Origin of the sequence: Pseudomonas sp. TWP3-1 (assembly GCF_049896625.1) — a bacterium.
Classification (GTDB): Bacteria; Pseudomonadota; Gammaproteobacteria; order Pseudomonadales; family Pseudomonadaceae; genus Aquipseudomonas.
In genome coordinates this window covers 70,394-128,064 of the sequence record NZ_JAFCUQ010000004.1, presented here as the reverse complement: position 1 = coordinate 128,064, position 57,671 = coordinate 70,394, and the positions used below count along the sequence as shown (strand labels likewise).

49 protein-coding genes and 1 pseudogene (1 of these 50 cut by a window edge) are annotated in these 57,671 nt (G+C 60.5%); 22 read left to right on the top strand and 28 right to left on the bottom strand.

Annotated elements, in window-relative coordinates; all coding sequences use genetic code 11:
- Window positions 1-472: the 5' portion of an orotidine-5'-phosphate decarboxylase gene (gene pyrF, locus ACP7BN_RS07645; RefSeq protein WP_426202923.1), read on the bottom strand. Its footprint begins 227 nt before the window's first position; 472 of the gene's 699 nt are visible here — the first part of the coding sequence; the start codon lies at window positions 470-472; the stop codon falls past the left edge of the window.
- Between the two features lie 295 nt (window positions 473-767).
- Between pyrF and ACP7BN_RS07640 the strand changes: the two genes are divergently transcribed.
- The 3 genes from ACP7BN_RS07640 (at window position 768) to xopAW (ending at window position 3,327) form a co-directional block, all read left to right on the top strand.
- On the top strand, window positions 768-1,517 hold the full coding sequence (locus ACP7BN_RS07640) for a response regulator (RefSeq protein ID WP_420646485.1): 750 nt from the start codon (window positions 768-770) through the stop codon (window positions 1,515-1,517).
- Window positions 1,517-2,572 carry a sensor histidine kinase gene (locus ACP7BN_RS07635; protein WP_420646484.1) on the top strand — a complete coding sequence of 352 codons (1,056 nt, stop codon included), beginning with the start codon at window positions 1,517-1,519 and terminating at the stop codon, window positions 2,570-2,572. Before ACP7BN_RS07640 ends, ACP7BN_RS07635 begins: the two co-directional genes overlap by 1 nt.
- 104 nt (window positions 2,573-2,676) lie before the next feature.
- Window positions 2,677-3,327 (top strand): XopAW family type III secretion system calcium-binding effector, encoded by a 651-nt coding sequence (xopAW, locus tag ACP7BN_RS07630; RefSeq protein WP_426202921.1) that lies wholly within the window; start codon window positions 2,677-2,679, stop codon window positions 3,325-3,327.
- A gap of 549 nt (window positions 3,328-3,876) precedes the next feature.
- On the opposite strand, the gene ACP7BN_RS07625 is transcribed toward xopAW, so the two are convergent.
- The 9 genes from ACP7BN_RS07625 to ACP7BN_RS07585 all read right to left on the bottom strand — a co-directional run bounded on the left by ACP7BN_RS07625 (window position 3,877) and on the right by ACP7BN_RS07585 (window position 11,772).
- Window positions 3,877-4,923 (bottom strand): AI-2E family transporter, encoded by a 1,047-nt coding sequence (locus ACP7BN_RS07625; RefSeq protein ID WP_420646482.1) that lies wholly within the window; start codon window positions 4,921-4,923, stop codon window positions 3,877-3,879.
- Window positions 4,924-4,990: 67 nt separating this feature from the next.
- Window positions 4,991-5,809 carry a DUF4892 domain-containing protein gene (locus ACP7BN_RS07620; RefSeq protein WP_426202918.1) on the bottom strand — a complete coding sequence of 273 codons (819 nt, stop codon included), beginning with the start codon at window positions 5,807-5,809 and terminating at the stop codon, window positions 4,991-4,993.
- Window positions 5,810-5,924: 115 nt separating this feature from the next.
- Entirely contained in the window at window positions 5,925-6,779 is an 855-nt protein-coding gene (locus tag ACP7BN_RS07615; RefSeq protein ID WP_426202915.1) for an alpha/beta hydrolase, read from the bottom strand.
- Complete coding sequence (locus ACP7BN_RS07610; protein ID WP_426202913.1) at window positions 6,776-7,582, bottom strand: alpha/beta fold hydrolase; 807 nt, start codon at window positions 7,580-7,582, stop codon at window positions 6,776-6,778. The genes ACP7BN_RS07615 and ACP7BN_RS07610 overlap by 4 nt, the downstream gene beginning before the upstream one ends.
- Before the next feature lie 117 nt (window positions 7,583-7,699).
- Complete coding sequence (locus tag ACP7BN_RS07605) at window positions 7,700-8,143, bottom strand: hotdog fold thioesterase (protein WP_426202911.1); 444 nt, start codon at window positions 8,141-8,143, stop codon at window positions 7,700-7,702.
- Between the two features lie 31 nt (window positions 8,144-8,174).
- A complete protein-coding gene (locus tag ACP7BN_RS07600) occupies window positions 8,175-9,830 on the bottom strand; it encodes an AMP-binding protein (protein ID WP_426202908.1) in 1,656 nt (551 codons plus the stop codon).
- A gap of 87 nt (window positions 9,831-9,917) precedes the next feature.
- The gene (sixA, locus tag ACP7BN_RS07595) at window positions 9,918-10,370 is read right to left on the bottom strand and encodes a phosphohistidine phosphatase SixA (RefSeq protein ID WP_426202906.1); all 453 of its coding nucleotides are present in this window, start codon (window positions 10,368-10,370) and stop codon (window positions 9,918-9,920) included.
- Entirely contained in the window at window positions 10,367-10,714 is a 348-nt protein-coding gene (locus ACP7BN_RS07590; RefSeq protein ID WP_426202904.1) for a DUF4389 domain-containing protein, read from the bottom strand. Before ACP7BN_RS07590 ends, sixA begins: the two co-directional genes overlap by 4 nt.
- Window positions 10,715-10,746: 32 nt before the next feature.
- Window positions 10,747-11,772, bottom strand: coding sequence for an NAD(P)H-dependent glycerol-3-phosphate dehydrogenase (locus ACP7BN_RS07585; protein ID WP_420646474.1), 1,026 nt, complete (start codon window positions 11,770-11,772; stop codon window positions 10,747-10,749).
- A gap of 196 nt (window positions 11,773-11,968) precedes the next feature.
- Between ACP7BN_RS07585 and ACP7BN_RS07580 the strand changes: the two genes are divergently transcribed.
- From ACP7BN_RS07580 to ACP7BN_RS07555, 6 genes are all read left to right on the top strand, one after another.
- A complete protein-coding gene (locus ACP7BN_RS07580; protein WP_426202902.1) occupies window positions 11,969-14,092 on the top strand; it encodes a TonB-dependent receptor plug domain-containing protein in 2,124 nt (707 codons plus the stop codon).
- Window positions 14,093-14,105: 13 nt separating this feature from the next.
- Window positions 14,106-15,026: an ABC transporter substrate-binding protein gene (locus ACP7BN_RS07575; protein WP_426202900.1), complete on the top strand. Its 921-nt coding sequence runs from the start codon at window positions 14,106-14,108 to the stop codon at window positions 15,024-15,026.
- On the top strand, window positions 15,023-16,927 hold the full coding sequence (locus ACP7BN_RS07570) for an ATP-binding protein (protein WP_426202898.1): 1,905 nt from the start codon (window positions 15,023-15,025) through the stop codon (window positions 16,925-16,927). Before ACP7BN_RS07575 ends, ACP7BN_RS07570 begins: the two co-directional genes overlap by 4 nt.
- A gap of 246 nt (window positions 16,928-17,173) precedes the next feature.
- Window positions 17,174-17,689, top strand: a complete 516-nt coding sequence (fabA, locus tag ACP7BN_RS07565; protein ID WP_042560484.1) for a 3-hydroxyacyl-[acyl-carrier-protein] dehydratase FabA — start codon at window positions 17,174-17,176, stop codon at window positions 17,687-17,689.
- An 11-nt stretch (window positions 17,690-17,700) separates the two neighbouring features.
- Entirely contained in the window at window positions 17,701-18,921 is a 1,221-nt protein-coding gene (gene fabB, locus ACP7BN_RS07560) for a beta-ketoacyl-ACP synthase I (RefSeq protein ID WP_420646470.1), read from the top strand.
- A 387-nt stretch (window positions 18,922-19,308) separates the two neighbouring features.
- Window positions 19,309-19,497, top strand: a complete 189-nt coding sequence (locus ACP7BN_RS07555; RefSeq protein ID WP_426202896.1) for a hypothetical protein — start codon at window positions 19,309-19,311, stop codon at window positions 19,495-19,497.
- A gap of 61 nt (window positions 19,498-19,558) precedes the next feature.
- On the opposite strand, the gene ACP7BN_RS07550 is transcribed toward ACP7BN_RS07555, so the two are convergent.
- The 7 genes from ACP7BN_RS07550 to ACP7BN_RS07520 form a co-directional block, all read right to left on the bottom strand.
- The gene (locus tag ACP7BN_RS07550) at window positions 19,559-20,101 is read right to left on the bottom strand and encodes a DUF2058 domain-containing protein (RefSeq protein ID WP_426202893.1); all 543 of its coding nucleotides are present in this window, start codon (window positions 20,099-20,101) and stop codon (window positions 19,559-19,561) included.
- 25 nt (window positions 20,102-20,126) lie between these two features.
- Window positions 20,127-20,960, bottom strand: coding sequence for a nucleoside triphosphate pyrophosphohydrolase (gene mazG, locus ACP7BN_RS07545; RefSeq protein ID WP_426202891.1), 834 nt, complete (start codon window positions 20,958-20,960; stop codon window positions 20,127-20,129).
- Window positions 20,961-21,084: 124 nt separating this feature from the next.
- Window positions 21,085-23,328, bottom strand: a complete 2,244-nt coding sequence (gene relA / locus ACP7BN_RS07540; protein ID WP_420646467.1) for a GTP diphosphokinase — start codon at window positions 23,326-23,328, stop codon at window positions 21,085-21,087.
- 123 nt (window positions 23,329-23,451) lie between these two features.
- Window positions 23,452-24,804 carry a 23S rRNA (uracil(1939)-C(5))-methyltransferase RlmD gene (gene rlmD / locus ACP7BN_RS07535; RefSeq protein WP_426202889.1) on the bottom strand — a complete coding sequence of 451 codons (1,353 nt, stop codon included), beginning with the start codon at window positions 24,802-24,804 and terminating at the stop codon, window positions 23,452-23,454.
- Complete coding sequence (cysM, locus tag ACP7BN_RS07530) at window positions 24,804-25,706, bottom strand: cysteine synthase CysM (protein WP_026000780.1); 903 nt, start codon at window positions 25,704-25,706, stop codon at window positions 24,804-24,806. Before cysM ends, rlmD begins: the two co-directional genes overlap by 1 nt.
- A gap of 236 nt (window positions 25,707-25,942) precedes the next feature.
- The gene (locus ACP7BN_RS07525; protein WP_426202887.1) at window positions 25,943-27,367 is read right to left on the bottom strand and encodes a histidine kinase sensor domain-containing protein; all 1,425 of its coding nucleotides are present in this window, start codon (window positions 27,365-27,367) and stop codon (window positions 25,943-25,945) included.
- Window positions 27,354-28,076 carry a response regulator transcription factor gene (locus ACP7BN_RS07520; RefSeq protein WP_426202885.1) on the bottom strand — a complete coding sequence of 241 codons (723 nt, stop codon included), beginning with the start codon at window positions 28,074-28,076 and terminating at the stop codon, window positions 27,354-27,356. Before ACP7BN_RS07520 ends, ACP7BN_RS07525 begins: the two co-directional genes overlap by 14 nt.
- A 217-nt stretch (window positions 28,077-28,293) precedes the next feature.
- Between ACP7BN_RS07520 and ACP7BN_RS07515 the strand changes: the two are divergent.
- The 4 genes and pseudogenes from ACP7BN_RS07515 to ACP7BN_RS07500 all read left to right on the top strand — a co-directional run bounded on the left by ACP7BN_RS07515 (window position 28,294) and on the right by ACP7BN_RS07500 (window position 33,042).
- Window positions 28,294-31,037: pseudogene (locus ACP7BN_RS07515) on the top strand (response regulator).
- 82 nt (window positions 31,038-31,119) lie between these two features.
- The gene (locus ACP7BN_RS07510) at window positions 31,120-32,109 is read left to right on the top strand and encodes a 2-hydroxyacid dehydrogenase (RefSeq protein ID WP_426202882.1); all 990 of its coding nucleotides are present in this window, start codon (window positions 31,120-31,122) and stop codon (window positions 32,107-32,109) included.
- Between the two features lie 94 nt (window positions 32,110-32,203).
- Window positions 32,204-32,638 (top strand): hypothetical protein, encoded by a 435-nt coding sequence (locus tag ACP7BN_RS07505; protein ID WP_420646461.1) that lies wholly within the window; start codon window positions 32,204-32,206, stop codon window positions 32,636-32,638.
- Window positions 32,638-33,042, top strand: coding sequence for an META domain-containing protein (locus tag ACP7BN_RS07500; RefSeq protein WP_426202880.1), 405 nt, complete (start codon window positions 32,638-32,640; stop codon window positions 33,040-33,042). Before ACP7BN_RS07505 ends, ACP7BN_RS07500 begins: the two co-directional genes overlap by 1 nt.
- 233 nt (window positions 33,043-33,275) lie before the next feature.
- Here ACP7BN_RS07500 and ACP7BN_RS07495 read toward each other — a convergent pair whose 3' ends face one another.
- Window positions 33,276-33,743 carry a TlpA disulfide reductase family protein gene (locus tag ACP7BN_RS07495; RefSeq protein WP_426202878.1) on the bottom strand — a complete coding sequence of 156 codons (468 nt, stop codon included), beginning with the start codon at window positions 33,741-33,743 and terminating at the stop codon, window positions 33,276-33,278.
- Window positions 33,744-33,857: 114 nt separating this feature from the next.
- Here ACP7BN_RS07495 and arsC point away from each other — a divergent pair, with 114 nt between their 5' ends.
- Genes arsC through ACP7BN_RS07480 form a run of 3 tightly spaced genes read left to right on the top strand, consistent with a single transcriptional unit; the run spans window position 33,858 to window position 35,231 of the window.
- Entirely contained in the window at window positions 33,858-34,211 is a 354-nt protein-coding gene (gene arsC, locus ACP7BN_RS07490; RefSeq protein ID WP_426202876.1) for an arsenate reductase (glutaredoxin), read from the top strand.
- A complete protein-coding gene (gene wrbA / locus ACP7BN_RS07485) occupies window positions 34,208-34,804 on the top strand; it encodes an NAD(P)H:quinone oxidoreductase (protein ID WP_420646457.1) in 597 nt (198 codons plus the stop codon). Before arsC ends, wrbA begins: the two co-directional genes overlap by 4 nt.
- Before the next feature lies 1 nt (window position 34,805).
- Window positions 34,806-35,231: a DUF2069 domain-containing protein gene (locus ACP7BN_RS07480; RefSeq protein WP_426202873.1), complete on the top strand. Its 426-nt coding sequence runs from the start codon at window positions 34,806-34,808 to the stop codon at window positions 35,229-35,231.
- Window positions 35,232-35,345: 114 nt separating this feature from the next.
- Here ACP7BN_RS07480 and ACP7BN_RS07475 read toward each other — a convergent pair whose 3' ends face one another.
- The gene (locus ACP7BN_RS07475; RefSeq protein ID WP_426202871.1) at window positions 35,346-36,020 is read right to left on the bottom strand and encodes a DNA-3-methyladenine glycosylase I; all 675 of its coding nucleotides are present in this window, start codon (window positions 36,018-36,020) and stop codon (window positions 35,346-35,348) included.
- A gap of 68 nt (window positions 36,021-36,088) precedes the next feature.
- Window positions 36,089-36,913 carry a tRNA 2-thiocytidine(32) synthetase TtcA gene (gene ttcA / locus ACP7BN_RS07470; protein ID WP_426202869.1) on the bottom strand — a complete coding sequence of 275 codons (825 nt, stop codon included), beginning with the start codon at window positions 36,911-36,913 and terminating at the stop codon, window positions 36,089-36,091.
- A gap of 278 nt (window positions 36,914-37,191) precedes the next feature.
- Between ttcA and ACP7BN_RS07465 the strand changes: the two genes are divergently transcribed.
- Entirely contained in the window at window positions 37,192-37,794 is a 603-nt protein-coding gene (locus ACP7BN_RS07465; protein WP_426202868.1) for a Yip1 family protein, read from the top strand.
- 150 nt (window positions 37,795-37,944) lie between these two features.
- Window positions 37,945-38,439, top strand: a complete 495-nt coding sequence (locus ACP7BN_RS07460) for a SprT family zinc-dependent metalloprotease (RefSeq protein WP_426202866.1) — start codon at window positions 37,945-37,947, stop codon at window positions 38,437-38,439.
- Window positions 38,440-38,590: 151 nt separating this feature from the next.
- On the opposite strand, the gene ACP7BN_RS07455 is transcribed toward ACP7BN_RS07460, so the two are convergent.
- Window positions 38,591-39,772, bottom strand: coding sequence for a CaiB/BaiF CoA transferase family protein (locus ACP7BN_RS07455; RefSeq protein WP_426202863.1), 1,182 nt, complete (start codon window positions 39,770-39,772; stop codon window positions 38,591-38,593).
- Between the two features lie 263 nt (window positions 39,773-40,035).
- The gene (locus ACP7BN_RS07450; RefSeq protein ID WP_420646450.1) at window positions 40,036-41,370 is read right to left on the bottom strand and encodes a dicarboxylate/amino acid:cation symporter; all 1,335 of its coding nucleotides are present in this window, start codon (window positions 41,368-41,370) and stop codon (window positions 40,036-40,038) included.
- 354 nt (window positions 41,371-41,724) lie between these two features.
- Between ACP7BN_RS07450 and ACP7BN_RS07445 the strand changes: the two genes are divergently transcribed.
- Window positions 41,725-42,723, top strand: coding sequence for an AraC family transcriptional regulator (locus ACP7BN_RS07445; protein WP_426202861.1), 999 nt, complete (start codon window positions 41,725-41,727; stop codon window positions 42,721-42,723).
- A gap of 224 nt (window positions 42,724-42,947) precedes the next feature.
- Here ACP7BN_RS07445 and ACP7BN_RS07440 read toward each other — a convergent pair whose 3' ends face one another.
- From ACP7BN_RS07440 to ACP7BN_RS07430, 3 genes are all read right to left on the bottom strand, one after another.
- Window positions 42,948-44,294 (bottom strand): ATP-binding protein, encoded by a 1,347-nt coding sequence (locus ACP7BN_RS07440; protein WP_426202859.1) that lies wholly within the window; start codon window positions 44,292-44,294, stop codon window positions 42,948-42,950.
- The gene (locus ACP7BN_RS07435; protein ID WP_420646447.1) at window positions 44,291-44,968 is read right to left on the bottom strand and encodes a response regulator; all 678 of its coding nucleotides are present in this window, start codon (window positions 44,966-44,968) and stop codon (window positions 44,291-44,293) included. The genes ACP7BN_RS07440 and ACP7BN_RS07435 overlap by 4 nt, the downstream gene beginning before the upstream one ends.
- A 190-nt stretch (window positions 44,969-45,158) precedes the next feature.
- On the bottom strand, window positions 45,159-45,764 hold the full coding sequence (locus ACP7BN_RS07430; RefSeq protein ID WP_426202857.1) for a hypothetical protein: 606 nt from the start codon (window positions 45,762-45,764) through the stop codon (window positions 45,159-45,161).
- Window positions 45,765-45,904: 140 nt separating this feature from the next.
- On the opposite strand from ACP7BN_RS07430, the gene ACP7BN_RS07425 reads away from it, so the two are divergent.
- Both ACP7BN_RS07425 and ACP7BN_RS07420 read left to right on the top strand, forming a co-directional pair.
- On the top strand, window positions 45,905-46,696 hold the full coding sequence (locus ACP7BN_RS07425; protein WP_426202855.1) for a dienelactone hydrolase family protein: 792 nt from the start codon (window positions 45,905-45,907) through the stop codon (window positions 46,694-46,696).
- 152 nt (window positions 46,697-46,848) lie between these two features.
- Entirely contained in the window at window positions 46,849-47,574 is a 726-nt protein-coding gene (locus ACP7BN_RS07420; RefSeq protein WP_426202853.1) for a 4'-phosphopantetheinyl transferase family protein, read from the top strand.
- 125 nt (window positions 47,575-47,699) lie between these two features.
- Here ACP7BN_RS07420 and ACP7BN_RS07415 read toward each other — a convergent pair whose 3' ends face one another.
- Entirely contained in the window at window positions 47,700-49,310 is a 1,611-nt protein-coding gene (locus ACP7BN_RS07415; RefSeq protein ID WP_420646443.1) for an ATP-binding protein, read from the bottom strand.
- Window positions 49,307-50,029, bottom strand: a complete 723-nt coding sequence (locus tag ACP7BN_RS07410) for a response regulator (RefSeq protein ID WP_426202848.1) — start codon at window positions 50,027-50,029, stop codon at window positions 49,307-49,309. Before ACP7BN_RS07410 ends, ACP7BN_RS07415 begins: the two co-directional genes overlap by 4 nt.
- Window positions 50,030-50,760: 731 nt before the next feature.
- Here ACP7BN_RS07410 and ACP7BN_RS07405 point away from each other — a divergent pair.
- Entirely contained in the window at window positions 50,761-53,655 is a 2,895-nt protein-coding gene (locus tag ACP7BN_RS07405) for a ribonucleoside-diphosphate reductase subunit alpha (RefSeq protein ID WP_426202846.1), read from the top strand.
- 157 nt (window positions 53,656-53,812) lie between these two features.
- Here the strand turns inward: ACP7BN_RS07405 and ACP7BN_RS07400 are convergent.
- Window positions 53,813-57,671 (bottom strand): beta strand repeat-containing protein (locus tag ACP7BN_RS07400; RefSeq protein WP_426202844.1); only part of this gene is annotated, 3,859 nt, incomplete at its 5' end.

Sequence of the window (57,671 nt, the reverse complement as noted above, 5' to 3'; positions counted from 1 at the left end):
CCAGACCGTCCATCCCGGCTTTCTGAGCCAGTGCAGCCAGACGCAGCACTTGTTCCTGCGGCTCGATGTCCAGACCGATCCCGGCCAGATCTTCGCGTTCCATGCTGGTCAGCACGGTCACGCCGATCAGCAACGGCTGCGGGCCCGTGCGCTTGTCGAGCACTTCGCGGCAGGCCGACATCATGCGCAGGCCGCCGGAGCAGTGCACGTTGACCATCCACACGCCCATTTCCGCAGCAGCCTTGACCGCCATTGCGGTGGTGTTGGGAATGTCGTGGAATTTCAGGTCGAGGAACACCTCGAAACCCTTGTCGCGCAGGGTGCCGACGATTTCCGCGGCGCAACTGGTGAACAGTTCCTTGCCCACTTTGACCCGGCACAGCTTCGGGTCCAACTGGTCGGCCAGCTTCAGTGCGGCGTCACGGGTGGGGAAATCCAGGGCGACGATGATAGGAGTCTGGCAGACGGACATGGAGGGGCTCTCAGGCAGGACGAAATCGGCGCGCATTGTAGCGGAACCCGCGGCTGCGCGGCACCCGATGATCGGTAATTCATCGCTTGCGCCGTGATCAGCATAGCGTTCGGCGTTATTGTGTCGAGCCTGATACACAGACGACACGCCGGCAATACGCCCGCGCGCTAGCCTCGCCAGCCGCAACATGCACTTACAGCAGCCCTTCCCGCCTCACGGCCGGACGCCTATGCTGAAACCACAACCTCGCAGCCTATCTTTGTGGTTGGCGGCCTACTGGCAGATCAAGAGCCTCATGCACAACACTCAAGCCACCGTGAACGATGAGCAAAAAGACGACAAGCGCTGGAGCATTCGTGCGCTGATCGTCGACGATGATGTGCCGATCCGCGAACTGATGATCGACTACCTGGCGCGCTTCAACATCCACGCCAGCGGCGTCACCGATGGCACTGCCATGCGTCAGGCCATGCAAGCTGAACATTTCGACGTGGTGGTGCTCGACTTGATGTTGCCCGGCGAAGACGGTCTGTCGCTGTGCCGTTGGCTGCGTGCCGAATCCGACATTCCGATACTGATGCTCACCGCTCGTTGCGAACCCACCGACCGCATCATTGGCCTCGAACTGGGCGCCGATGACTACATGGCCAAACCGTTCGAGCCGCGGGAACTGGTAGCGCGGATTCAGACCATTCTGCGTCGGGTGCGCGATGACCGTTCAGAACAGCGTGCGAACATTCGCTTCGACAACTGGCGCCTGAACAGCGTGTTGCGCCAATTGATCGCTGACGATGGGCTGGTGGTGCCACTGTCGAACGCCGAATTCCGCCTGCTCTGGGTATTCATCGAACGCCCGCGCCGGGTGCTCAGCCGCGAACAGTTGCTCGACGCCGCCCGTGGCCGCTCGATCGAAGCCTTCGACCGCAGCATCGACCTGCTGGTATCGCGTCTGCGCCAGAAACTCGGCGACGACCCGAAAGCTCCGCAGCTGATCAAAACCGTGCGCGGTGAAGGTTATCTGTTCGACGCGCGAGACATCGGCTGATGCGAGCGCGCTTCGACACGCTGTTCGGCCGCCTGTTTGGCATGCTGTTCATTGCGATCGTCCTCGCGCACTTGCTGGCTTTTGCGTGGTTTCGCCTTTACGGTCCGCCACCTCCGCCCCCGCCGCCGCAGTTTTCCCAAATGCACGAAGGGCAACCGGCGCCGCAGGATCCGCGTTTCGCTCAGCGACCGCCGCGACCCTGGTTCGGCGGACCATTGGTGCCTCTTACATTCCAGTTCGTTTCGCTGATCATCGCCGCGTGGTACGGCGCCAAACTGCTGACCCGGCCGATCCAGCGCCTGAGCGACGCCGCCGAACGCCTGAGCGAAGATCTCGACAGCCCGCCGCTGGACGAGTCCGGCCCACGCGAGGCGCGGCAAGCGGCGCACACCTTCAACCTGATGCAACAGCGCATTCGCGAACAAGTGCAGGCCCGCGCACGCATGCTCGGCGCCGTGTCCCACGACCTGCGCACACCGCTGTCGCGACTGAAACTGCGCCTGGAAAACATCAGCGACGACAAGCTGCAAGGCCAGATGCGTCAGGATCTGGACGACATGATCAGCATGCTCGACGCCACCCTCACCTACCTGCACGAACAGCGCACCAGCGAAGCCTTGCAACTGATGGATGTGCAGGCGCTGGTCGAATCGCTGTGCGAAAACGCTCAGGATCAGGGCGCTGACGCGCAGGTCAGCGGTCACTGCGCACCGCTGCCGGTACAGCCAATGGCTTTACGCTCATGCCTCAACAACCTGCTCGACAACGCTTTGCGATATGCGGGACAAGTGCGCATCGAGTTGCAGGATCAGCGCGAGCAATTGCTGATTCGCGTAGTTGATCATGGCCCGGGCATCGCGGCGGACAAACGCGAAGCCGTGTTCGAGCCGTTCTATCGGCTGGAAGGATCGCGCAATCGCAACTCCGGCGGCGTCGGTCTGGGCATGACCATCGCCCGTGAGGCAGCGCTGCGCTTGGGCGGACAACTCAACCTGGAAGAAACCCCCGGCGGTGGCCTGACTGCCGTGATAATCCTGCCGCGCCTTCCAGCCTGACTGTGTACCGTCCGGTACAAACTCCACATACCCCCGACAACTCGCCCCTTGAGGCTGCATAAGCCGGTACGCCCACCGGTTTTTCAGCCCAAGGAGTGAGCCCGATGATCGGTAGCGTCAGCAACTACACGAGCTATACCAGCACCAACACCAACACCGCCACGCAAAACGCCCGCAGCCAGCAACTGCAAAAAGAACTGTTCACTAAGCTCGACAGCAATGGCGACGGCGCAGTAGATCAGGATGAACTGAGCAGCGCGTTGTCGCAGAAATCCGACGACGGCTTGCTGGTCAACCTGAGCCAACAATTCGGCGATCTGGACAGCGACACCAGCGGAAGCCTCAGCTCCGAAGAAATGGCCGCAATAGCACCACCACCGCCGCCACCCGCCAATCAGCCACCCAACACCGACCTCGCCGACGCCCTGATCAGCGCACTGGACGCCGACGGTGACGGCAGCATAACCGCCGCTGAATTGAACAGCGCGTTGCAGACCAGCGACAGCACCTCATCGACCAGCAACGACGACGGCGCGGCGTTGCTGAAAGTGCTGGACAGCGACAGCAGTGGCGGCGTGAGCAGTGATGAGCTGAAGGAAGCATTACAGGCTGGGCGCGAGCGTCCGGCGGAGGACCAGACTGCCAGTGCTCAGACCACCGCTGAAGCGTTGAACCGCATGATCGCGAATTTGAGCAAGCAGTACTCACTGGATAATGCGGCGCCGTTGGGCAAGTATTTGAATGTGGCGACTTGAGGTGATGGGAGGATCGCTCCCGGGTTCGACTTTTCGGAGCGATTAAAGCTGCTGGGTGAGTTGGTTGCTTTCGATTTTTAGTGTGCCAATCAAAGCTGCCCTCACCCTAGCCCTCTCCCAGAGGTAGAGGGGACTGACCGAGGTGCCGACGAAAAATACGCCGACGTGGGATACCGAGGTGAATTCGAATTTTCAAAAGCCACCCAATCCGCTCCAGATGTTGCCTCGCCACCACTCAACACGATGAGCGTTAGCTCGAGTACCGCTTTTGATCTCAAGCGCCCGTCGGCAGGCTGAGTGGAGGGGTTCATCCGGGGTTGGCGCGAAGCGCCGTTCGACGAAGTCGAACACATCGAGAGGAGGTGCAGCGCAGCAAACCGGAGGCGATGCCCCCGGATGAAACCCGGAAGGAAGGAACCCCGAGCCCCAGCGAGCGGGCCGAACGTCAGGGTAAAGACCTTTGCTTCCTTTGGGGCGTCTGCCAAAGGGAGTCGACCGTCAGGGCGAAACCATAAGAGGCCATCACCCCAAAAACGGATATGTTCTCAATCAGCGTTCAATCCGAGCCTGACTCTTACTCCAATCCGTCAACAAACTATAAGCCACCGCCAAAAGCGTAGGCCCGATGAACAACCCGATAAACCCAAACGCAATCAGCCCGCCAAACACCCCAAGCAAGACAATCACCAACGGCAAATTCCCGCCACGGCTGATCAGATACGGCTTGAGCACATTGTCCACGCCACTGATGATGAACGTCCCCCAGATCCCGAGAAAGATCGCCATCCCATAATCACCCTTCCAGGCCAGCCACGCCGTGGCCGGGATCCACACCAACGGCGGTCCCATCGGAATCAGACTCAGCAGAAAGGTCACGATCCCCAACACCAGCGCCCCTGGCACCCCGGCAATAAAGAAGCCAATCAACGCCAACACCGCCTGCGCCGCCGCCGTACCAATCACCCCGTTGACCACCCGCTGTACAGTGCCGGCAACCAGATCGATGTAATACCCGGCGCGGTCGCCGATCAGTCGCTGCAGCAAGCCATGAACAAACGCCGCCAGCCGCGGCCCGTCGCGGTAGAAAAAGAACACGAAGACAATGCTCAACGTCAGTTCGAGAATCCCGCCGCCGATCTGCGCACTGCGCGCCAGCAACCAGTTACCGACCTGCCCCAGATAAGGCTTGATCGCGACCATCATCGCCGCACCCTGCTGATCGATGCTGTTCCAGATTGCCACCAGTCGTTCGCCCACCAGTGGCACGCTGCCAAGCCAGTCGGGCGCCGCCGGCAGACCGTCGACCTGCACGTCCTTGATCAACGCCGTGGCATCGCGCACGTGATCGGCCAGGTTGAAACCCAGCCACACCAACGGCCCCGCCACCAGCAACATCCAGCCGAGCGTCAGCACCAGCGCCGCCAGCGACTCACGGCCATTGAGCAAACGGGTCAGCAGGCGCATCAGCGGCCAACTGGCGAACGCCAGCACCGCACCCCAGAACAGCGCCGACCAGAACGGCGCCATCACCCACAGGCTGGCGCCGAACAGCACCAGCAGGAGGATTTGCACCAACAGCCGATCATTATTGAGCATGCAGGTTCTCGAAGAAGTCAGTCAGCGAAGAGTAGGCGAACACGCCAAGCGTGCCCGTCCCAGACGCCTAGCGCAACAGATCGATACGCAGGCCGGCGCCATCGACGCTGCCCGCTTCCATGCGTGCGGCGCGTACGCCCTGCCCGATCAATGCCTGACGCCAGGCCTCGGCCTTCGGCCCGGAGACGCTCACGCGCAACGTGGTGTCGAGGTTCAGACCCCGCGAGAGCAAACGCAGCCAGGTGTCATCCGGATCGCTGACGAGTTTCGGCAAGTCGAGTTCACCGGTGCTTTTCAGTTGTCGCAGTAAAGTCGCGGAGGTCGGCAGCAAGTCGCCGAGCGGCGCAGCAGCCTCGAATTGTTCGACATGCAGATAGGCTTTGCGATTGCCGCGCGTGATGCTGTACAGCGCCACCAGCGTGTTGTCGCGCGGTTCTGCCAGTCTCAGCAGCAGATAGGCTTGTTGTTCATCGGAGCCGTACAGCTTGGCGTTACCGAACACTTCATTGGCCCACAGGCTGCTTTCGCCGCAATCACGCGCCTGGCACCAGAACAGCAACTCGGCATCCTGTTTTTGCAAGGCCTCGCGGGCGGCAGTGAAAGCTTCGGTCGCGGAGTGTTCCGGTGGCAGTTCGTAAGTCACCGAAGTGGTTTGCCCACGGGCGGTCACTTGCCCGTCAAACCGCAGTTGGCCGCTGATCTTGCGGATCGAACCCAGCGGATAGATTCGCTCCAGCTCCACCGGAGGGCGATAGTCGACGATCTGCGCATCGGCCAGACGCGGCACGATCGGCAGATCCTGACTGCCGGGCACGTCGGCGGCAGATGACAAGGGACTGAAAAAACACAGCGCCAGCAGACTGAGGCAACGCTTGGGCAGGCTCATCGGACAGGCATGGCCTGGGCGCCTCTTGGGCTATTCGGGGTCGCAGCGGTGTAGAAATCCATCTTGTTTGTCTCCCATTTCAACCCGCCCAGCCTCGACAGTTGCCCGGTGCAAGTCAAGGAATGGCGAAGAAGCGATTGAAACAGTCTGCGACAAGGTCGGCACCGGCCTCATCGTTCAGGTGCAAATGATGCCCGCCTGGCAGCTGTTCACAGCTGAAGGGTAGACGCTCCAGCAACTCAGGATGTTTGGCCAGCATGCCGTCGGCCGCTACCACCAATTGCGTAGGACAGGTGATGCGCTGGACGAAGGCCATCGCCTGTTCCTGGGTCAGACGCAGCGGCGAAGGCAGGGTCAGGCGATTGTCGGTGCGCCAGGTGTAACCGCCGGGCACCGGCATCAGCCCGCGTTGCGCCAGCAGTTCGGCGGCTTCGCGACTGACCGCGACCAAGCCTTTCATGCGCGCTTCGATGGCGCGGTCGAGCGTGTTGTAAACCGGTTTGCGTTTCTCGCGCAGATCGAGTTGCGCCTGTAGGGCCATGCCCATACGTTCGGCAGCGTTTTCGCCTTTGTCGGTAGGAGGAATCACACCGTCGATCAATGCCAGATGGGTGATTTTTTCCGGCAACGATCCCGCCAGCACCAGCGAGACAATGGCGCCCATCGAATGTCCGAGCAGGCCGAAACGCTTCCAGCCGAGTTGTTCGGCCACTTGCAGCACGTCATGCGCGTAGTCCCACAGCGCGTAACCGGCGCCGTTCGGACGATGGCCGGAATGCCCGTGTCCGGCCATGTCCAGCGCAACAATGCGCAAGCCTTTGAGCTTCGGTGCCAGCCGCGCGAAGCTGTTGGCGTTGTCCAGCCAGCCATGCAAAGCGATCACCGGCAAACCGTCTTCCGGCCCGAACAGATGGGCCGCCAGTTCGATATGCGGCAGGCTGAGGCGGACTTCTTCGACGGCATGGCTCATGCGCAATCCTTGTGCTGGCGATTTTCCCAGCGTGTGAACAGGTTTTTCAGCAGCAGCGCCGTGTCTTGTGGACGCTCAAGCGGAAACATGTGCCCGCCAGGCATGCTCAGCGCTTCGCCTTGTGGCAGACGCGCGACAAAGCGCGTGTGATGACGCATCACCACTTGGCTCTTGAGCCCGCGCACCATCGCCAGCGGCACCTGCAATTGCCGGGTATGCGCAGGGCTGGTGTGTGGCACGCCGCGATAGATGCTGATCTCGGTGGCCGGATCGAAGCGCAGACGCAGCTTGTCGCCGACCCGGTGCAGACCGTGTTGCAGGTAAGCGTCGAAGCATTCCGGGTCGAAGCTGCGGAACAGGGTTTTGCCGGCGAAGTAGCCACGCGCACTGTCCAGATCGGCAAACTCCTCACGCCGACCCAGCGTGCGCCCGGCCGGAGTCAGTTTGTCGATGAAACCAAAGCGCTTGGCGGCGCGGATCACCCATTGATCGGTGCGGGTCAGCACTGGCGAATCGAGCATGACCACGCCGCGATACAGCTCAGGACACCGTAACGCCGCGTGCAGATGCAGCATCCCGCCAAACGAATGGCCGACGCCCCACACCGGCTCGTCTTGCTGTCGCAGGTGATGGATCAGTTCGTCGACCAGGTTGTACCAATTGTCGCCCGCCGGGAAACGCGGGTCGTGGGCATGCTGCTCCAGATGCGTCACACGGAACTCCGGCGCCAGCGCGGCAAACAGCTTGCCGTAGGTACCCGAAGGGAAACCGTTGGCGTGGGCGAAAAAGATCGGTTGCGACATGCGGGTGAATCCATGGGCGGGGGACAGGGGTTGATTGTCCGTAAGACCGCTTACGACAGCAATGACCGTAACTGCCAGGAATGATGACAGTCAGGTCAGAACTATGAAGGCCGGAGCTCAACGCACCGGCGGATTCTCCCCCAAAGGCACCACCGCCATGGTCAGTCGCGACACACAACTCGCCTTGCCCTCATCACTGGTCAGCCGAATATCCCAGACATGTGTGGTACGCCCGATATGAATCGCCTTGGCCACCGCCGTCACCCGCCCGCTGCGCAGACCGCGCAAATGGTTGGCGTTGATCTCCAGGCCTACGCAATAAAACTTGCTGGCGTCGATGCACAAATAGCTGGCCATCGAACCCACGGTTTCCGCCAGTACCACCGACGCACCGCCGTGCAACAAACCGTACGGTTGATGGGTGCGATGGTCGATCACCATGCTCGCGCTCAGGGACTCTTCGTCGAAGGCCTCGAAGCGAATATCCAGCACTTCGCCGATGGTGTTTTTCTGGATTGCGTTCAACTGCTCGATGTTCGGAGTGGTGCGCCACAGGCTCATCGCAGACTTCCTTTGTTGTTTTAATCGTCGCTCAATCCTGCCACAGCACCGCCTCGCTGCGCTCGCTCCATTCTTCGAAGCGTGCGCCGTAAGTGGATTCGATGACGTTGCGTTTGATTTTCAGGGTCGGCGTGAGAAAACCGTTTTCCACCGCCCAACTGTCCTTGACCACCACCAACCGGCGCAGACGCTCATGCTTGTCGAGCGCGGCGTTGACCTCCTCCAGGAGTTTTTCCAGGCTCGAATGCAGACTGGCGCGCGCCTCATCGCGGCCGGCCACCGACAGCACGCATAGCCCCAGCGGCGCACTCAAGCCATCGCCGACCACGCACACCTGTTCGATCCGCGTGTGCACCGCGAGGCGATTTTCAATCGGTGCCGGGGCGACGTATTTGCCTTTGCTGGTCTTGAAGATTTCCTTGAGGCGACCCGTCAGACGCAAGCGCCCTTCGGCATCCTGCTCGCCCTTGTCACCGGTGCGCAGGAAGCCGTCCTCGGTCAGGGTTTCGGCGGTTTTCTGCGGCTCCTTGAAATAGCCCAGCATGTTCGCCTGACTGCGCACCTGCACTTCGCCGGACTGATCAATCCGCACTTCGACTTGCGGGCACGGCTTGCCGATCCAGCCCTGTTTGTATTCGCCCGGCAGGCAGATGTGCGAGTAACCGCAGCCCTCGGTCATGCCGTAGACCTCGAGTACATCCAGCCCGAGTTTCTGATACCAGGCGAGCAACGCCTGCGGCACTGGCGCGGCGCCGGACAGCGCCACGCGCAACGCATCCAGCCCCAAACCCGCCAGCACTTTGTGCCCGACGCGTTTGCCAATGAATGGCAGGCCGAGCAGGAAATCCAGGCGTTGGGCCGGAATCTTGCCGTACACGCCCATCTGGAATTTGGTCCAGATCCGTGGCACGCCAAACATTGCCGTCGGCCGCGCTCTCTGCAGGTCGGTCATGAAGGTATCGAGGCTCTCGGCGAAGAACACGGTCTGCCCGGTATAGATCGAGGCCATCTCGACAAACATGCGTTCGGCTACGTGGCACAGCGGCAGATAGGAAAGCAGCCGATCGTTTTCGTTGAGGCCGAATAACTGCGTGCCATGAGTGGTGGCGAAGCCGAGGTTGGCGAAGCTGTGCATCACGCCTTTGGGCAGACCGGTGGTGCCGGAGGTGTAGATGATGGTCGCCAGTTGCTCGGCCGCGGGGCGCGGATCGTCCTGGATCGGCGAGCTGCGTTGCAGGTCGTCCCAGCTGAAATCGAAAGTGCCCGGCGGATGCAACGGCAGACTGATGGTCGGCAGACCCGCCGGCATCCCGATCGACATGCCCGGCCAGTCATCCAGTTTGCCGATGAACGCCAGCACGCTTTCCGAATGCGTCAGCACCTGATTCACGGAGTCGGCGGTGAGGTTCGGATACAGCGGCACCGAAACGTGCCCGGCCATCCAGATCGCCAGGTCGGCGATGATCCAGTGCGCGCAGTTTTTCGAGATCAGGGCGATGTGGCTGCCTTGCGGCAGTTCGCGGGCGCGCAGCCAGTGTGCGGCGCAGCGGGCCTGATGGCCGACGTCGGCCCAACTGAGAGTCTCGACCTGACCGCCGCCGATCGGCTGCACCATGAAGCGCTGGCGCGGGTGCCGGGCTTCGCGCTCGTAAAACACGTCCAGCGGCAAACGGATGGCGGCAGACATTCGACTCGCTCCTGTTTTTTTGGTCTGGAGCAAGCGTAGTCAACCAAGCAAGTGCTTGGTTGACTATTTTACGAACGGAAACAAGATCTACGGATGCTTCAGGCTGTTGAGGGTCATCGAGCCGATCAGCAGTTCACTGTGCTCAAGCTCCGCCAGGCCAGCAGTGCCGACCTTCTCCGGCGGACACCCGGCGCCGTGTTGCAGATAGCTCAGCAGATTACCCACCAGCGGGTTATGGCTGACCAGCAGCACATTGCTCACTGAGACCAGTTGCTCGGCGACCCGGTCCGGATCGATTTCCGGCGTCAGCCATTCAACCGTGCGAATCTCCGGCTCGAAACCCAGCGCTTCACGCACCACTTGCGCGGTCTGCTGTGCACGCAAATACGGGCTGGCGTAGATCGCGGTGATCGGCTGGCCGATCAATTGCGCGGCGCTACGCAGCGCTTCTTCGCGACCCAGCGCGGTCAGCTCGCGTTCGGAGTCGGGGCACGAGCCGTAAGGCACGGCCTCGCCATGGCGCAACACCCAGAGTTTCATAGCTTGGGCTCCTCATCACGTACCGGATGCGCTGCCGGCGGCACCGCGTGTGGCGCTTCACCTTCCGGAGTGCGCGGCGTCGGCCAGTCGGCGAACGGCCATGGCTTCTGGTCGCTGTGGAAGGTGCCAAAGCGGCCGATCTGCGCGAGGAACTGGCTGAGGCTGTCGCCAAAATTCATCAGGCCAGCGTTCGGCGCGCCATAGATCAGGCGGTATATAAGCTGCACCAGCACCACCCCGCCGAGGACGAATTGCGCCACTTGCCAGACCAGCAGGTAGATGATCATCCACATCACCCGCAGGAGAATGGATTCGTACTTGGCTTCGGTTTTCGGATCGTTCATGTCTCGTTCCCCTGCCCGTCAATAAACAACTATCAGTTGAAACCGCTGGTGGAAATAAAGTCGACGTCGGTTTTCGGCTCGGCGCGCATCAACAGACCTATCACCTGCTCCAGCGTGCGCCCTTCAAACAGAATCGCGTGCAGCCCGGCGACCAGTGGCATGTACACGCCAGCCTCCTGCGACTTGGCTTTGAGCACCTTGAGGGTGTTGACGCCTTCGGCCACCTCGCCAAGGCGCGACACCGCTTCGTCGAGGCTCAAACCTTGGCCGAGGGCGAAGCCGACTTGGTAGTTGCGACTCTTCGGTGACGAGCAAGTGACGATCAAATCTCCCACGCCGGCCAGACCGAGGAAGGTCATCGGGTTGGCGCCCTGATTCACCGCAAAGCGGGTCATCTCGGCCAGCGCGCGGGTGATCAGCATGCTCTTGGTGTTCTCGCCCATCTCCAGCGCAACGGCCATGCCGGCGATGATCGCGTAGACGTTTTTCAGCGCCCCGCCCAACTCCACGCCGAAACGGTCGGCACTGGCGTAGACACGGAAAGTGCGCCCGTGCAGAGCGGCTTGCACCTGTTTGCACAGTTCTTCGTCTTCGCTGGCGACCACGGTGGCGGTCAGTGCGTGTTCGGCGATCTCGCGCGCCAGGTTCGGCCCGGAGAGCACGCCGATGCGCGCCTGTGGGGCGATCTCTTCGAGAATCTGACTCATCAGTTTGAAGGTCTGCGCCTCGATGCCTTTGGTCAGACTGACCAGCATTTTGCCGCTCAGACGCTCGGCGTGAGCGGCCAGAACCGTGCGCAACGCGCTCGACGGCAGCGCGACAAAGCACAAATCGCAAGCGTCGAGCGTTGCTTGCAGGTCGGTGACAGCAGTCACACCGGGCAGAATCTTGATGCCCTTGAGGTAACGCGGGTTTTCGCGATTGACCCGGATGGCTTCGGCCTGTTCGGGGTCACGCATCCACTGCAGGACTTGATGGCCGTTCTCGGCCAACAGATTGGCCACGGCGGTACCAAAACTTCCGCCTCCCAGGACCGCAATCGGGCGCTGTTCAGTCATATGTAATCCGTTAATCCATACCAGTGGCGATGCCGGCATTATACGGAGCGGCCCGGCATCGGACAGCCCCGGCAACAATTACCGACACTTGTAGGAAGAAGACCAATAAAACCTAGGAAAATGCCCGCATCGTGACTGGAAAAGTCACTGCGCTCGGTTACCATGCGCGCCAATTCTCTGCGATCAAGGCTGTGTCGTGTCTGTTGGCCCTCTCCCCTCGCGCTCATCACTGCTGCTGGCGCTGCTGTTCAGCCCGGTATTGCTGGCGGACGACCTGTTTCTCGACAGCGAAGCTCTGCCGCAAGTATTGACCGCCACGCGCCTCAAGCAGTCGCCAGCGGAAGTGCCGGGCAGCATGACCGTGCTCGACAGCGAACTGATCACGGCCAGCGGCGCGCGCGACATCAGCGAGCTGCTGCGACTGGTGCCGGGGATGATGGTCGGCAACATCAGCGGCAATCAGGCAGCGGTCAATTATCACGGGACCAACGCCAGCGAAGCACGCCGCATGCAGGTGTTGATCGACGGCCGCTCGGTGTATCGCGCAGGCCTGGCGACGGTGGACTGGAGCGATATTCCGGTGGCCATGGAAGACATCGAACGCATCGAAGTCTTTCGCGGGCCGAACACCGTCAGCTACGGCGCCAATGCGCTGATGGCAGTGGTCAACATCATTACGCGCAACCCGGTGGACAGCCACGGCACGCGGCTGAAAATCACCCGCGGCCAACGCGGCATCAACGACTTCTATGCCAGCCAGAACGTCGGCTGGAGCAGCGGCGATTTGCGTCTGTCGATGTCGGGCCAAGAGGACGACGGTTTTGATCACGACTCGAACGGTGCCGATTACCGCGACAGCCGCCGCTTGAATCGCTTCAGCCTCGCCGTCAGCCAGACCCTTAGCGACAACCAGAGCATCGACTGGCAACTCAACGCGAAAGACGGCAGCAATCAACGCCCCTACACCTACAAACCGGTGTTCTCGGGGATTACTGCTGCCGGGAACAATTCCGACGTAATCGCCAAGGACTACGCCGGCTCGCTGCGCTGGAACCTCGACATCAATCCCGAGCACAGCCTGTATATCCAGGGCTCGGCGCAACATTGGGATCGCCAGCAAACTTGGCGCGCCTGCGATGCCGAAGTGTCGTTCAGCCCGCAACTGGCTGAACTGTGGCAGCTCAACCCGAATTACACCGAGCGTCTGGCGCGTAACATGCTGCTGTTCACCGGCCCCGGCGCGCCGGCGGGAACCGCGCAGCAAATGGGCCTGGCCAATCAGGTGCTCGATCAATGGCGCAACGGCGCGCGTCAGACCTTGTGCGGCGATATCGACCAGAGCGCCCGCGAGTCGCGTTATGACCTCGAACTGCAAGACACCCTCAGCCTGTCCGACAGCCTGCGACTGGTCAGCGGCCTGAACTATCGTTACGACCGGGCCGATTCCCAGACCTACTTCAACGGCACGCTGGACGACACCACTTGGCGCGCGTTCGGCCAACTCGAGTGGCGCGCCAGTGAACACTGGCTGGTGCAGGGCGGTGCGATGTTCGAAGACACGCAACTGATCGGCAGTTCGCTGACACCCAGGTTTGCGGTCAACTATCTGATCAACCCGCGTCACAGCGTGCGCGCGGTGTACTCGGAGGCAATCCGCTCGCCGGACATGTTCGAGAACAACGTCAACTGGAGCTATCAGGTGACCAAGCTGCGGCCTTCGGCCTACGGGCAGAATTCGGCGCGCTACTTCGTCAAGACCCGTGGCCCCGGCGATCTCGATCAGGAACACATGCGCTCGCGCGAACTGGGCTACAACGGCTACTTCGCCGAACTCGGTCTGGCGCTGGACGTGAAGCTGTTCTACGACGAAATCACCGGGATGATCAGCGAGCCGCTGCGCAACAATCAATACATTGCCAGCAACGCCAACAGCTCGCGCTTTCGCGGCACGGAAACGCAACTGGACTGGCGCCTGAGTGCGAAAGACCGGTTGCGCCTGACCTACGGTTTCGTCGACGCCGAGGCGAGCAATCCGCTCGATCAACAATTCACCGCGCGCAACAGCGGCTCGGCCGGTTGGCTGCGCGACTGGGGCCACGGCTGGAACAGCGCCCTCTTCTACTATGGTGACAATGCGCTCAACGGCTACCGCTTCGAGCGGGTCGACACGCGCATCGCCAAGCGCATCGCCATCGGCAAAGCCCAACTGCAGCTGGCCGGCGTGTTGCAACAGCGTCTCGATAACGAGCCGACCACCTTCGTTGACAACAATTATGACCAACGCCGGGTGATGTACTTCAGCGCCGAGCTGGAGTTCTAGGGTGCGCAACGCCATGTCACGGAAGGTGCCGACGGTCGGCCAATGGCTGGCTGGCCTGTTTCTGTTCCTGACCGCGTGGCTGCATGGTGTGGCGGTGCAGGCTGCCGACATTCTGTTGACCGGTGCCGAAGAAAGCCCCGGCGTGCAGTCCTTCGTGCAAGCCCTGAGCGAGCTGCGCCCGACCGACAACGTGCGTTTCCAGCCGCTGGCGAGCCTGCCGGCGCCGGGTAAATTACCCGCCAGTCTGCGTCTGATTCTGCTGGACCTGCCGAGCCTCGACTGGCGCCTGCAAGAATCCGCCGGCCCGGCGACGCTGGTGCTGCGCATCAGCCGCTTGCAAGCGCAACAACGCTTCGGCGCGCTGCAACCGCCGCACTTGAGTCTGTTGTGGAGCGATCCGCCGCTGAGCCGCCAGTTGCAGTTGATCCGGCGGATTCTGCCGCAGGCCCGGCGGATTGGTGTGCTGTTCGATCAGCACAGCGAATTCCTGCTCAAGGAACTGCACGTCGCGGCACAAGTCATGAATCTGCAAATCGTCAGCCAGCGCTGGGACAACACCCACGACAGCCGCCCGTTGCAGGCCGTGCTGAAAGACAGCGACGTGCTACTGGGCCTCGACGATCCCGACCTGTACAACCCGAAGACCGCGAAAAACCTGCTGCTCAGCAGTTACTCGCGACAAGTCGCATTGATCGGGCCCAACGCTTCATTCGTGCGCGCCGGCAGTCTGGCCAGCAGTTACAGCGACCAGAGTGACTGGCTGGCGATTCTCGACGAATTGCTCGACAAGCCTGCGGCCACCTGGCCGAAAACCCTCTATCCCGAACGTTTTAAAGTCTTGAGTAATGCGCAGGTGGCTCGTTCCTTAGGTCTCGAACCGTTGAATGAAGTGTCTGTCGCTGCCGAGCTGGCCGAAGGAGAGCGCCGCCCATGATTTTCCGTCGTCGCTGGGACATCAACACCCGTACCCAACTGATCAGTCTGGGCCCGGCGCTGTTGCTGACCTTGCTGCTGATCAGTTTTTTCACCTTCGTGCGCATTCAGGATTTGCGTCAGGAGCTGAACCATACCGGTCAACTCATCGCCAATCAGCTCGCCCCCGCCACCGAGTACGGGGTGATTTCCGGCAACAACGAAGTGCTGGAGAGCCTGCTCAAAGCCACGCTGGCCACGCCGAACGTGCGCTTTCTTGAAGTGCAGGACAGCGCCAACCGGATTCTGGTGTACGTCGAACAACCGGCGGACACGCATTCGCGCCCGCATCAGGTCGAGGTGTTCCAGGCGCCGGTGCGTCTGCAACGCATCGCCCTGCACAATGATTTCTTCCAGGACGGCAAGACCAGCAGTGGCGCGGCGACTGAGGATTATCTGGGGCGGGTGATCGTCGGTCTGTCCAACGATGCCTTCAGCCAGCGGCAGAAGGAGATCCTGCTCAAGGCTGCGATTCTGGCGTTGTTTGCGCTGCTGTTTACCTTCGTCGTGGCACGGCGTCTGGCCGGCAGTCTGTCGCAGCCGATCCGCGACATCGGCGATGCGGTCAAGGCGATTCAGGAAGGCGATTACAAAACGCCGCTGCCGATTGTCGACGACACCGAACTCGGCGCCCTGTCGCAGCACATCAACAACCTTGCGCAGGCACTGGAACAGGCCAGCCGCGAACAGCATCAGGCGATGGCGCAACTGATCCAGACCCGTGAAGAAGCGGAAAAGGCCAACAGCGCCAAATCCGACTTTCTGGCGATGATGAGCCATGAACTGCGCACGCCAATGAATGGCGTACTGGGCATGCTGCAATTGCTCGAAACCACTGATATGACCGAGGAGCAGATCGAGTACGCGGCGCTGGCCTCCGAGTCCACCGAGCATTTGCTCAAGGTGATCAACGACATTCTGGATTTCTCGCGCATAGAACGTTCGGAGCTGGAGCTGGAACACATTGCCTTCAATCTTGCGGACTTGATCAGTGCCTGCGCGCAGTCGTTCCAGCACAGCGCCGCGCAGCGCGGTCTGGATTTGCAACTGCGCATTCCGCAGGACATGCGCAGCTTGCAGGTGCAAGGCGATCCGACGCGCATTCGGCAGATTCTGGTCAACCTGGTCGGCAATGCGTTGAAGTTCACCGAGCAAGGTCGCGTGAGTATCGAGGCGCAGTGGCAGTCGCTGGATCACGAGTTGCTGTGGTTCACCTGTTCAGTGCGCGACAGCGGCATCGGCATTTCGTCAGAACGTCTGGAGCTGATGTTCAATGCATTCCAGCAGGCCGACAGTTCGATTTCACGGCGTTACGGTGGCACGGGTCTGGGCTTGCCGATCGCGCGGACGCTCGCCGAACGTATGGGTGGCACCTTGCGCGCGCAGAGTGAGGAAGGTCGCGGTTCAGTGTTTACGCTGGAAATCCCCCTCGCGCTGACTCAGCAAGTCGTACCGAGGCTGGCTGCGCCACGGGCGATCAACGGCGCGGCGCACGGTGAAGGGCGCAACGTGTTACTGGTGGAAGACAACCCGGTTAATCAGACCGTAATCGAAGCCATGCTGCGCAGTCTGGGTTTCACGGTGAGCGTCGCTACTGACGGCGCGCAAGCCGTACGCAGTGCTGGCGGCGAAAGTTTTGAGGCGATTTTGATGGACTGCCGCTTGCCGATCATCGACGGCTACGAGGCGACCCGACAGATTCGCCGGCTGCCCGGCTGCGCCGAGGTGCCGATCATCGCCCTGACCGCCAATGCCTTGCAGGGCGACCGGGAAAACTGTCTGTCGGCGGGGATGAACGATTATCTGGCCAAGCCGTTCAAACGCCATGACCTGCAGCAAATTCTGCAGCGTTGGGTGCAGTAGTGACGGCCTTTCGACCATCTGCGACTGGCGTGAGACGCGAAAGTGCGGCAGTCTTAGGCACCCGAACGAGCCTCAAAAGGGGCTTGAATAAAAATTTCAGTGCACAAGTGTACATTCATGTCCTTGGTGCTGTGACTTTCACCACAACGCAATAGTCTATGAGTAGGCTACCGGTACGAGGCATCAACGCGTCGATCGGCCGGGAAGATTGCCCCACCTGCCGCATGGGATTATTGAGGAGCTCGCATGACCAAACAAAACGCCTTTACTCGGGAAGACCTGCTGCGCTGCAGTCGCGGTGAGCTGTTCGGCCCAGGTAACGCGCAATTGCCCGCCCCGAACATGCTGATGGTGGATCGCATCACCCATATCAGCGAAGAAGGCGGCAAGTACGGCAAAGGTGAATTGGTCGCCGAGCTGGATATCACCCCTGACCTGTGGTTCTTCGCTTGCCACTTCGAAGGTGATCCGGTGATGCCGGGCTGCCTCGGCCTGGATGCCATGTGGCAACTGGTCGGCTTCTTCCTCGGCTGGCAGGGTCTGCCGGGCCGCGGTCGTGCACTGGGTTCGGGCGAAGTGAAATTCTTCGGCCAGGTTCTCCCGACTGCCAAGAAAGTCACCTATAACATTCAAATCAAGCGCGTCCTCAAGGGCAAGCTGAACCTGGCCATCGCCGACGGTTCGGTCTCTGTGGACGGTCGCGAAATCTACACCGCCGAAGGCCTCCGGGTCGGCGTGTTCACCTCCACTGAAAACTTCTAAGGGTTATCCGCATGCGCCGCGTCGTTATCACTGGTCTGGGTATCGTTTCTTGCCTGGGCAATGACAAAGAGACCGTCTCCGCTAACCTGCGTGCAAGCCGCCCTGGCATCCGGTTCAACCCGGAATATGCCGAAATGGGTCTGCGTAGCCAGGTTTCCGGCTCCATTGACCTTCCCCTCGAAGAACTGATCGATCGCAAGATCTTTCGCTTCGTCGGCCACGCAGCGGCTTACGCCTACCTGGCCATGAAAGACGCGATCACTGACTCCGGTCTGACCGAAGAGCAAGTGTCCAACCCGCGTACCGGCCTGATCGCCGGTTCCGGTGGTGCGTCCACGCTGAACCAGATGGAAGCGCTGGACATCCTGCGCGAGAAAGGCGTGAAGCGCGTCGGCCCATACCGCGTAACGCGGACCATGAGCAGCACCGTTTCCGCTTGCCTGGCCACGCCGTTCAAGATCAAGGGCCTGAACTACTCCATCGCTTCTGCCTGCGCCACCAGTGCTCACTGCATCGGTACCGCCATGGAACAGATCCAGATGGGCAAGCAGGACATCGTGTTCGCCGGTGGCGGTGAAGAAGAACATTGGAGCCAGTCGTTCCTGTTCGACGCGATGGGCGCTCTGTCCAGCAAGCGTAACGACACCCCGGAACAAGCCTCCCGCGCTTACGACGCTGACCGTGACGGTTTCGTCATTGCCGGCGGTGGTGGCATGGTCGTGGTTGAAGAGCTGGAACATGCTCTGGCCCGTGGCGCAAAAATCTACGCGGAAATCGTTGGCTACGGCGCGACTTCCGACGGCTACGACATGGTTGCTCCAAGCGGCGAAGGCGCGATCCGCTGCATGCAGATGGCAATGTCCACCGTCGACACCCCTATCGACTACCTGAACACCCACGGCACCTCGACTCCGGTCGGCGACGTTGCGGAAATGAAAGGTGTGCGTGAAGTATTCGGCGACAAGGCTCCGGCCATCAGCTCGACCAAGAGCCTGTCCGGTCACTCCCTGGGCGCCGCCGGCGTTCACGAAGCGATCTACTGCATGCTGATGATGGAAGGCAACTTCATTGCCGGTTCCGCCAACATCGACGAGCTGGACCCGGAAGTGGCTGACATGCCGATCCTGACCAAGACTCGCGAAGACGCGACCATCAACACCGTGATGAGCAACAGCTTCGGTTTCGGTGGCACCAATGCCACGCTGGTCCTGAAGCGTTGGGCTGGTAAGTAATTACCCGCTGCTGAGCCGCACATGAAAACGCCCCGACTGGTTCGGGGCGTTTTTTTGTCTGCATGAAATTGTTGAAACAATGTATTTCCCTGTGGGAGCTGGCTTGCCAGCGATGACGTCGGCACAGCAAACATCCATGTCGACTGACACTCCGCTATCGCTGGCAAGCCAGCTCCCACAGGGTTCTCAGTCGCTCTGGAGATGAAAGTTCTGTCATGAAACTTTTCGCCCTGCGACCGAATGTCGCGCATTCCGTGGGCTGCAGCGCTGTTGCTGATTTCGCAACAATACATTGCACGAATCGGCAGTTTACTTAGCAGGCTAACAAATTCTATAAAAGAGTCCTGCACACGCCTTGCTGCAGATAACAGAGATTGGAGCTAGCAGATGACTGTAAAAGTAACTGAACGCGACGATTCACACATGTCCCATGAAGGCGTAGCCGCCGGCGTACGGATCTGGGATGTGCATCAACAAGACTTGCTGGTCGGGATGTTCCATAACGAAATCGACGCCCACAACTACAAGGCCGAACTGGAAGTGTTGGAGCAACAGCGAGATCTGAAATCCGCCTGAATCAAGGTTTACGGGCAACCTTATATGTGGCGAGGGAGCAAGCTCCCTCGCCACAAAATGTTCACCACATCAGATCGTCAGGGATCTGATAGGCCGCGTACGGATCATCTTCAGCGGCGACTTCTTCGGTCTGCACGTTGAGTTGCACGATACGCTGCGGATCGCGCTCCTGGATCTTCAGCGCCGCATCACGCGGGATCACTTCGTAACCACCGGCATGGTGCACGATGGCCAGCCAGCCGCTGCTGAGCTTGTTGCGCATCAGCGCGTTGACCGAGATGCGCTTGACCTTCTTGTCGTCGACGAAGTTGTAGTAGTCCTCAGTCGTCAGCTTCGGCAGACGCGAGACTTCGATCAATTGCTTGACCTGCGCGGCACGGGCCTTGGCCTCGGCCTTCTCTTGCTGCTGGCGGTTCAGCTCCTGGTCGCGCTTGACCTTCTCGGCCTGCGCTTCCTGCGCAGCGCGCTGCTGCGAGTCATCCAGTTCGGCCTGACCTTTGTGCGCCAGGCGCTGCTGCTTCTGCTTGTCTTTGCTGACCTGTTTGGCCTGCTTCTGGTTGACCAGGCCTGCTTTGAGCAACTGGTCGCGTAGGGAAATACTCATGGGGCTTTCTCACTTGGGCAACGGCTCAACCGCAGCTGGGCGCATTCTTTTCCTGACGTTTGGCTTCACCCCACAGGGCGTCCAACTCTTCGAGGGTGCAATCTTCCATGGGACGGTGGGTGTCGCGCAATGCCTGTTCGATAAAACGGAAGCGTCGTTCGAATTTGCCGTTGGCCGCGCGTAAGGCGGTTTCCGGATCGACCTTCAGATGCCGCGCCAGATTGACCACGGAAAACAGCAAGTCACCAATCTCGTCGGCCACTGCATCCGGGTCGTTTTCGGACATGGCTTCGAGCACTTCATCGAGCTCTTCGCGCACCTTGTCGAGCACCGGCAACGCATCCGGCCAATCGAAACCGACCTGCCCGGCGCGCTTCTGCAACTTCGCCGAGCGCGACAGCGCCGGCAACGTGGCAGGCACGTCGTCGAGCAATGACAATTGTTCTGGCGCGGCAGATTGCTCGGCGCGCTCTTCGGCCTTGATCTCTTCCCAGCGCTGCTTGACTTGTTCTTCGCTCAAACGCGGCACGTCCAGCGGCGCATACAGATCGCCGGTAGGAAACACGTGCGGATGGCGACGAATCAGCTTGCGCGTGATGCTGTCGATCACCCCGGCGAATTCGAAGCGCCCTTCTTCCTTCGCGAGCTGGCTGTAATAAACCACCTGAAACAGCAGGTCGCCCAACTCACCCTGCAAGTGATCGAAGTCACCGCGCTCGATGGCGTCGGCGACTTCGTAGGCTTCTTCGAGGGTGTGCGGGACGATGGTCGCGTAAGTCTGCTTGATGTCCCACGGGCAACCGAACTGCGGGTCACGCAGCCGGTTCATCAAGTGCAACAGGTCTTCAAGTGAATACATTTATCTAACTCTGCAAAACCCTGTGGGAGCTGGCTTGCCAGCGATGCGGCCACCTCGGTGTTTCAGGACAATCGAGGTGATGCAATCGCTGGCAAGCCAGCTCCCACAAAGGCTCGGTGCGCCTTCAAGGGGTGCGGTTACGCCGCGTTTCGATGATGTTCGGCAACTGGGAAATCCGCCCCAGCAACCGCCCCAGTGCGTCAAGACCCGGAATCTCGATGGTCAGCGACATCAGCGCGGTGTTGTCTTCCTTGTTCGAGCGGGTGTTGACCGCCAGCACGTTGATCCGCTCGTTGAGCAGCACTTGCGAGACGTCACGCAGCAAACCGGAACGGTCGTAGGCGCGGATGATGATGTCCACCGGATAGGTGAGCACCGGCACCGGGCCCCAGCTGACCTGGATGATCCGCTCTGGCTCGCGGCCCGACAGTTGCAGCACCGAGGCGCAGTCCTGACGGTGAATGCTCACGCCACGGCCCTGAGTGATGTAACCGACGATGGCATCGCCGGGCAACGGCTGGCAGCAGCCGGCCATTTGCGTCATCAGGTTGCCGACACCCTGGATCTGGATATCGCCACGCTTGCCCGGCTTATAACCGGTGGCCTTGCGCGGGATCAGCTCCAGCTGTTCGTTGCCACGTTCCGGCTCGACCAGTTGTTGCGCCAGATTGACCAGTTGCGCCAGACGCAGGTCGCCGGCACCGAGGGCGGCGAACATGTCTTCGGCGGTTTTCATGTTGGCCTTGTCGGCCAGCTTGTCGAAATCCACCGCCGGCAGACCGAGACGCGCAAGTTCGCGCTCAAGCAAGGTTTTACCGGCCGCGACGTTCTGATCACGGGCCTGCAATTTGAACCAGTGAACTATCTTCGCCCGCGCCCGCGAGGTGGTGACGTAACCCAGGTTGGAGTTCAGCCAGTCGCGGCTCGGGGTGCCGTGCTTGCTGGTGATGATCTCGACCTGCTCACCGGTCTGCAGGCTGTAGTTGAGCGGCACGATGCGCCCGTTGATCTTGGCGCCCCGGCAGTTGTGACCGATCTCGGTGTGCACGCGGTAAGCGAAGTCGAGCGGCGTCGAGCCTTTCGGCAAGTCGATGGCGTGACCGTCAGGGGTGAAAATGTATACCCGATCCGGCTCGATATCGACGCGCAACTGTTCGGCGAGACCGCCGATGTCGCCCAGCTCTTCATGCCACTCGAGCACCTGACGCAGCCAGGAGATCTTCTCTTCGTAGTGGTTGGAGCCGGATTTGACGTCGGTGCCTTTGTAGCGCCAATGCGCGCAGACGCCGAGTTCGGCTTCTTCGTGCATCGAATGCGTACGGATCTGCACTTCGAGGACCTTGCCTTCCGGGCCGATTACCGCTGTGTGCAGCGAGCGATAGCCGTTCTCTTTCGGGTTGGCGATGTAGTCGTCGAACTCTTTCGGGATGTGCCGCCACAAGGTGTGCACAATGCCGAGCGCGGTGTAGCAGTCGCGCATTTCCGGCACCAGCACGCGCACCGCACGCACGTCGTAGATCTGGCTGAACTCCAGACCCTTGCGCTGCATTTTGCGCCAGATTGAATAGATGTGTTTGGCGCGGCCGCTGATGTCGGCGTCAACGCCGGTGGCCTGCAGTTCGTCCTTGAGCTGGGTCATCACATCGGCGATGAACCGCTCACGGTCGAGCCGCCGCTCGTGCAGCAACTTGGCAATCTGTTTGTATTGGTCGGGCTCGAGATACCGGAAGGACAAGTCCTCCAGTTCCCATTTGATATGGCCGATGCCGAGCCGGTGCGCGAGTGGCGCATAGATGTCGAAAACTTCACGGGCGACGCGGTTGCGCTTCTCGTCGTCGGCGGTTTTTACCGCACGGATCGCGCAGGTGCGTTCGGCGAGTTTGATCAATGCAACGCGTACGTCATCGACCATCGCCACCAGCATCTTGCGCAGGTTTTCCACCTGGCCCTGCGTGCCCAGCACCAGCGATTGACGCGGGCTCAGGCTGGCACTGATCGCCGCCATGCGCAGCACGCCGTCGATCAGCTTGGCCACCACCGGGCCGAAGCGCTGGCTGACTGCCGCGAGTTCGATCTGGCCTTCGCGCACGCCGCGATACAGCACGGCGGCGACCAGCGAATCCTGGTCAAGTTTGAGGTCAGCGAGAATCTCGGCGATCTCAAGGCCGGCGCTGAAACTGCCACTGCCTTCAGCCCAGAGATTCTTCGCTGCATTGGATTGCTGTTCGGCCTGTCGAGCGAACTCACAGGCTTCCTTCAAGGCTTCGCGATCCAGTGCCAGATCGACACTGACCGCATGATCGAGCCAAGCCTCGAGATTGATACTGCCGTCGGTGTTGATCGGCTGGTGTGCTCTCACCTGTACCATGTTGCTTACCTTCCCTACGACGCAGATTCAATGCGTCAAATCGCTGACCTTCATTGCCCGTTTACGCTCGCGGGGCTAAGGCGAGCACTGCACGGGCGGACCAGTCGGATCAGACGAGCCATCCTAGCTCGCTTCAAATAACGCCATGGCCTCGACATGTGCCGTCTGAGGAAACATATCGAGAATCCCGGCACGTTTTAACCGGTAGCCCTGCTTGATCAATTCGACCGTATCGCGCGCCAGAGTTGCCGGATTGCACGACACGTACACCAACCGCTTGGCACCGAGGGTCGCCAGCTTGCGCACCACCTCGAAAGCACCGTCACGCGGTGGGTCCAAGAGTACCGCAGAAAAGCCGTTTCCGATCCACTCGGCATCGGTCAAAGGCTGGGATAAATCGGCCTGAAAAAACTTTGTGTTATGCAAATTGTTACTGGCGGCATTCGCCTCGGCGCGCTCGACCATGGTTTGCACGCCCTCGACCGCCACCACTTCACGCACGGTTTTAGCCAGCGGCAAAGCGAAGTTGCCGAGGCCGCAGAACAGATCCAGCACACGTTCCTCGGCGGTCGGCTTCAGCCAATCCAGCGCCTGAGCGACCATCGCTTCATTGACCCCGGCGTTGACCTGAATGAAGTCCCCCGGCCGATAGGCCAGATCCAGATCCCACTGCTCCAGACGATAGCCCAGCGCTTGCGTGGCATCGACCGGTTGCGGGCCGTCTTCGCCATGCAGCCACAGCTGCGCCTGATGGACCGCGCAGAAATCCTTGAGAATCGTCAGGTCGGCCTCGGACAATGGCGCCATGTGCCGCAGCAGCACGGCCAGTGACGAACCGCTGAACAACTCGACGTGACCGAGCGCCTGCGGTTTGCTCAGGCGCCGGAGCATCTCCGGCAAGCGGGTCATGATCGGTTGCAAGGGCTGTACCAGCACCGGGCATTCGCTGATTGCGACAATGTCCTGGCTACCGGCAGCACGGAAACCGACTTCGAGATTTTTCGCCTTGATGTCCCAGCGCACGGCGATCCGCGCGCGGCGGCGATAGCCGAACTCAGGGCCGGTCAACGGTGCGGCCCACTCTTGCGGTTCGACCCCGGCAACCCGTGACAATTGCTCGGCGAGCATGCGTTGTTTCAGGGCAAGTTGTTCACTATGCGGCAGATGTTGCACGCTGCAACCGCCGCAGCGGCCGGCGTGTTGGCAAGGTGCGGGGCGGCGCAGTTCGCTGGCCGTGAATACGCGTTCGGTGCGTGCCTCGACCACTTTGCCGTGGGCGCCGAGCACTCGTGCTTCGACTTCTTCACCCGCCAGGGCGCCGAGGACGAACCATGTACGACCTTCGAAGAACGCGATGCCGCGACCGTCATTGGCCAGACGCTCGATGCTCAAGCGCTGTTTTTTGCCGGTCGGGATTTGCGGTGCCTTGCTGCCGCCGGTGGGCTGGAAGCGCAGGCCTCTCTCATGCTTGGCCATCAGTTGGGCGCGTCGAAAATGCCGGTCGACAAGTAACGGTCGCCACGGTCGCAAATGATCGCGACGATCACCGCGTTTTCAACTTCCTTGGACAGGCGCAGCATCGCTGCCACTGCACCGCCCGAGGACACGCCACAAAAGATGCCTTCTTCACGGGCCAGACGCCGGGTGACGTCTTCGGCCTCGCTTTGCGCCATGTCGACGATGCGATCGACGCGATCCGCCTGATAGATCTTCGGCAGATATTCCTGCGGCCAGCGGCGAATACCCGGAATGGCCGAGCCTTCCATCGGTTGCAGACCGACGATCTGCACGCTGTCGCTCTGCTCTTTCAAGTAGCGCGACACGCCCATGATGGTGCCGGTGGTGCCCATGGAGCTGACGAAATGGGTAATGGTGCCCTGAGTCTGACGCCAGATTTCCGGGCCGGTGGTGGTGTAGTGCGCCTCGGGGTTATCACCGTTGGCGAACTGATCCAGCACCTTGCCACGACCTTCGGCTTCCATACGCTGAGCGAGGTCGCGCGCGCCTTCCATGCCTTCTTCCTGACTGACCAGAATCAGCTCGGCGCCATATGCGGTCATCGCCGCTTTGCGTTCGGCGCTGGAATTGTCCGGCATGATCAAGATCATCTTGTAACCCTTGATCGCGGCCGCCATGGCCAGGGCGATCCCGGTATTGCCCGAGGTCGCTTCGATCAGCGTATCGCCAGCGTGGATCTGCCCGCGCAATTCGGCACGGGTAATCATCGACAGCGCCGGACGATCCTTGACCGAACCCGCCGGGTTGTTCCCTTCCAGCTTGAGCAAGAGGGTATTGCTGGTGGCACCGGGCAAGCGTTGCAAACGAACCAGCGGAGTGTTGCCGACGCAATCGGCGATGGTGGGGTACTGCAAGGTCATGGCGTATTCGCAATCCAGACGTGCGGGGGCGCCTATCATACCGGCAAACCCGCGCGGCCCATATCACGCAAAGTGCGGTGCTTATGGTTTATAGGAATAAGCATTAAAAGTCGCGCCGGTGGCGCGACTTTTGATATTCAGTGATGCAGAGGGCTTCATCGCTGGCAAGCCAGCTCCCACAGGGAATGTGTCGCTCATAGAGTGGGGTAATCAGTGCTGACATTTTTTCGAGTCGCTCACACAATCTGTGGGCGACACATATCCACTGTGGGAGCTGGCCTGCCAGCGATGGCGTCGGGACTCACGGCGTTGTCATCAGCAACCAGTCGCAGATTCAAGCGCAACCCGGCCCCGGCATTCTCCGCCCACAAACGCCCGCCCTGCCGCTGCACCGCATTCCTCGCGATGCTCAAGCCCAAGCCGAACCCGCCATCCCCCGGACGCGAGCCGTCGAGTCGAATGAACGGATCGAAAATCCGCTGCAAATCCTCCTCAGCCACCCCGCCGCCCTGATCCTCCAGCCACAAATGCCAGTAATCCCCATCGCGCCTGCCATCCAGCCGTACTACGCCGCCCTCGGGTGAATGCCGGATCGCGTTCCGCAAGATGTTTTCCAGCGCTTGGGCCAGGGTATTCAGATTGCCGCGCACCCAGCAGGTTGAATCCAGTTCACAGACCAACTGCCCCGGCGGGCAAGCGCTTTCGTAGCAAGCATTTTCCGTGAGCATTTCCCACAGCGCCTGAATCTGAATCGCTTCGTCCGGCAGTGGTGCGCGTTCGGTGTCGAGCCAGGCGAGTTGCAGGGTGTCTTCGACCAGCCGTTGCATGACATCGACTTCGCGGCCGATGCGTTCGCGCAGCGGCAGCAGGCCCTGCTCGCTTTCGCTGGCCACGCGCAAACGGCTCAATGGCGTACGCAACTCATGGGACAAGTCGCGCAGCAATTGCTGTTGCAGGCTGACGGTGGTTTGCAGGCGCTCGGACATCGAATCGAAGGCCCGCGCCAATTCACCGAGTTCGTCCGGGCGCTGGGTGATGCCGCTCGACAGCCGCACATTCAATTGGTCGGCGCGCCAGGCGTTGGCCTGTTCGCGCAGATGGTTCAGCGGCACCACCAGCAGGCGATACAGGCCGACGCACAGCAATAAAGTGAAGAGGCCGGGAATCACGCCGTTGGTGATCACGCGCCAGAACAACTTGTAGCGACCGGGCAGGAAGCGTTCGGGCAGCTCGATGATCAGACTGCCGGCAGTCGGATCGCCGGGGAACGGCACGCGCAGCCACGGCTGGCCTTTCTTGTGAATCGGCCAGTCGGGACCGCGAAGGAACGTCAGGCGCTGGATTTCAGCGTCTGTCAGCGGCCGAGTGCTCAACGACTGCAATTGCCCGTCGATCACACCGATCCAGACAGCCTCACGCCACTGCATGCTGCGCAACCAGCTATCAACGCCCTCGCGCTCACCTTCCTTCCAGGCCCGCTCGGCGTCGGCGGCATAACGCGCCAGCGTGCCGCGCGCTTCGTCCGAGAGGAACTGATTACGCTTCTCCATGTGCCGGCCCCACGACCAGCTCAGCCAGATCATCAGCAGACAGAACGCCACCAGCAAACAGGCGAGTTTCCAGAACAGCGAGTGCCGCCCCGGCAGGTCAGACACTTTCATCAACGGCGCTCAATACGTAGCCCTTGCCCCACACTGTGCGTACTTCGCGTTCGGTGTAGCCGAGCGCCTTGAGTTTGCGGCGGATCTGGCTGATGTGCATGTCGAGGCTGCGGTCGTGGGCCGCGTAGCCGCGTTGCAGAACGTGCTGATAAAGGAAGGCCTTGCTCAGCACTTCTTCATCGTTGCGATTGAGGGTTTCCAGCAGACGGTATTCGCTGCGAGTCAGGCCGGCAGCCTGTTCACGGAAAAACACCTCGCATTGTTCATCGTCGAAATGCAGGCCGCCCACGGCTTCCGGGATGGCCACGGCAGCTGGATGCCGGTCGAGCGCGACCCGGCGCAGGATCGCTTCGATGCGCACATGCAATTCGGCCATGCTGAACGGTTTGGGCAGATAGTCGTCAGCGCCAAGGCGAAAACCGCTGATGCGATCGGCCTCGGCCCCCAGCGCCGACATCAACAGCACCGGCGTCGAATGGCTCTGGCGCAACTGCGTCAGCAGATTGAGGCCGTCCAGCCCCGGCAGCAGAATGTCCATCAACACCACATCGAACGGCTGGCGACGGGCGATGTTCAGGCCTTCGCTGCCGTTCTGGCACCAGGTCACCTGAAAGCCGCTACGGCCCAGATGTTCGTGGACATACGCCCCGAGCACGGGATCGTCTTCGATGGAAAGAATGCGCGGCTGGCCAACAGAAACAGGAGTCATGACTATCTGCAAATAATTCTCAGTTGGGCGATTATTCAAGATTGTCCGACAGCGAGCAACCCAAGGTTGAGCTATCGGACCAACGAGTGCGCCGGCGCCGACCGATGACGACATGATTTTTCCGAAGATTGCCCGCAAGCAAATCGCTACACTGCGCCCATGCCGCGTGCCGGACGCACGTGAGAGTCAACAGATCAGCTGGATGCAGGAGACAGGCGTGCTCAAGAAACTGGGAATAAAAGGTCGGGTGCTCTTACTGACCCTGCTGCCGACCAGCCTGATGGCGCTGGTGCTCGGCGGCTATTTCAGCAGTCCGACCTGCAAAGCCAACTGATGCAGCGCGGAGAAATGATCGCCGAGCAACTCGCACCTCTGGTCGCCCCCGCCATGGGCCACGGCAACAGCGAATTGCTCGAGCGCATTGCCACCCAGTCGCTGGAACAACCGGACGTGCGCGCGGTGACCTTCCTCGCCCCCGACCGTTCGCCGCTGGCACATGCCGGTCCGACCATGCTTAACCAGCCACCCAGCGGTGATAGCGCGCATCTGCTACGGCGCAGCGGCAATGACGCCACGCGTTATCTGCTGCCGGTGTTCGGCAAACATCGCAACCTGGCCGGCGAGCTGATCCCGGAAGAATCCGACCGCCTGCTCGGCTGGGTCGAACTGGAGCTGTCGCACAACGGCATGTTGCTGCGCGGTTATCGCAGCCTGTTCGCCAGTCTGCTGCTGATCGCGGCGGGGCTGGCCGGTGCTGCACTGCTGGCGTTGCGCATGGGCCGCACGATCAACGGCCCGCTGAGCCAGATCAAACAGGCCGTGGCGCAGCTCAAGGACGGCCATCTGGAAACCCGTCTGCCACCACTCGGCAGTCAGGAACTGGATGAACTGGCGTCCGGCATCAACCGCATGGCCGGCACCCTGCAGAACGCTCGCGAAGAATTGCAGCACAGCGTCGATCAGGCCACCGAGGACGTGCGCCAGAATCTGGAAACCATCGAGATTCAGAACATCGAACTCGATCTGGCGCGCAAAGAAGCGCTGGAAGCCAGCCGGATCAAATCCGAATTCCTCGCCAACATGAGCCACGAGATCCGCACGCCGCTGAACGGCATTCTCGGTTTCACGCACTTGTTGCAGAAAAGCGAACTGACCCCGCGCCAGCTCGACTATCTGGGCACCATCGAAAAATCCGCCGACAGCCTGCTGGGGATCATCAACGAGATTCTCGACTTCTCGAAAATCGAGGCCGGCAAACTGGTGCTCGACCACATCCCGTTCAACTTGCGCGACCTGTTGCAGGACACCCTGAACATCCTCGCCCCGGCCGCCCACGCCAAGCAGCTGGAACTGGTGAGTCTGGTGTACCGCGACACGCCGCTGTCGCTGGTCGGCGATCCGCTGCGGCTCAAGCAGATTCTCACCAATCTGGTGAGCAACGCGATCAAGTTCACCCGCGAAGGCACGATCGTCGCCCGCGCCATGCTTGAAGAAGAACACGAAGAAAGCGTGCAGCTGCGCATCAGCATTCAGGACACCGGGATCGGCCTGTCAAACCAGGACGTGCGCGCGCTGTTTCAAGCGTTTAGCCAAGCGGACAATTCACTGTCACGGCAACCCGGCGGTACCGGGCTCGGGCTGGTGATTTCCAAGCGTCTGATCGAGCAGATGGGCGGCGAAATCGGCGTCGACAGCACGCCGGGCGAAGGCTCGGAATTCTGGATCAGCCTGAGCCTGCCGAAGACCCGCGATGATGCCGAAGACCTGCCCTCCGCGCCGCTGCTCGGACGTCGCGTGGCCGTGGTGGAGAATCACGAACTGGCACGCCAGGCGTTGCAGCACCAACTGGAAGACTGCGGCCTCGACGTCACGCCGTTCAATACTCTGGAAAGCCTGACCAATGGCGTCACCGGCGCGCATCAGACCGATCAGGCGATCGACCTGGCGGTGCTCGGCATCACCAGTAACGACATGCCGCCGGAGCGCCTCAACCAGCACATCTGGGACCTTGAACACCTCGGCTGCCGCGTGCTGGTGCTGTGTCCGACTACTGAGCTGACGTTGTTCCACCTGTCGGTGCCCAACCCTCACAGTCAGTTGCAGTCGAAACCGGCCTGCACACGCAAATTGCGCCGCGCGCTGTCGGACATGGTCAACCCGCGTCAGACCCGCAGCGAACCCGGCGAACCGTTGTCGAGCCGTGCGCCGAAAGTGCTGTGTGTCGACGACAATCCGGCCAACTTGTTGCTGGTGCAGACGCTGCTGGAAGACATGGGCGCCAAAGTGCTGGCCGTGGAAAGCGGCTATGCCGCGGTCAAGGCTGTGCAAAGCGAAACGTTCGATCTGGTGCTGATGGATGTGCAGATGCCCGGTATGGACGGTCGGCAAAGTACCGAGACCATCCGCCAGTGGGAAAGCGAACGGCACTGCACGCCGCTGCCGATTGTCGCCCTCACCGCCCACGCCATGGCCAACGAAAAACGCGCGCTGCTGCAAAGCGGCATGGACGATTACCTGACTAAACCGATCAGCGAGCGACAACTGGCGCAAGTGGTGCTGAAGTGGACCGGTCTGGCCTTGCGCAATCAGGCGCCGGATCGCGCCAGCGAAAGTGCGACGGCCAACCATGAGCTGCCAGTGCTCGATCACGAAGAAGGCCTGCGCCTCGCTGCCGGCAAAGCCGATCTGGCGGCCGACATGCTGGCGATGCTGCTCGCTTCGCTTGAGGCTGACCGCGAAGCAATCCGCGTGGCCCGCGACAGCCACGACCAGAACGCATTGATCGAACGTGTACATCGCCTGCATGGCGCCACGCGTTACTGTGGCGTGCCGCAACTGCGTTCGGCGTGCCAGCGCAGCGAAACCTTGCTCAAACAGTCCGACCCGAAAGCCGCGACCGCGCTCGACGAGCTGGAACGGGCGATCAATCGCCTGGCCACGCAAGCGAAGATCAGCGCCTGATCCACGGCAATGCCGCAGAGCGTCGAGCCAGCTAAAGTGGTCGCGGGCGCTGTGCCCCGCAACGACGTTTCAGGAGATGAGCATGCGCACGATCGTTTTCAGCAGCCAGACCTACGACCGCGACAGTTTCCTCGGTGCCGAGTGTCCGGCTGACATCGAGCTGCACTTTCAGTCGGCCCGGCTCAGCCTCGACACCGCCGCGCTGGCCGAACAGCATGAAGTGGTCTGTGCCTTCATCAATGACGACCTGAGTGCACCAGTGCTCGAACGGTTGGCCGCTGGCGGCACGCGCCTGATCGCTCTGCGCTCGGCCGGTTACAACCATGTTGACTTGCCAGCGGCCAAACGCCTGGGTCTTGCGGTGGTGCGGGTGCCGGCGTATTCGCCGCACGCGGTGGCCGAGCATGCGGTGGCGCTGATCCTAGCGCTTAACCGCCGTTTGCACCGCGCCTACAACCGCACCCGCGAGGGCGATTTCAGTCTGCACGGTCTGACCGGTTTCGACCTACACGGTAAAACGGTGGGCATTGTCGGTACCGGGCAGATCGGCGCCACGTTCGCGAAAATCATGCACGGTTTCGGCTGCCAGTTGCTCGCATTCGATCCATATCCCAATCCTCAGGTTGAAGCGCTGGGCGCGCGTTATCTGAGCCTGCCGGACCTGCTCGCGCAGTCGCAGATCATCAGCCTGCACTGCCCGCTCAATGAGCAGAGCAAACATCTGATCAACCAGGATTCGCTGGCGCACATGCAGCCGGGGGCGATGCTGATCAACACCGGGCGCGGTGGTCTGGTCGACACGCCAGCGCTGATCGATGCGTTGAAGGACGGGCAACTGGGTTATCTGGGGCTGGATGTGTATGAAGAAGAAGCACAGCTGTTCTTCGAAGATCGCTCCGACCTGCCGCTACAGGACGACGTGCTGGCGCGACTGCTGACTTTCCCCAACGTGATCGTCACCGCGCATCAGGCATTCCTGACCCGCGAAGCGTTGGGCGCGATTGCCGCAACGACTCTGCACAACATCGCAAGCTGGGCGGTGGGAACACCGCAGAATCTGGTCGAAGGTTGAATCAGCCAGCGGTTTGAACCGGATCGAAGGTCGCCAGCGCGCTCCATTGTGCAATCTCGCCCGTGCTAGCATGTCGCGCATATTTGGAGGACCCATGGTCGAACACGATTTCCGCTACACCCTGATGAACCCGCAACACACCCTCACCGAATGCCGCGCCCTTGTCCCGGGCCGCTATCAGGTCACCGGCAACGGTGGCTCGATTCGCATCGGCGATGTGTTGATCGTCACCCTGAAAGGCAGCAAGGATTTGTCCATGCGCCTGAACGTCGAAACCGTCCGCCACCTGATCAACCCGCCCGGCCAATGGACGGCGATGACCACTGGCCCGGTGTTCGGCGAACTGGCGATTCACACCTGGCAGGTCAACTGCGACAGCTGCGCCAAAGAGCTGAGCTTCGAGTTCGCGGTAGACGCCAAACTCGGCAAACCGGCAGAAAAAATCGCCGCCACTGCGCGGATTGCCGAACTGGGCTGGAACGCCGTCGCCGACAAGCATCTGTGCCCGAAATGCCAGGAGCCTGCGTGATGAAACGCCTTGCCCTGACCGCTGTGGTCGGCGCCGGACTGATGGGCTGCGCCGCTGAACCGGTGCAACTGCAACAGAACCGCAGCTACATTCTGGAATGGATCGGCGAGCGACCGCTGATGGATTACAGCCACCTGACCGTGACCCTCGGCGATGATGGCCGCGCCTATGGCAATGGCGGCTGCAACCATTGGTTTGCACCGTACACGCTGGATGGCGACAAGCTGAGCTTCGGCAAGATCGGCAAGACCCGCAAAATGTGCGCACCGGCGCTGATGGAGCAGGAACAACGCTTCCTGCAGGCGCTGGAGCATGTCGAGCGTTGGGATATTTCGCCGATAGAACAGATGCGCTTTTGGCCGGCACAAGGCAAACCGTTGCGTTGGTGGCTGGAAGAAGGTTGATCCTTTAGCCTTCAGATCGCCAAGCCCCTCACCCTAGCCCTCTCCCAGAGGGAGAGGGAACTGATTGGGGGATATTGGAGAAATCCGCCGACCTGATATTGCTTCGGCGAATCCATAATCGACTGGATGTTTCAGGTCGATGTATAGCGCCAGACACCTCGGTCGGCCCCCTCTCCCTCCGGGAGAGGGCTGGGCGGGCGGCGTTCCGATGAGGGTGTGCCTTTAAACGCAAATCACTTGGTCGCCTGCAACGCCTCAAGCTTGGCCAGCACCCCCGCCGCCGTCTGCTCACCCATCAACTGCTCACGCACCTTGCCTTTGTTGTCGATGATGTAAGTCACCGGCAGCGCCTCACTGCGCGGCAGTTCGAACAGCTCGGCCGGATCCTGCGCCAGCACGGTGAACTTGATGCCCAGCTTCTCGCTGGCGTCCTTCAGTTCCTGCCCCTGCACATTGTCGAAATTGACCCCGAACACCCCGACATTCTTGCTCTTCAGCTCATCAGCCAAATGGTTGAGTTCCGGGATTTCCGTACGGCACGGGCCACACCATTCGGCCCAATAGTTGAGCACTACCCACTGCTTGTCGAGACGCTCGGACGCGACCTTCTGCCCGTTCTGGTCAATCCCGTAATCATTGCCGCAGCCCCCCAGCATCAACGCCCCGATAATCGTCAATGCCGCTGCCAGTCGCCGTGTCATGTCGTGTTCCTTGTAAAAAATTGAATGCGCCTGCGACCCATCGCCTCCCGAGGTTCTGGATTGCGCGCTGCACAGTTAGAATAGCCGCCACTCTACGCAAGAAGCGACCCGCCCATGACCGATCTGACGCTTTATCACAATCCGCGCTGCTCGAAATCCCGTGGTGCGCTCGAACTGCTTGAGGCCCGTGGCCTGACGCCAACCGTGGTGCGCTACCTCGAAACTCCGCTGGACGCCACGCAGATCAAGGCGTTGCTCGGCAAGCTTGGCATCAGCGCGCGACAACTGCTGCGCACCGGCGAAGACGAATACAAAACCCTCAATCTGGCCGACGCCAGTCTCGGCGAGAAACAATTGATCGAAGCGATTGCGGCCCATCCAAAACTGATGGAGCGGCCGATCCTCGAAGTCGGCGACAAAGCGGTGATCGGCCGTCCACCGGAGCAGATTCTGGAGTTGTTGCCGTGAGCGCGCCGTACATTCTGGTTCTGTATTACAGCCGCAGCGGCTCGACCAACGAGATGGCCCGGCAGATCGCCCGCGGCGTCGAGCAGGCCGGCCTCGAAGCGCGCCTGCGCACCGTGCCGGCGATTTCCACCGAGTGCGAAGCCGTATCACCGGACATTCCTGACGAAGGCGCGCTGTACGCGACGCTGGATGATCTGAAGAACTGCGCCGGCCTGGCCCTCGGCAGCCCGACGCGTTTCGGCAACATGGCCGCGCCGCTCAAGTACTTCCTCGACGGCACCAGCAACCTGTGGCTGACCGGCGCGCTGGTCGGCAAACCGGCCGGCGTGTTCACCTCCACCGCCAGCCTGCACGGCGGTCAGGAATCCACGCTGTTGTCGATGATGCTGCCGCTGCTGCACCACGGCATGTTGATTACCGGCCTGCCGTACAGCGAATCGGCACTGCTGGAAACCCAGGGCGGCGGTACGCCTTACGGCGCCAGCCATCACGCAGGGGCGGATGGCAAAAAAGGCCTTGATCAGCACGAAGTGGCGCTGTGTCGCGCACTTGGTCTGCGTCTGGCGAAAACCGCGCAGAAACTGGAGAGCTGAAGTGGCGAAGAAGCCGAAAGTCCTGCCCGCCGTTGAATGGCTCGAGCCGCGTGTGCGGGCAATGCGCGTGATCAGTCTGCTGTGCTTTTTCGGCCTGGCTGGATTGCTCGCCGCCTACTACCTGATATTCGCCGACCTGCATGGCGCGCGACCGTGGGTGATTCTGCTGGTCGAGTTGATCCCGTGGCTCGTGCTCGCACCGGGCATGATCATGGGCAGCGCACGCGGGCATTCGTGGATGTGTTTTGTGGTGAATCTGTATTTCATCAAGGGCGCATTGGCCGCGTATGACCCGAACCGGCAGCTGTTTGGTGTGCTGGAGATGGTGGTGAGTCTGGCGGTGTTCTGCTCGGCGCTGCTGTATGTGCGTTGGCGTTATCAGCTGGATCGCAAGCTGGCAGGTGAAGGACAGATCTCGGTTGCCTGACAGACCGCTATCGCTGGCAAGCCAGCTCCCACAGGATTTTCGTTGAAACACAACTCTGTTTTCGACACAAAACCCTGTGGGAGCTGGCTTGCCAGCGATTGGCGCGACTCGGTTTCAATGATTCACGGTGTAAGCGAGCATCATCGAAATCTGGCTCATCGGCCGCCCACCGCTCTCTTCATGCCACTGATTGAACGCATTCTGTACCACCGCCAGATCACGCTGACTGGTCGGCACCTTGTCCACCAGCTTCTGCGCATTCAGCGCCGCCACCACGTCATAGCTCGGCACAAACGTATCCTTGCCCACCATTCGTAAAAAGCGTGGCGCCGACAGCCCGCCCAATTGATGGCCGTGCTTTTTCAGGTACGTCCACAGACCGACGATATCGGTCACCGGCCAATCGGCGATCAGCGCGCCAAAACTGCCTTTGTCTTTTTCGACGTCGAGAATGAACTGCGCATTGCGCGGCACGCTCTTGAGCTTGCCCAGATGGCGAATGATTCGCGCGTCCTGCATCAGGCGTTCAAGGTGTTCGGCGCTCATCAGCACGACTTTTTCCGGGTCGAACTTGAAGAACACCTCTTCGAAGGCCGGCCATTTGGCGTCCACCAGACTGTGCTTGAGTCCGGCACGAAAAACCCGCAGTGCCATGGTCGACAGGTAACGGTCATCGCTGATCTTGCGCAGTTGCGCCGGGGTCTTGGGAACGGGCAGATGGGCTTCCAGTTCAGCCGCCGAACCGAAGCGGTTCAGACAGAATTCGTGCAGCCACTTGTAGTCGCGCATGCCCTCTCCTATTCAATGAAATAAAAACGGCGCCCGCGAGCGCCGTGTTTTCAGAGCTGATAAACCCGTCAGAGGTTCACAACATTGACGAAGCGCGAGGCCGCCGATTCGTCGATTTTCAGGCTGGTGAAGTCGAACAGGTTGCGATCCACCAGTTGCGACGGGATCACGTTCTGCAAACTGCGGAAGATACTTTCGGTGCGGCCCGGGGTCTTGCGTTCCCAGTCGAGCAGCATGTCCTTGACCACCTGACGCTGCAAATTCTCCTGCGAACCGCAGAGGTTGCACGGGATGATCGGGAATTGCTTGAAGTCCGAGTAGGCCTGAATGTCTTTCTCGTTGCAGTAGGCCAGCGGCCGGATCACCACATTGCGCCCGTCGTCGGCGCGCAGTTTCGGCGGCATGGCCTTGAGGCTGCCGTTGAAGAACATATTGAGGAAGAACGTCTCGACGATGTCGTCGCGATGATGCCCGAGGGCCATTTTGGTTGCGCCGATTTCGTCGGCGAAGGTGTACAAGGTGCCGCGACGCAGGCGCGAGCACAGCGAGCAAGTGGTTTTGCCTTCCGGAATCAGCTCTTTGACCACCGAATAAGTGTCTTTCTCAACGATGTGATATTCGACGCCCAGCTCTTTCAGGTAGGCCGGCAGCACATGCTCGGGGAAACCCGGCTGCTTCTGATCCATGTTCACCGCGACGATCTCGAACTTGATCGGCGCGACTTTCTGCAAATGCATCAACACGTCGAGCATGGTGTAGCTGTCTTTGCCGCCCGACAGGCAGACCATCACCTTGTCGCCGTCTTCGATCATGTTGAAGTCGGCAACCGCTTCGCCGGCCAGGCGGCGCAGGCGCTTTTGCAGTTTGTTCTGATTGACCGTAAGAGTGCCCATGACGCGAAATCCGTGAGGTGTGACCAAAGGCCGGCATTTTACGCAAAAACCCGGGCCTTGTGACCACAGGTTGTCGCCACCGATTGCACAGACCTCGACGCGATTACCCCACCTTTTTACAGCGCAATTTGCTCTAAGCCCCTACCACCTGTGCGGTTAAGACCTTTCTATACTGCGACATAAGGTCGCACATATCCGAAGACCTGAATTTGCTCGGCCGCATTGGCCCGTAGGCGCTCCGCTGGGGGGCGATGGCAATAACGAGAGGAGTGACTGGCATGATCCATCACGTAGTGGGACTTTTTACCCACCCCGATCAGGAATGGAAGGAAATCCGTGGCGACCAGGAAGAAAGCATCAGCCACATGTACCTCACGCATACGCTGATTCTGGCGGCGATCCCTGCGGTGTCGGCGTTTATCGGCACGACCCAGGTCGGCTGGGTGATCGGCAACCGCGCGCCGGTGATGCTCACCGTCGATAGCGCAATCTGGATGACGGTGATGTCGTACCTGGCAATGCTCGGCGGGGTCGCGGTCATGGGTGCCTTTGTGCACTGGATGGCCCGCACCTATGACGCCAACCCGAGTCTGGCGCGGTGCGTGGCGTTCGCTACTTACACCGCGACACCGTTGTTTGTCGGCGGACTGGCGGCGTTGTATCCGCACATGTGGCTGGGGATGATCGTGGGTACGGCGGCGATCTGCTACACGGTGTATCTGCTCTATGTGGGGCTGCCGACGTTCATGAACATTCCGTCGGACGAAGGTTTTCTGTTTTCCAGCTCAGTGCTGGCGGTGGGTCTGGTGGTGCTGGTGGCCATCATGGCGTTCACCGTGATCGTCTGGGGGCTGGGCGTTGGCCCGGTCTATACCAACTAGACAGCGTTTCCTCCTGATAAAAACATGTTCTGCCAATACAGGCCGCCGCAAGGCGGCCTTCTGGTTTTGCAGGATGACCATTCGGCAGTTTGGCGATTCGCAAGTGCAAAAGGTTGCGGCATACTCGCCGTCTCTGGAGATCCATCAAGCATGCCCGAGCAACTCAATACCCGCGTCGAAGACTGTTACCAACTCGCTGAATCCTTTTTCAAACGTCCTTTCAAACGCCCCGTGGTGAGCCTCAAGCTGCGCGGGCAAAAAGCCGGGGTCGCGCACCTGCACGAGAACCTGCTGCGCTTCAACCCGCAGCTGTACCGGGAAAACACCGATCACTTTCTCAAGCAGACCGTGGCCCACGAAGTGGCGCATCTGATCGCCCATCAACTGTTCGGCGAGCGCATCCAGCCGCACGGCGAGGAATGGCAACTGATCATGCGCGGGGTTTACGAACTGCCGCCGGATCGCTGCCATACCTACGCAATCAAACGCCGTAGCGTTACGCGCTATATCTACAAATGCCCGTGTGCGCAGAGTGATTTTCCGTTTTCGGCGCAGCGCCATAGCCTGGTCAGACAGGGTCGGCGGTATCTGTGTCGCAGCTGTCGTGGGACGTTGGTGTTCAGTGGTGAGATGCGAGTGGAGTAGCCAGAACTTATCGGCGTCTGGACTGGCCAAATCGCTGGCAAGTCGAGTCGTCGCACCGCAGCTCCCACAGTGTTCGAGGTGTTCACAAATTCTGTGTACGACACAGAAAACTGTGGGAGCTGGCTTGCCAGCGATGGCGCCGGCACAGACGCTAGAGAATTACCTTGGATGCACGCAACTCTGAAATTTTCGCAGGACTAAACCCCAACTCCCCCAACACCTGATCCGTATGCTGCCCCAACGCCGCACCCACATGCCGTGGCTCAGGCAACACCTCGGAAAACTTCAGCGGACAAGCGATCTGCGTCTGAGTCGTGCCATTCCCACGCGGCACCTGCGTCACCACTTCCCGCGCCTGCAACTGCGGATGCCGCACAGCCTCGCCCAGGCTCAACACCGGCTCGACACACGCATCCACCCCGGCAAACATCTCGCACAACTCGGCGAAGTCATGCTTTTCGAATTCAACCCTCAGCGCTTCCTTCAACGCCCGCTGCTGCTCGGGCTTGGGTGACAGCCCCTGCGCCGCCAATTCCGGCCGCCCAAGCACGCCACACAGTTGCTGCATAAACGCCGGTTCCAGACTGCCGACCGACATCCAGCGTCCATCACGCGAGCGGTAGTAGTCGTAAAAGCTGCCACCATTGAGCATCTGGTCTTCCCGGCCAGGCTCCTCGCCACAGGCCAGATATCCGGCGCCGACCATGGCATTCAGGCTGAATGCGCAGTCGGTCATGCTCACGTCCAGATGCGTGCCCTGCCCGGTTTGCTGGCGTGCGATGACCGCTGCCAGCAAGCCAATCACGCCGTGTAACGAACCACCGGCGATGTCCGCGACTTGCATGCCCAGCGGCAACGGCCCGTTGTCGGCGCGGCCGGTGTAGCTGGCAAGTCCGGCGAGTGCGAGGTAGTTGATGTCGTGACCGGCGCGATCCTTGTACGGACCGCTCTGGCCGTAACCGGTGATCGACACGTAAATCAGCTTGGGGTTGAGCGCCTTCAATGCTTCATAACCCAACCCCAGCCGCTCCATCACACCGGGGCGAAATTGTTCGAGGACGATGTCGTAATCAGTCAGCAATTGCTTGATCACTTCCAGCGCCTCAGGTTGTTTGAGATCCAGCGCCAGACTGCGCTTGTTGCGATTCAGATAGGCATGACTGGCCGAGACACCCTGATCGTGCGGCGGCAGCACTCGCAGCAGATCGAGGCGAGTGGGCGATTCGATGCGCAGCACTTCGGCGCCCATGTCCGCCAGTAACAGCGAGGCGAACGGTCCCGGCAGCAGGGTCGAGAAATCCAGAATCTTCAGTGAGGCCAGAGGTGCAGGCATGGGCGATCTCCGTGAACGATGCTTGCAGCCTAGGCAGCCACGGGCAATGCAGCAATCACCGGATGCATCAGAGGCGATGACCGTTGTGCTCAAATCGCAGACCATAAAAAACCCGCCGAAGCAGGTTTTTTAAAGCTGTTGTGGCGAGGGAGCTTGCTCCCGCTGGACTGCGAAGCAGGCCCCTTGCTCTTCAATTAAAGAGCAAGGGCCGCTGCGCGCCCCAGCGGGAGCAAGCTCCCTCGCCACACAGGATTTCCAATCGCTTATTTAACGTTGCTCGGGGTTGGGCCTTCGGCGACACCCAGGTCGTCTTCTTCACGCTCGTCAGAGATACCGCGACCGCCCGAGGCCAGCTCGGCTTGCAGCACGTCGGTGTCCAGCTCTTTGACCCACTTGGCCACAACGAGGGTGGCAACGGCGTTACCCACCAGGTTGGTCAGCGCGCGGGCTTCGGACATGAAGCGGTCGATACCGAGGATCAGCGCCAGACCGGCCACCGGCAAGTGACCTACCGCCGACAGGGTGGCAGCCAGCACGATGAAGCCCGAACCGGTCACACCGGCAGCGCCCTTGGAGGACAGCAGCAACACCAGCAACAGGGTGATCTGGTGGGTGATGTCCATGTGGGTGTCAGTCGCCTGAGCAATGAACACGGCAGCCATGGTCAGGTAGATCGAAGTACCGTCGAGGTTGAACGAGTAACCGGTCGGGATCACCAGACCCACTACCGACTTCTTCGCGCCCAGACGCTCCATCTTGATCAGCATGCGTGGCAGTGCAGATTCGGACGAGGAAGTACCCAGCACGATCAGCAGTTCTTCACGGATGTAGCGCACCAGTTTGAACACGCTGAAACCGTGAGCGCGGCAGATCCCGCCCAGCACCACAACCACGAACAGCACGCAGGTGATGTAGAAGCAGATCATCAACTGACCCAACTGCACCAGCGAGCCGACACCGTAGGCGCCGATGGTGAACGCCATGGCACCGAACGCACCGAGCGGCGCCAGTTTCATGATCATGTTGATGATGTTGAACATCACATGAGCGAAGCGATCAATCATGTCCAGCAGCGGACGGCCGTACGAACCCAGGCGATGCAGGGCGTAGCCGAAGATCACCGAGAACATCAGTACTTGCAGGATATCGCCGGTGGCGAACGCGCCAACGATGGTGTTCGGGATCACATTGAGCAGGAAGCCGACGATGCTCTGGTCTTTACTGGCCGTCACATAGGTGGCGATTTTCGAGGCGTCGAGGGTCGTCACGTCGATGTGCATGCCGGCGCCCGGTTGCACGACGTTGACCACGATCAGACCGATCAACAGAGCGATGGTGGAAACGACTTCGAAGTACAGCAGCGCGTAGCCACCGGTCTTGCCCACCGACTTCATGTTCTGCATGCCGGCGATGCCGCTGACCACGGTACAGAAGATGATCGGCGCGATGACCATTTTGATCAGCTTGATGAACCCGTCACCCAGCGGCTTGAGCGCCACACCGGTCTGCGGGTAGAAGTGACCGAGCAGGATGCCGATGGCGATGGCAACGATCACCTGGAAATACAGGGATTTGTAGAGTGGCTGACGAGTCGTCATTGCAAAATTCCTCAAGTGTCCCGCGTGGCAACATCCGACTGTTGTTCCGCGACACCTCAATTGCGAACCCTCCTGCACTGGAGGGATTTGTTGTGGCGAGCTGCGCTGTTCCTACCGGCTCTGGCGCAGACCTCTGAGGTTGTCTATCGCAAACCGCGTGCCACCTTGCGGCAAATGCCTGCAAGCCTTTTGATATCAGGGGTCACGGGGATTTTTGTGTCACCGGTTGGTTACCCGACGTTGGCGGGTTTCCGCCACCTACTCAGGCTTCGTCCTACAATTTGGCGGAAATCCGCCTTGTTGCCGCTCGGACGCACCGACTACCATCCGTGGCCAGAGGAAGGATTTTCGCTCATGCGCGAACGCACCATTGCCAGTCATTTCGCCCGCGCCGCCCTCGGTGGCGCACGACGTTCGGGGTTCGATTACACGAACCTGTTGCAGCAACTCGGCATCAGTCCCGAACTGCTCGACGAGCCGCGCGCGCGTATTCCTCCTGAGCAATTCACCCGGCTGATCCAGAGCCTTTGGCTGGCGCTGGACGACGAATACCTGGGCTTTGGCCGCGCACCGAGCAAGCCCGGCAGCTTCGCCATGATGTGCCACGCCGCGATCCATTGCCGCAATCTGGAAAAGGCTCTGCAACGCGGCTTATTGTTTTACAGCCTGTTCCCGGACGCGCCGCGTCTGATCCTGAGCCGCGAAGACGAATGGGTGCGCCTGAGCCTCGATGATGCGCAACTGTGGGATCCGGATCACTTTCTCAGCGAGAGCCTGCTGGTGATCTGGCACCGCCTCGGCAGCTGGATGATCGGCCAGCGGATTCGTCTGGAAAGCGCGAGCTTTAGCTATGCGAAACCTGCGCACGCGGCTGAATACGATTTGCTGTTTTCCTGCCCGCTGGAATTTTCCGCAGGGCAAAGCAGCCTGCTGTTTCACAGCCGCTACCTGCACATGCCGTTGTTGCAGGACGAGCGCACGCTAAAACATTTCCTCGAACGCTCCCCTGCTGATTTGCTGTCACGCCCGGATGATGGCAACAGCCTGAGCAGCCGTCTGCGCCGTTTGCTCAGCCAGGACAGCGAGCGCTGGCCGGATCTGGAAGCGGTGGCGGCGCATCTGCACATCAGCCCACAGACCTTGCGCCGGCACTTGCGTGAGGAAGGCACGAGTTTTCAGGAATTGAAGGATCAGTTGCGGCGGGACATCGCGATTTATCATCTGGGGCGCGCGGATCTGTCATTGCAACAGATCGCCGAACAACTCGGATTTTCCGAGCCGTCGGCGTTTCATCGGGCGTTCAAGAAATGGACGGGGGTGACGCCGGGGGCTTATCGGGCGCAGGAGTTTTGAGCCCTGGGATCAAGAACGGCCCTCACCCTAGCCCTCTCCCAGAGGTAGAGGGGATTGACCGAAGTGCCTTGAGAAAACAGGCGACCTGAAAGATTTTATCGACTGTGGATTCAGTACAAAACTTTCACGTCGGCGGAGCTCTGGACTTTCCCCCGATCAGTCCCCTCTACCTTCGGGCGGTCCGACGTTTCGGGAGGGTTAGGGTGAGGGGTCGCTCTTTAGAGTCACACCACAGGAAAATGAATCCTGAACGCCGCCCCGCCCATCGGCGAATCCCCCAACGCCAGTTTCGCGCCGTAACTTTCAATGATGTCCTTGACCACCGCCAACCCGATCCCCTGCCCCGGATGCTGACGATCCAGTCGCTCCCCACGCTCAAGAATCCGCGCACGTTGATGCTGCGGAACCCCCGGCCCGTCATCCTCGACACACAATTCAACCCCGGCCAGGCTCTCGCGCACGCTGATGCGCACTTCGCTCAAGCACAGGCGATAGGCGTTTTCCAGCAGGTTGCCCATCATTTCCAGCAAGGCGCCCTGTTCGATCGGCACGTAGCAATGCTCTGGCAGGTCGAAGGCTACGCGCACGTGTTTATCGCGGTAGACCTTGTCGAGGGTGTCGCACAGGCTTTGCAGCACCGGGCGCAGGCGCACCTGATGCCGGACCAGACCGCTTTTGCGCAGGCTGGCGCGTTGTAACTGGTAGCTGATCTGCTGGCTCATGCGTTCGATCTGGGTTTGCAGCACCCAGGCCTGATCAATATCTTCCGGGCGCTGGGCCATGTCTTCGCTGACGCCCTGCAGCACCGCCAGCGGGGTTTTCAGGCTGTGCGCCAAGTCGTCGAGGGAATCACGGTAGCGGCTGCGCTGCTGGCGTTCGCTGAGCAGCAAACGGTTGAGCGAGCCAGTCAGGCGCAGCAATTCGCGCGGGTGTTGTTCGCTGAGGCTTTCGCGGGTGCCGCCCTCGATTTCATCGAGTTCCTGACTGAGTTGACGCAAGGCTTTCAAGCCCCAGGTCAAACCGATCCACAACAGAGCCAAGAGCACCAGCAACGCGGCGCCGAAGCCCAGATAAAGATTCTCGCGCAGCCCCTCAAGGGTGGTTTCGTACTCGCGCACCGGTTGCAGCGCAACGATGCTGAACGCAGCGCTTTTGCCGCCAAGCAGTTTCACTTCGACGTCGTAAACGAAGAATTCCTGGCCGCTGGCCTCGCGAATCCGTGCGAACTCGTTACCCAGTCCGTCGTAACGCGGCTTGTAGTTGATCTGCTCTTCCTGGGTGGCTTTCGAGCGCCAGACCAGGTGCCCTTCGCGGTCGTAGATGTAACCGAGCAAACGAAAGTCGGTGAGGTTGAAGCGCTCGTCCGGCAACTGCGAAGGCATCACCAGTTTGCCGTTTTCAATCCGCGCGGCGGAGATCAACGTAGTGACGTCCGAGGCGAGGCGTTGTTCGATCGAATCCTGCAAAGCGAGGCTGAACGCGCCCTGCATCGCCGGGAGCAAGGCGAGCATGAACAACACCGCCAACGTGGTGGCGGCGAGCATCAGCCGGACGCGAAGCGAACGGATCAAGTGCAGCGCTCATTGAACAGATAGCCGAGGCCGCGCACGGTGTCGATCGGTTTGAAGCCGGCCGGGCCTTCGAGTTTGCGCCGCAGACGGCCGACCAGCACTTCGATCACATTCGGATCGCGCTCGTCGTCATCCGGGTACAACTGCTCCATCAAACGATCCTTGGGCACCACTTGTTGATGGTGGCGCATGAGGTATTCGAGGATGCGGTATTCGTAGGCAGTCAGCGCCAGCGGTTGTTCGTCCAGCGTCGCTTGCTTGCGATTGATATCCAGCAACAGCGGGCCGGCGACGATGGTCGATTGAGTGAAACCGCTGGAGCGGCGCAGCAACGCGTTGAGGCGCGCTTCGAGTTCTTCGAACTGGAACGGTTTGACCAGATAATCGTCGGCGCCGGCGGCCAGGCCTTCGACCTTGTCCTGCCAGTTGCCGCGCGCGGTGAGGATCAGGATCGGGAAGGTCTTGCCACCCGAACGCAACTGGCGGATCAGCTCGAGCCCGCTCATGCCCGGCAGGCCGAGGTCGATCACCGCCAGATCAAAATTGAACTGACCGGTCTGGTACAACGCCTCCTCGGCATTGGCCACGGACTCGACCACGTGGCCGCTCTCCGTGAGACGGGTTTGCAGGTGATGGCGCAACAGCGCTTCATCTTCGACGACCAACAGTTTCATGACTTTCTCCCGGGCAAATCGTTATCTCCAGCAGCACATCTTTCAGTCAGGCCGCAGAACCTGTGGGAGCGGGCTTGCCCGCGATAGCAATCTGGCTGACACATTAATTGTGAATGTGCCGCCGCTATCGCGGGCAAGCCCGCTCCCACAGGGGTTGCGCTTAACTGTCTTGCATTCGCGCATCCATTTATCAGAAAGCGTAGTTGGCCGACAGGTACGTCTGGGCGCTGCTGGTCAAATCCAGCGAGCCTTGTTTGCTGCCGCCGCGCTCGCTCATCTCGGTGCTGGCATTGCTGCGCAGGTAACGGTAACCGAGTTCCACCGAAGTGTTCTGCGAGACTTGCTGCAACACACCGAACTGGCCGCCGACGGCGTAACCGATGTCGCTGTCACGGCTGAAGCCTGGCGATTCCTGGGTCAGCTTGGTCAAACCGGCAGTCGCGCCACCGAACAACTTGGTGCTGCCGCCCACCGGGTAGAACATATCGTAGCTGCCCAGCAGGTTTTCCTGACGCAGTTTAATGCCATTGTGCGAGCCGGACACGTTGTCATAGGTAGCGTAGTAGCGACCCTGGCTGTTTTGTTGGCCGAGACGAATACCGTAAGTGGTGTCCTTGCCGATCACGCCGTCGGCGTTCGGGTGGTCGAGGTTGTCGTTCAGTGCGTGGGATTTTTTCACCTTGTCACTGGTCTGGCCCAAGGTCAGACCGGCGAAGTTGGTGGTGGTGTCGGCGTGGGCAGCGAGGCTTGCGCCCATCACAGTGAAAGCCAGCAGCAGTTTGTTCAAACGAGTCATTGAGTGTTCCTCAGTTGTGCTCTTCGGGTATGGCGCAAGGTTACTGAGGTGCCCCTGTACCGACCCTGAACGCTCTCTGAACCTCACCTGAACCAAATGAACTAGGCTGTCTTGACCCTTTATTGTCAGGAGACCCGACCATGCGCCTGTTACTCGCCCTCACCCTGCTGGCCCTCAGCAGCCTCAGCCAGGCTGCAATCAAGACGCAGGAAATCCCTTACCAGAGCGCCGATGGCAGCAAACTGATCGGCTATTACGCGTATGACGATGCGATCAAAGGCGCACGTCCCGGCATCGTCGTGGTGCATGAATGGTGGGGGCTGAACGATTACGCCAAGCGTCGCGCCCGTGATCTGGCCGGCCTCGGCTACAGCGCGCTGGCGATCGACATGTACGGCGAAGGCAAGAACACCGAACACCCGAAAGACGCGATGGCCTTCATGCAGGCAGCCACCGCTGACGCCGCCGCAGCCAGCAAGCGCTTTGACGCCGGGCTGGAGTTGTTGAAGAAACAACCGCAGACCGACACCAGTAAATTGGGCGCCATCGGTTATTGCTTCGGCGGGGCCGTGGTGCTGAACGCAGCGCGTCAAGGCGTGCCGCTGGCGGGAGTGGTGAGTTTCCATGGCGCGCTGGCGACCAAGACTCCGGCGACACCGGGCAGTGTGAAGGCGAAAATCCTCGTCGAGCACGGTGCGCTGGACAGCATGGTCACGCCGGCTAACGTGACTGCGTTCAAGAGTGAAATGGACAAGGCCGGCGCCGACTATAAATTCGTCAGCCTCGATGGGGCCAAGCACGGCTTCAGCAATCCGGATGCGGATCGCCTGAGCCACGGTGAGCACGGTGGCCCGGATATCGGCTACAACAAAGCCGCTGATGAAAAATCCTGGGCGGACATGCAGGCTTTCTTCAAGAAAATCTTTGGCTAGGCAAAGCCACCGCGGCGCGGCCATCGCTAGCAGGCTAGCTACCACAGGGGTACGCATTTCAAATGTGGGAGCTAGCCTGCTAGCGATGGCCGCGCCGCGGATTTAAACCTTGCCCCTACCCAGCCCCGACGCTAACCGGCAAAATGCCGGTCATGAATTCCAGCCCCCTCCTCCCCGCCTGCTGCACCCCGCTCAATGCGCATTGGCCGTTGCCAAACGTGTTGCCGGACACGGTGCTGTTGAGCACGCATTTCGACCCATCACAACTGCTCGCTGATGATTTCCATCGCAGTGCGATCGAGCCGCCGCCAAGTATTCAGCGCTCGGTGGCCAAGCGTCAGGCCGAGTTTCTCGCCGGTCGCTTTTGCGCGCGCGCCGCGTTGCAACAGCTGGAAGGTTCGAACGTGATTCCGGCCATCGGTGAAGATCGCGCGCCGGTGTGGCCGGCGCATATCTGCGGCTCGATCACCCACAGCACTGGGCGTGCAGCGGCGATCGTCGCCAACAAGCAACACTGGCGCGGTTTGGGCATGGATCTGGAAAACCTGCTTAACCCTGAGCGGGCCGAGCGATTGGCCGGGGAGATTTTGACCTCGGCAGAAATGCAGCGCATGGCGTCGGGCGCGCGCGATCAGTTGGCGTTGTGGGTGACGCTGACGTTTTCGGTGAAGGAAAGTCTGTTCAAGGCGTTGTACCCAATCGTGCAGAAACGCTTTTATTTCGAGCATGCCGAAGTGCTGGAATGGACGCTTGATGGTGCGGTACGCCTGCGACTGCTGACGGATCTGTCCAGTGAGTGGCGCCATGGGACGGAGCTGGATGCGCAGTTCGGGATTCATGATGGGCAGTTGTTGAGCCTGGTCAGTATTGCTGCCTGAAGATTTGCTTTGACAGTCAGGCCCTCATCGCTAGCAGGCTAGCTCCCACAGTGGATCTCCAGTGCTCACAAATTCCCCGTGGGAGCTAGCCTGCTAGCGATAGGGCCAGTGAAGTCAATACAACCTCAGCGGCGTTCCTGATTGCGCGGCCAACTCAGGCTGAAGCATGCCCCACCCAGGCTTTTGCTCTTGCCGATCAACGCCCGGCCGTCATGCCAGTGAATGATCCGCCGCACAATCGACAAGCCCAAGCCATGCCCGCCGGATGCCCGAGTGCGACTATCGTCCAGACGCAAAAATGGTGTGAATATTTTCTCCCACGCCGCTTCCGGCACGCCGGGGCCGTCGTCTTCAACATCGACCCGGCAGCGCAATTGCCCGACCTGATAACTCACCGTCACCTTCGAGCGCGCGTGGCGCATGGCGTTGCCCACCAGATTCTGCAAGGCGCGATGCAGATAACGCGGCTCAGCCTCGACCCACGCGTCATCGCAATCGGCCGCCGACAGGCACATGCCACGCTGCACGGTGACTTCGGCGCGTAACGGCGCCAGTTCGGCGATCACCTGATTCACCAGTGCATCGAGGTCGATGCGCTGAAAGGTCAGCGCCGGCGAGCCTTGCTCCAGCCGCGCGTAGGTGAGCATTTCGTCCACCAGTTTATCCAGATCCTCGATGTCGTGATCCATGCCCTCGCGGTACTTCTCCAGCGCTTGCGGCGTGGTGGCCGAGCCGATCATCTCCAGCCCGAAACGCAGGCGCGCCACCGGCGTGCGCAACTCATGGGACACCGCGCGCACCAGTTCACGCTGGATCGCCAGCAACTGCTGCAGATGTTCGGCCATGCCATTGAACGCCGCCGCCAATTTGCCCACCGAATCCGCACCGCGCGCCGGCACGCGGGTTTCCAGACTGCCCTTGGCGATGCGCGTGGCGGCGGCTTCGAGACCACGCAAACGCCGTTCGAGCTGGCGCACCAGCAAATACACGATCAGGCCAATCAGCGTCAGACCGAGCGCGGCGATCAACACCAGCCACTCCGGCGGGTACGGATTCATCTGATACAGCGGCCCGATTTCCAGCACCCACGGCGTGCCGACCATGCCGGCGAAGACCCGGATCGAATCGCCACCCTTGCCCAGCGCCATCACCGTATCGCCTTCGGACACGCGGCGACTCTGGTCTTCGTCCATGTCGGCATCGTTGACCGTGACCAGGCGCAGGTCGAAACCGAACCCCTTTTCTTCCTTTAACTGCGCCAGGCGTTTCGGCTGGTCAGCCACCGGGACGCGTACCAATTCATCCGCCAGCAGATAAATAGTCGCGCGGGCCAGTTGCTCGCTGATCTGCTGCACTTCGCCTACCAACACCATCTGCTCCTTGTCGCTGACCAGTCGATAGACCTTGGCCGCGTGCGGACCGGTCTGTTCGACCAATGCCTGGCCGCGTTGCACGCGGGTGCGCTGGGTCAGGTCGAGGTCGGTCTGGGGAAAGGTCTTCAATGCCAGCGGAATACCCAGCAAGCGCTCCCAGACCAATAAGGCCCGATGGCGCTCGGTCTGGTTCATCGGTTGCAGGTTGTCAGCCATCAGCGAGAACGTGCCGTGGGCCAGGCGCTCGCGGTATTGCTCGCTGCGCACCTGATTGAGCAGGTGCAGCGCCAGCACGCCAAGCACCGCCACCAGAATCAGCGCCGCGCACATGCCGCCATAGATGCGCAGGAAGATCGAGTTCACAGCGGCAAGTCTGTGCAGGCTTCGGGGACGAACAGATAACCCTTGCTGCGGATGGTCTTGATCAGGCGCGGGTGATCGGGATCGTCGCCGATCTTCGGCCGAATGCGCGAGATGCGCACGTCAATCGAGCGATCCTGACCGTCGTAGCCGATGCCGCGCAGTGCGGTGAAGATTTCTTCGCGCGACAGAATGCGCCCGGCGTTCGACACCAGCAGCCAGAGCAGGTCGAACTCGGCGCTGGTCAGTTCGATGCCGTTGTCACTCAGCCAGGCTTCGCGCAGGGCGTTGTCCACCACCAGCGGGCCGAATTGCAGGCGGCGGGATTTTTCTGCGGCAGGCTCGGGTGAGTCACTGCGTCGCAGCAGCGCCTGAATCCGCGCCAGCAACAGACGCGGGCGCACCGGTTTGCACACGTAATCGTCGGCGCCCAGATCTAGGCCGAGGATCTGATCGGCGTCGTCGGTGCGCGCGGTGAGCATCAGGATCGGCCCGTCGTAGCGGTCGCGCACTTTACGGCAAATGCTCAAGCCGTCTTCACCGGGCAGCATCAAGTCAAGGATCACCAGATCCGGCTGCTCCCGGATAATCCGCTCCGCCGCCAGTGCGCCGTTGCCTTCGATCTCGACGCGCAGTCCATTGGCTTGCAGGTATTCACGGGTCAGGTCGGCCAGACGCTGGTCGTCCTCGACTATCAATACCTGCCAGGCTTCTTGCTCCACGGATACCTCTGCTGCCAATTGCTGCGATAAAGGAAGAGCCCCCCGGTCTTTTTGTCATGTTTGGGGAGGATAAGAATGCGTGCGTCCGGGGCGATTGTATAAACGGCGTACAGCCAGAACACAAGTCGGTAAATGCGTTCGGACGAGGCGAAATTCTGTGATAGGGTTCGCGCCCTTAAAAAACCGCTGAAGCGTTTTTCCCAGCGAAAAAACAGTGACAAACGGTCTAGCTCAGCAGGTCCGCGGCCTACAAGTGAATTAGACATTTCGCACACAATTTACCCACAGCCTTATCCACAAGCAGTACGTTGCAAGACCCCTTAAAACGCATTATCTTGTAGCACGGCGAAAACAGAGACCCTACATATGGGGTTTTTGCCTAAAACGCCCAACCACATTTCAGACCTTGAACTCAAGTGCTTTATTGCCGATTCAAGGTTGAAACAAGCAAGTTTTTCATAGCCCAAACCGCGCTGGCGGATGGCACCGTTTTTTCAGACCTGAGCGGTCAAAACGGTACGGGTGTTGCAGTGTTGACTGCCACTCTGAAAGGAATCCGGTGCGAGCGCAGGCTCGCAACCAAAACTTCGGCACGGACGCGGCGTTGTAGCCTTTTTCCTACTGCTCCGAAGTTATTAAGCCGACGCTCGTCGGTTGCAGTGCTTCGGGACAGAACGGTGAGCACCATGATGGTGCCCAAACAAACATAGAGAATGTGGAGACGATCCCCCATGCAAACCGACACAACTCGCGAGAACCCGCAGGGCACCTTGCCGCAGGCCGCTGATTCGAATTCGGATCTGGCAGCCACCGCGCCTGGTCAACTGCGCGTGATCAAGCGTAATGGCACTGTCGTTCCTTACACCGATGACAAGATCACCGTCGCTATCACCAAAGCGTTCCTCGCAGTTGAGGGCGGCACCGCTGCCGCTTCGTCGCGAATCCATGACACCGTTGCCCGCCTGACCGAACAAGTCACCGCGACCTTCAAGCGTCGCATGCCTTCGGGCGGCACCATCCACATCGAAGAAATCCAGGACCAGGTCGAACTGGCCCTGATGCGTGCCGGCGAGCAGAAAGTTGCGCGCGACTACGTGATCTACCGTGACGGCCGTTCGAAAGAACGCGCTGCCCACGCTCCGGCCGAAGAAGCCGTCAACGCTCACCCGTCGATCCGCATCACCCGCGCCGATGGCAGCTTCGCTCCGCTCGACATGGGCCGCCTGAACACCATCGTCACCGAGGCCTGCGAAGGTCTGGCTGAAGTCGATGGCGACCTGATCCAGCGCGAAACCCTGAAGAACCTGTACGACGGCGTGGCCCTGACCGACGTCAATACCGCACTGGTAATGACCGCCCGTACCTTGGTTGAGCGCGAGCCGAACTACTCGTTCGTGACCGCGCGCCTGCTGATGGACACCCTGCGTGCCGAAGGCCTGAACTTCCTCGAAGTCGCCGAAAGCGCCACCCATCACGAAATGGCCGACCTGTACGCCAAGGCCCTGCCGGCCTACGTGGCCAAAGGTATCGAGTTCGAACTGCTGAACCCTGTGCTGGCCACCTTCGACCTGGAAAAACTGGGCAAGGCGATCAACCACGAGCGCGATCAGCAATTCACCTACCTGGGTCTGCAAACCCTGTACGACCGTTACTTCATCCACAAGGATGGCGTGCGCTTCGAACTGCCGCAGATCTTCTTCATGCGCGTGGCCATGGGCCTGGCCATCGAAGAAAAGAACAAAGAAGACCGTGCGATCGAGTTCTACAACCTGCTGTCCTCGTTCGACTACATGGCTTCGACCCCGACCCTGTTCAACGCCGGCACCCTGCGTCCACAGTTGTCGAGCTGCTACCTGACCACCGTTCCGGACGACCTGTCGGGCATCTACCACGCGATCCACGACAACGCCATGTTGTCGAAATTCGCCGGTGGCCTGGGCAATGACTGGACGCCGGTGCGCGCACTGGGTTCGTACATCAAAGGCACCAACGGCAAGTCGCAAGGCGTGGTTCCGTTCCTCAAGGTTGTGAACGACACCGCCGTTGCCGTTAACCAGGGTGGCAAGCGCAAAGGCGCAGTCTGCGCTTACCTGGAAACCTGGCACATGGACATCGAGGAGTTCATCGAACTGCGCAAGAACACCGGTGATGATCGTCGTCGCACCCACGACATGAACACTGCCAACTGGATCCCTGACCTGTTCATGAAGCGCGTCTTCGATGACGGCAAATGGACCCTGTTCTCGCCGTCCGAAGTACCGGATCTGCACGACCTGACCGGCAAGGCCTTCGAAGAGCGTTACGAGTACTACGAAGCGCTGTCCGAGTACCCGGGCAAGATCAAGCTGTTCAAGACCATTCAGGCCAAAGACCTGTGGCGCAAGATGCTGTCGATGCTGTTCGAAACCGGCCACCCTTGGTTGACCTTCAAAGACCCGTGCAACCTGCGTAGCCCGCAGCAGCACGTGGGTGTGGTTCACAGCTCGAACCTGTGCACCGAGATCACGTTGAACACCAACAAGGACGAGATCGCCGTCTGCAACCTGGGCTCGATCAACCTGCCGAACCACATCGTCAACGGCAAGCTCGACACCGCCAAGCTCAAGCGCAGCATCGATGTAGCCGTGCGCATGCTCGATAACGTTATCGACATCAACTACTACTCGGTTCCGCAGGCCAAGAACTCCAACTTCCGTCACCGTCCGGTCGGTCTGGGCATCATGGGCTTCCAGGACGCGCTGTACCTGCAGCACATCCCTTACGGTTCCGACGCTGCCGTCGAGTTCGCCGACAAGTCGATGGAAGCCGTCAGCTACTACGCGATCCAGGCCTCTTGCGACCTGGCCGACGAGCGCGGTGCTTACGAGACGTTCCAGGGTTCGCTGTGGTCCAAAGGCGTACTGCCACTGGATTCGCAACAGATCCTGATCGAGCAGCGTGGCCAGAAGTACATCGACGTTGACCTGAACGAATCCCTCGACTGGGCACCGGTTCGCGCCCGTGTACAGAAAGGCATTCGTAACTCCAACATCATGGCCATCGCACCGACCGCGACCATCGCCAACATCACTGGCGTATCGCAGTCGATCGAACCGACCTACCAGAACCTGTATGTGAAATCGAACCTGTCGGGCGAATTCACCGTGATCAACCCGTACCTGGTTCGCGACCTCAAGGCTCGCGGTCTGTGGGACTCGGTCATGATCAACGACCTGAAGTACTACGACGGTTCGGTGCAGCAGATCGAGCGCATCCCGCAAGAACTCAAAGAGCTCTACGCGACGGCCTTCGAAGTGGACACCAAGTGGATCGTTGACGCCGCCAGCCGTCGTCAGAAGTGGATCGACCAGGCTCAATCGCTGAACCTGTACATCGCTGGCGCATCGGGCAAGAAACTCGACGTGACCTACCGCATGGCCTGGTACCGTGGTCTGAAAACCACTTACTACCTCCGTGCCCTGGCCGCGACCAGCACCGAGAAGTCGACCATCAACACCGGCAAGCTGAACGCTGTTTCCAGCGGCGGCAACCACGGTGAAGATTCGGTCCTGGCAGCTCCTGCCGGCCCGGCTCCAGTGCCAAAGGCTTGCGCGATTGACGAGCCGGATTGCGAAGCTTGCCAATAAGCTGAGTGAGTTCAGGTGTCGCGAGATGCCTGAATGAAGAAACCCCCGACAGACCTCTGGTTTGTCGGGGGTTTCTTTTTGCCCGCGAAAAGTCACGGCAAAAAAAAACGGCGAGCCTGGATCACAGGCCCGCCGTTTTCACTACAACTTCGCTACGTCAGACCATGAACGACTCCACCATCGCCTGCCCTACGACTGGAATGGTGAAGGAATCACCATTGATGGTGGTGAAGCTCTCGATGGTGTTGCCGCCCTTGTACCAGTCCGCAAGAATCACGGCATTGTCCTGCTTGCCGGCGTTCCACTCCACCGCATTGAAGATGAAGGCATTGGTGCCGTCGGTTTTGATAAGCACATTCGCATACGACTGGATGTTCTGCAGTTCGACCCGGTCACCACCGGAGGTGCCGTCATCCTTGATCATCACCGTGGTCGACGAATTCACCTTGTAGATATCACTGCCCTCGCCACCGTAACCATAGCCGCCACCGGCCATGATCAAGGTGTCGGAACCCGCCCCGCCAAACAGTTGATACTCGGGCCCGGTGCCCACCAGCGAGTCACTGCCGTCGTCACCGTAAGCAGTGCCGGCGTAAACCGAGATGCTGTCGTTGCCAGCATCGCCGTGCAGGACACTGCCAACATCGTTGTTGGCACTGAACAGCGTGTCGTTGCCGTTACCACCCGAGATCTGATCCGCTTCGGCAGGGCCGCTGCGGTCCGGACCATTAAAGGCGTAGGGTTCGTACTTGCCGCCGTACAGGTAGTCGGTGCCGTCGCCACCGGAGATCACATCGTCACCTGCGCCACCGTAGATCTCGTTTTGAACGGTGTTACCGGTCAGGATGTCATTGAAGTCCGAACCATGGAGGCCTTCTATGTTGACCAGCACATCGCCGGTAGCGTCGCCGCCGGTAACGCTATTGGTCAGCAGACTGATTTGCACCGCCGCCAAACTGCCGGTGTACCAGGCTGCGTCGGTGACACCTGCACCGCCATCGATGTAGTCCGCGCCTTGGCCACCGATGAACGTTTCGACACCGGCCGTACCGATCAACGTATCGTTGAACGCCGTGCCTTCCCAGTTCTGGATATTGGTGTAAGTGTCGCCTGCTGCAGCGCCGGTCAATGGCTGGCTCAGATCCAGTGTGATCGCCGCGCCTTCGAAGGCAAAGCTGACAGTGTTACGACCGAAGCCACCGTCGAAATTGTTAGCCTGTTCGTTGCCGATGAAGGTGTCATCCCGACCCGAACCCACAATTTTCTCGATGCTGTCGAAGGTATCGCCCTTGGCAATCGCGGTGTGCTCACCGGTTTTCAAGTTGATGACCACGCCCACTGGCCCGATGTCGTTGTAGCTGACGGTATCGAAACCGGCGCCACCGATAAAGGTGTCGCCGCCATCGCCACCCATCAGGATATCGTTGCCCGCCCCGCCGGTGATGATGTTATCCAGCGCGTTACCAAACGATTGGAAGGTGCCAGTGCCGGTGTAGGTCAAGCGCTCGATGCCGGCATTGAGCTGGTAATAGCTCTGATTGGTGCGCACTTCATCATTGCCACCATCCGCCAGTTCGACAATCGCGGCATAGGTCGCGTTGTTGAGAACATAGACATCATTGCCCGCCCCGCCCTGCACGGTGAAACCGGTAGAGTTGGTGTTGGCAATGAACACATCGTTGTACGCCGAGCCGATGATCTTCTCGATCCCGGCAAAGCTGTCGCCCTCGGCGTCACCACCACTGCCGACTCCAGAGCCGACACCGGCCGCGCCCATTGTCAAAGTCACACCCTGGATCGACTGCGAGTAGTCTGCTACGTCAATCCCCAAGCCACCATCGAATGCATCCGCGGTGCTCCCGGCGATGAAGGTGTCTGCGAACTGCGTGCCGCGAATCAGTTCGATGTCGGCGTAAGTGTCGCCCGCCGCAATCCCGCTGTGCACGCTGGTCTTGAAGTTGAGCGTGACGGCAACGGTACTGTCGTCATAACTGACGGTGTCGGTTCCGGCACCACCGATGAAGGTGTCGGCACCGCCGCCGCCCAACAAGGTATCGTTGCCCGCGCCGCCGGTGATGATGTTATCCGAGGCATTGCCGCGACCGGTAAAGTTGCCGGTACCAGTGTAGGTCAGCCGCTCTACGTTGTTGTACAGCCCCAGGCTGGCCTGGCTGGTACGCACTTCGTCGTCACCGCCGCCCAGTGCTTCGACGATCACCGCCGAGGCAGCGTTGTTGACGATGTAGATGTCGTTACCCGCGCCACCCTGCAAGTTGAAGGAACCTGCCGTGGATGAGTTGAACACATCGTCATACGCCGAGCCGATGACCTTCTCGATACCGGAGAACGAATCGCCTTCGGCATCACCACCAGTCCCGGTGCCCGCTCCGGACGCCAGCGTCAGATTGATCGCAGCACCTGACTGCGAGTAATCAACGACGTCGATGTTGTCCACGCCGGTCGTGCCGCCCTCGAACTTGTCGATGCCGGCGCCGGCCAGGAACGTGTCGCTGAATTTGGAGCCGCGGATGACCTCGATACCGTCAAAGGTATCGCCGGCTGCAATGCCCGTGTGAACGCCGGTTTTCTGGTTGATGGTCACGCCGACAGTGGAATCGTCGTAGCTGACGGTATCGATGCCTGCTCCGCCGATGAAGGTATCAGCGCCCGCGCCACCCATAAGCAGGTCGTTAGCGACGCCACCGGTGATGATGTTGTCGCCGGCGTTGCCGCTGCCGGTGAAGTTACCGGTGCCGGTGTAGGTCAGGCGTTCGACTTCGGCACTCAAGGTCATGTTGGTCAGCGAGGTACGTATTTCGTCGTCACCGCCACCCGCCACTTCAATCACCGATTGGTTGGGCGAGCCGTTGATGATGTACAGATCGTTACCCGCCCCGCCCTGAAAAATGGAAGCGGCGGATCCGCTGGTAAACACATCGTTCTGGGCCGAACCAACGATTTTCTCGATGTTGGTAAAGGTATCACCCTGGGCATCGCCGCTCTGGCCACTGCCTGCACCGAGTGTGGTCATGGTGATGTTCACAGCCTGCGCCGACAACGAGTAATCGACGGTATCGACCCCACCCACAGCGCCGCCATCAAAGATGTTGGCCTCCGCGCCGCTGAAGAACGTGTCACCGTTCTTGCTGCCACGAATGATTTCGATACCGGAGAAGGTATCGCCCGTGGCGAAACCAGTGTGGACACCGGTTCTCAGGTTAACCGTGACACCGGCAGCGACGCTGTCTTCATAGCTGGCAATGTCGATACCGGCGCCGCCAATCAATTGATCGGCACCTGCACCACCCATCAGCACATCATTGCCGACGCCACCGGTGATGATGTTGTCGCCCGTGTTGCCAGTACCGGTGAAGTTACCGGTACCGGTGTAAGTCAGGCGCTCGACTTCGCCACTCATGCCCATGGTGAGCTGGTTAGTCCGAATTTCGTCATCTCCTCCGCCCGCAGCCTCTCCGATGCCGCCCGCCCAGGGACCATTGATGATATAGACGTCGTTGCCGGCGCCACCGCTAACGCTGGTGTTGCCGGAGTTCAAAGTGAACACGTCATCGAACGCTGTGCCGGTAACTGATTCCAGGTTGCTGAATGTATCACCCTGAGCATCGCCGCCCAGACCGCTGCCGTTGACGCCTGTAAGCGTCAGATTGATCGCCTGCTCCGAGGTGGCATAACTCAGGCTGTCATAGCCACCGGCGCCATCAAACGAGTTGGCCGAGGCATCGGCGACAAAGTTGTCGGTGTAGCCAGTGCCGCGAAACGCCTCGATACCATTGAATGTATCGCCCGCCGCGAGGCCGGTGTGCACGCCGGTTTTCAGATTGATCGTCACACCGACACCCTGATAGGCGTCTTCGTAGCTGGCGGTGTCAAAACCTGCGCCGCCGATCAGCGTGTCGGCGCCCACGCCACCGATCAGTATGTCGTTGCCGCTGCCGCCGACGATGATGTCGTCGCTGGCGCTGCCGCGACCGGTGAAGTTGCCGGTGCCGGTGTAG

Coding starts and splice junctions, on each gene's coding strand:
- ACP7BN_RS07435 (WP_420646447.1), bottom strand. CDS start 44,968: ATGAAACTGTTGGTCGTCGAAGATGAAGCGCTGTTGCGCCATCACCTG.
- ACP7BN_RS07605 (WP_426202911.1), bottom strand. CDS start 8,143: ATGAGCCTGTGGCGCACCACTCCGAACATCGAGCAGTTGAACGCAATC.
- fabB (WP_420646470.1), top strand. CDS start 17,701: ATGCGCCGCGTCGTTATCACTGGTCTGGGTATCGTTTCTTGCCTGGGC.
- ACP7BN_RS07405 (WP_426202846.1), top strand. CDS start 50,761: ATGCAAACCGACACAACTCGCGAGAACCCGCAGGGCACCTTGCCGCAG.
- fabA (WP_042560484.1), top strand. CDS start 17,174: ATGACCAAACAAAACGCCTTTACTCGGGAAGACCTGCTGCGCTGCAGT.
- ACP7BN_RS07460 (WP_426202866.1), top strand. CDS start 37,945: ATGCCCGAGCAACTCAATACCCGCGTCGAAGACTGTTACCAACTCGCT.
- ACP7BN_RS07430 (WP_426202857.1), bottom strand. CDS start 45,764: ATGACTCGTTTGAACAAACTGCTGCTGGCTTTCACTGTGATGGGCGCA.
- ACP7BN_RS07635 (WP_420646484.1), top strand. CDS start 1,517: ATGCGAGCGCGCTTCGACACGCTGTTCGGCCGCCTGTTTGGCATGCTG.
- relA (WP_420646467.1), bottom strand. CDS start 23,328: ATGGTACAGGTGAGAGCACACCAGCCGATCAACACCGACGGCAGTATC.
- ACP7BN_RS07450 (WP_420646450.1), bottom strand. CDS start 41,370: ATGACGACTCGTCAGCCACTCTACAAATCCCTGTATTTCCAGGTGATC.
- ACP7BN_RS07465 (WP_426202868.1), top strand. CDS start 37,192: ATGATCCATCACGTAGTGGGACTTTTTACCCACCCCGATCAGGAATGG.
- ACP7BN_RS07620 (WP_426202918.1), bottom strand. CDS start 5,809: ATGAGCCTGCCCAAGCGTTGCCTCAGTCTGCTGGCGCTGTGTTTTTTC.
- arsC (WP_426202876.1), top strand. CDS start 33,858: ATGACCGATCTGACGCTTTATCACAATCCGCGCTGCTCGAAATCCCGT.
- ACP7BN_RS07585 (WP_420646474.1), bottom strand. CDS start 11,772: ATGACTGAACAGCGCCCGATTGCGGTCCTGGGAGGCGGAAGTTTTGGT.
- ACP7BN_RS07550 (WP_426202893.1), bottom strand. CDS start 20,101: ATGAGTATTTCCCTACGCGACCAGTTGCTCAAAGCAGGCCTGGTCAAC.
- ACP7BN_RS07500 (WP_426202880.1), top strand. CDS start 32,638: ATGAAACGCCTTGCCCTGACCGCTGTGGTCGGCGCCGGACTGATGGGC.
- ACP7BN_RS07570 (WP_426202898.1), top strand. CDS start 15,023: ATGATTTTCCGTCGTCGCTGGGACATCAACACCCGTACCCAACTGATC.
- ACP7BN_RS07575 (WP_426202900.1), top strand. CDS start 14,106: ATGTCACGGAAGGTGCCGACGGTCGGCCAATGGCTGGCTGGCCTGTTT.
- ACP7BN_RS07495 (WP_426202878.1), bottom strand. CDS start 33,743: ATGACACGGCGACTGGCAGCGGCATTGACGATTATCGGGGCGTTGATG.
- cysM (WP_026000780.1), bottom strand. CDS start 25,706: ATGACCTTGCAGTACCCCACCATCGCCGATTGCGTCGGCAACACTCCG.
- ACP7BN_RS07525 (WP_426202887.1), bottom strand. CDS start 27,367: ATGAAAGTGTCTGACCTGCCGGGGCGGCACTCGCTGTTCTGGAAACTC.
- mazG (WP_426202891.1), bottom strand. CDS start 20,960: ATGTATTCACTTGAAGACCTGTTGCACTTGATGAACCGGCTGCGTGAC.
- ACP7BN_RS07425 (WP_426202855.1), top strand. CDS start 45,905: ATGCGCCTGTTACTCGCCCTCACCCTGCTGGCCCTCAGCAGCCTCAGC.
- ACP7BN_RS07455 (WP_426202863.1), bottom strand. CDS start 39,772: ATGCCTGCACCTCTGGCCTCACTGAAGATTCTGGATTTCTCGACCCTG.
- ACP7BN_RS07625 (WP_420646482.1), bottom strand. CDS start 4,923: ATGCTCAATAATGATCGGCTGTTGGTGCAAATCCTCCTGCTGGTGCTG.
- sixA (WP_426202906.1), bottom strand. CDS start 10,370: ATGAAACTCTGGGTGTTGCGCCATGGCGAGGCCGTGCCTTACGGCTCG.
- ACP7BN_RS07610 (WP_426202913.1), bottom strand. CDS start 7,582: ATGTCGCAACCGATCTTTTTCGCCCACGCCAACGGTTTCCCTTCGGGT.
- ACP7BN_RS07520 (WP_426202885.1), bottom strand. CDS start 28,076: ATGACTCCTGTTTCTGTTGGCCAGCCGCGCATTCTTTCCATCGAAGAC.
- ACP7BN_RS07510 (WP_426202882.1), top strand. CDS start 31,120: ATGCGCACGATCGTTTTCAGCAGCCAGACCTACGACCGCGACAGTTTC.
- ACP7BN_RS07615 (WP_426202915.1), bottom strand. CDS start 6,779: ATGAGCCATGCCGTCGAAGAAGTCCGCCTCAGCCTGCCGCATATCGAA.
- rlmD (WP_426202889.1), bottom strand. CDS start 24,804: ATGGCCAAGCATGAGAGAGGCCTGCGCTTCCAGCCCACCGGCGGCAGC.
- ACP7BN_RS07420 (WP_426202853.1), top strand. CDS start 46,849: ATGAATTCCAGCCCCCTCCTCCCCGCCTGCTGCACCCCGCTCAATGCG.
- ACP7BN_RS07505 (WP_420646461.1), top strand. CDS start 32,204: ATGGTCGAACACGATTTCCGCTACACCCTGATGAACCCGCAACACACC.
- ACP7BN_RS07590 (WP_426202904.1), bottom strand. CDS start 10,714: ATGAACGATCCGAAAACCGAAGCCAAGTACGAATCCATTCTCCTGCGG.
- ACP7BN_RS07445 (WP_426202861.1), top strand. CDS start 41,725: ATGCGCGAACGCACCATTGCCAGTCATTTCGCCCGCGCCGCCCTCGGT.
- xopAW (WP_426202921.1), top strand. CDS start 2,677: ATGATCGGTAGCGTCAGCAACTACACGAGCTATACCAGCACCAACACC.
- ACP7BN_RS07600 (WP_426202908.1), bottom strand. CDS start 9,830: ATGTCTGCCGCCATCCGTTTGCCGCTGGACGTGTTTTACGAGCGCGAA.
- ACP7BN_RS07475 (WP_426202871.1), bottom strand. CDS start 36,020: ATGCGCGACTACAAGTGGCTGCACGAATTCTGTCTGAACCGCTTCGGT.
- ttcA (WP_426202869.1), bottom strand. CDS start 36,913: ATGGGCACTCTTACGGTCAATCAGAACAAACTGCAAAAGCGCCTGCGC.
- ACP7BN_RS07640 (WP_420646485.1), top strand. CDS start 768: ATGCACAACACTCAAGCCACCGTGAACGATGAGCAAAAAGACGACAAG.
- ACP7BN_RS07555 (WP_426202896.1), top strand. CDS start 19,309: ATGACTGTAAAAGTAACTGAACGCGACGATTCACACATGTCCCATGAA.